Source organism: Streptomyces sp. NPDC058051 (assembly GCF_042885475.1).
Lineage (GTDB): Bacteria > Actinomycetota > Actinomycetes > Streptomycetales > Streptomycetaceae > Streptomyces.
The window spans coordinates 400201-457871 of record NZ_JBHVRW010000004.1 but is presented as its reverse complement, the minus strand read 5'-3'; the positions used below and the strand labels follow the sequence as shown (position 1 = coordinate 457871).

At 70.6% G+C, this 57671-nt stretch carries 49 protein-coding genes and 1 riboswitch (2 of these 50 only partly in view); of the genes, 28 read left to right on the top strand and 21 right to left on the bottom strand.

Translation table 11 applies throughout. The features are described 5' to 3' along the window. A protein-coding gene (lpdA, locus tag ACFVUT_RS09995; protein ID WP_389660079.1) for a dihydrolipoyl dehydrogenase crosses the window boundary here: on the bottom strand, nucleotides 1-1189 show its 5' portion. It extends 200 nt beyond the left edge of the window; 1189 of the gene's 1389 nt are visible here — the first part of the coding sequence; it begins with the start codon at nucleotides 1187-1189; its stop codon lies off the left edge, out of view. Nucleotides 1190-1521: 332 nt separating this feature from the next. Next, nucleotides 1522-3078 (bottom strand): leucyl aminopeptidase, encoded by a 1557-nt coding sequence (locus tag ACFVUT_RS09990; protein WP_389660076.1) that lies wholly within the window; start codon nucleotides 3076-3078, stop codon nucleotides 1522-1524. A 277-nt stretch (nucleotides 3079-3355) separates the two neighbouring features. Between ACFVUT_RS09990 and ACFVUT_RS09985 the strand changes: the two genes are divergently transcribed. Continuing rightward, entirely contained in the window at nucleotides 3356-4180 is an 825-nt protein-coding gene (locus tag ACFVUT_RS09985) for an endo alpha-1,4 polygalactosaminidase (RefSeq protein ID WP_389660072.1), read from the top strand. A 37-nt stretch (nucleotides 4181-4217) separates the two neighbouring features. Here ACFVUT_RS09985 and ACFVUT_RS09980 read toward each other — a convergent pair whose 3' ends face one another. Beyond that, nucleotides 4218-5012, bottom strand: coding sequence for an adenosylcobinamide-GDP ribazoletransferase (locus ACFVUT_RS09980; RefSeq protein WP_389660069.1), 795 nt, complete (start codon nucleotides 5010-5012; stop codon nucleotides 4218-4220). Between the two features lie 88 nt (nucleotides 5013-5100). On the opposite strand from ACFVUT_RS09980, the gene ACFVUT_RS09975 reads away from it, so the two are divergent. Next, nucleotides 5101-5862 carry a hypothetical protein gene (locus tag ACFVUT_RS09975; protein ID WP_389660126.1) on the top strand — a complete coding sequence of 254 codons (762 nt, stop codon included), beginning with the start codon at nucleotides 5101-5103 and terminating at the stop codon, nucleotides 5860-5862. Here ACFVUT_RS09975 and ACFVUT_RS09970 read toward each other — a convergent pair. From ACFVUT_RS09970 to ACFVUT_RS09950, 5 genes are all read right to left on the bottom strand, one after another. After that, on the bottom strand, nucleotides 5805-6536 hold the full coding sequence (locus ACFVUT_RS09970) for a hypothetical protein (RefSeq protein WP_389660066.1): 732 nt from the start codon (nucleotides 6534-6536) through the stop codon (nucleotides 5805-5807). The two genes, ACFVUT_RS09975 and ACFVUT_RS09970, sit on opposite strands and share 58 nt — an antisense overlap. Next, complete coding sequence (locus ACFVUT_RS09965; RefSeq protein WP_389660064.1) at nucleotides 6533-8338, bottom strand: phosphatidylglycerol lysyltransferase domain-containing protein; 1806 nt, start codon at nucleotides 8336-8338, stop codon at nucleotides 6533-6535. Before ACFVUT_RS09965 ends, ACFVUT_RS09970 begins: the two co-directional genes overlap by 4 nt. 81 nt (nucleotides 8339-8419) lie before the next feature. Then, nucleotides 8420-9664 (bottom strand): nicotinate-nucleotide--dimethylbenzimidazole phosphoribosyltransferase, encoded by a 1245-nt coding sequence (gene cobT, locus ACFVUT_RS09960; RefSeq protein WP_389660061.1) that lies wholly within the window; start codon nucleotides 9662-9664, stop codon nucleotides 8420-8422. Between the two features lie 95 nt (nucleotides 9665-9759). Beyond that, nucleotides 9760-10599 (bottom strand): class I SAM-dependent methyltransferase, encoded by an 840-nt coding sequence (locus tag ACFVUT_RS09955; protein WP_389660058.1) that lies wholly within the window; start codon nucleotides 10597-10599, stop codon nucleotides 9760-9762. Between the two features lie 32 nt (nucleotides 10600-10631). Then, nucleotides 10632-11834, bottom strand: coding sequence for a bifunctional adenosylcobinamide kinase/adenosylcobinamide-phosphate guanylyltransferase (locus tag ACFVUT_RS09950; protein ID WP_389660055.1), 1203 nt, complete (start codon nucleotides 11832-11834; stop codon nucleotides 10632-10634). Nucleotides 11835-11962: 128 nt separating this feature from the next. Between ACFVUT_RS09950 and ACFVUT_RS09945 the strand changes: the two genes are divergently transcribed. Continuing rightward, on the top strand, nucleotides 11963-12172 hold the full coding sequence (locus tag ACFVUT_RS09945) for a hypothetical protein (protein WP_389660052.1): 210 nt from the start codon (nucleotides 11963-11965) through the stop codon (nucleotides 12170-12172). Nucleotides 12173-12252: 80 nt separating this feature from the next. Here the strand turns inward: ACFVUT_RS09945 and ACFVUT_RS09940 are convergent, their stop codons facing one another. The 3 genes from ACFVUT_RS09940 to ACFVUT_RS09930 all read right to left on the bottom strand — a co-directional run bounded on the left by ACFVUT_RS09940 (nucleotide 12253) and on the right by ACFVUT_RS09930 (nucleotide 14953). Next, the gene (locus ACFVUT_RS09940) at nucleotides 12253-13335 is read right to left on the bottom strand and encodes a S1C family serine protease (protein WP_389660050.1); all 1083 of its coding nucleotides are present in this window, start codon (nucleotides 13333-13335) and stop codon (nucleotides 12253-12255) included. Nucleotides 13336-13505: 170 nt separating this feature from the next. After that, the gene (locus ACFVUT_RS09935; protein WP_389660123.1) at nucleotides 13506-14249 is read right to left on the bottom strand and encodes a class I SAM-dependent methyltransferase; all 744 of its coding nucleotides are present in this window, start codon (nucleotides 14247-14249) and stop codon (nucleotides 13506-13508) included. A gap of 104 nt (nucleotides 14250-14353) precedes the next feature. Further along, the gene (locus ACFVUT_RS09930) at nucleotides 14354-14953 is read right to left on the bottom strand and encodes a DUF3043 domain-containing protein (protein ID WP_389660120.1); all 600 of its coding nucleotides are present in this window, start codon (nucleotides 14951-14953) and stop codon (nucleotides 14354-14356) included. Nucleotides 14954-15248: 295 nt separating this feature from the next. Here ACFVUT_RS09930 and ACFVUT_RS09925 point away from each other — a divergent pair, with 295 nt between their 5' ends. From ACFVUT_RS09925 to ACFVUT_RS09905, 5 genes are all read left to right on the top strand, one after another. Then, nucleotides 15249-16031, top strand: a complete 783-nt coding sequence (locus ACFVUT_RS09925) for a PspA/IM30 family protein (RefSeq protein ID WP_389660047.1) — start codon at nucleotides 15249-15251, stop codon at nucleotides 16029-16031. Between the two features lie 9 nt (nucleotides 16032-16040). Continuing rightward, nucleotides 16041-16319, top strand: a complete 279-nt coding sequence (locus tag ACFVUT_RS09920) for a hypothetical protein (protein WP_389660044.1) — start codon at nucleotides 16041-16043, stop codon at nucleotides 16317-16319. A 170-nt stretch (nucleotides 16320-16489) separates the two neighbouring features. Continuing rightward, complete coding sequence (locus ACFVUT_RS09915; protein WP_389660041.1) at nucleotides 16490-17749, top strand: sensor histidine kinase; 1260 nt, start codon at nucleotides 16490-16492, stop codon at nucleotides 17747-17749. Beyond that, a complete protein-coding gene (locus ACFVUT_RS09910; RefSeq protein WP_389660037.1) occupies nucleotides 17746-18441 on the top strand; it encodes a response regulator in 696 nt (231 codons plus the stop codon). The genes ACFVUT_RS09915 and ACFVUT_RS09910 overlap by 4 nt, the downstream gene beginning before the upstream one ends. 167 nt (nucleotides 18442-18608) lie before the next feature. After that, a complete protein-coding gene (locus ACFVUT_RS09905; protein WP_389660034.1) occupies nucleotides 18609-21767 on the top strand; it encodes an efflux RND transporter permease subunit in 3159 nt (1052 codons plus the stop codon). Nucleotides 21768-22097: 330 nt separating this feature from the next. Here ACFVUT_RS09905 and ACFVUT_RS09900 read toward each other — a convergent pair whose 3' ends face one another. Beyond that, a complete protein-coding gene (locus tag ACFVUT_RS09900; RefSeq protein WP_389660031.1) occupies nucleotides 22098-23039 on the bottom strand; it encodes a winged helix-turn-helix transcriptional regulator in 942 nt (313 codons plus the stop codon). Nucleotides 23040-23199: 160 nt separating this feature from the next. Here ACFVUT_RS09900 and ACFVUT_RS09895 point away from each other — a divergent pair, with 160 nt between their 5' ends. Further along, nucleotides 23200-26961, top strand: a complete 3762-nt coding sequence (locus ACFVUT_RS09895; RefSeq protein WP_389660028.1) for a S8 family serine peptidase — start codon at nucleotides 23200-23202, stop codon at nucleotides 26959-26961. Nucleotides 26962-27087: 126 nt separating this feature from the next. Here ACFVUT_RS09895 and nadA read toward each other — a convergent pair whose 3' ends face one another. Next, nucleotides 27088-28296, bottom strand: a complete 1209-nt coding sequence (gene nadA, locus ACFVUT_RS09890; RefSeq protein WP_389645810.1) for a quinolinate synthase NadA — start codon at nucleotides 28294-28296, stop codon at nucleotides 27088-27090. A 214-nt stretch (nucleotides 28297-28510) separates the two neighbouring features. On the opposite strand from nadA, the gene erpA reads away from it, so the two are divergent. Then, nucleotides 28511-28867, top strand: coding sequence for an iron-sulfur cluster insertion protein ErpA (gene erpA, locus ACFVUT_RS09885; RefSeq protein WP_389645812.1), 357 nt, complete (start codon nucleotides 28511-28513; stop codon nucleotides 28865-28867). Between the two features lie 96 nt (nucleotides 28868-28963). Here erpA and ACFVUT_RS09880 read toward each other — a convergent pair whose 3' ends face one another. Then, a complete protein-coding gene (locus ACFVUT_RS09880; protein ID WP_389645815.1) occupies nucleotides 28964-30427 on the bottom strand; it encodes a hypothetical protein in 1464 nt (487 codons plus the stop codon). Between the two features lie 173 nt (nucleotides 30428-30600). Further along, the gene (locus tag ACFVUT_RS09875; RefSeq protein WP_389645817.1) at nucleotides 30601-30798 is read right to left on the bottom strand and encodes a hypothetical protein; all 198 of its coding nucleotides are present in this window, start codon (nucleotides 30796-30798) and stop codon (nucleotides 30601-30603) included. Nucleotides 30799-30957: 159 nt separating this feature from the next. Here ACFVUT_RS09875 and ACFVUT_RS09870 point away from each other — a divergent pair, with 159 nt between their 5' ends. Then, nucleotides 30958-31932, top strand: a complete 975-nt coding sequence (locus tag ACFVUT_RS09870) for a carbohydrate kinase family protein (protein ID WP_389645820.1) — start codon at nucleotides 30958-30960, stop codon at nucleotides 31930-31932. A gap of 15 nt (nucleotides 31933-31947) precedes the next feature. Here the strand turns inward: ACFVUT_RS09870 and ACFVUT_RS09865 are convergent, their stop codons facing one another. Then, nucleotides 31948-33330 carry a cysteine desulfurase/sulfurtransferase TusA family protein gene (locus ACFVUT_RS09865; RefSeq protein WP_389645824.1) on the bottom strand — a complete coding sequence of 461 codons (1383 nt, stop codon included), beginning with the start codon at nucleotides 33328-33330 and terminating at the stop codon, nucleotides 31948-31950. A 270-nt stretch (nucleotides 33331-33600) separates the two neighbouring features. On the opposite strand from ACFVUT_RS09865, the gene coxB reads away from it, so the two are divergent. The 4 genes from coxB to ACFVUT_RS09845 all read left to right on the top strand — a co-directional run bounded on the left by coxB (nucleotide 33601) and on the right by ACFVUT_RS09845 (nucleotide 38069). Then, a complete protein-coding gene (gene coxB / locus ACFVUT_RS09860) occupies nucleotides 33601-34563 on the top strand; it encodes a cytochrome c oxidase subunit II (RefSeq protein WP_389645828.1) in 963 nt (320 codons plus the stop codon). Continuing rightward, nucleotides 34560-36296: a cytochrome c oxidase subunit I gene (gene ctaD / locus ACFVUT_RS09855; protein ID WP_389645831.1), complete on the top strand. Its 1737-nt coding sequence runs from the start codon at nucleotides 34560-34562 to the stop codon at nucleotides 36294-36296. The genes coxB and ctaD overlap by 4 nt, the downstream gene beginning before the upstream one ends. Then, complete coding sequence (locus ACFVUT_RS09850) at nucleotides 36293-36691, top strand: cytochrome c oxidase subunit 4 (protein ID WP_389645834.1); 399 nt, start codon at nucleotides 36293-36295, stop codon at nucleotides 36689-36691. The genes ctaD and ACFVUT_RS09850 overlap by 4 nt, the downstream gene beginning before the upstream one ends. Before the next feature lie 118 nt (nucleotides 36692-36809). After that, entirely contained in the window at nucleotides 36810-38069 is a 1260-nt protein-coding gene (locus tag ACFVUT_RS09845) for an Ig-like domain-containing protein (RefSeq protein WP_389645838.1), read from the top strand. Nucleotides 38070-38119: 50 nt separating this feature from the next. On the opposite strand, the gene ACFVUT_RS09840 is transcribed toward ACFVUT_RS09845, so the two are convergent. After that, a complete protein-coding gene (locus tag ACFVUT_RS09840) occupies nucleotides 38120-38521 on the bottom strand; it encodes a hypothetical protein (protein WP_389645840.1) in 402 nt (133 codons plus the stop codon). Nucleotides 38522-38708: 187 nt separating this feature from the next. On the opposite strand from ACFVUT_RS09840, the gene ACFVUT_RS09835 reads away from it, so the two are divergent. From ACFVUT_RS09835 to ACFVUT_RS09810, 6 genes are all read left to right on the top strand, one after another. Then, the gene (locus ACFVUT_RS09835; RefSeq protein WP_389645842.1) at nucleotides 38709-39329 is read left to right on the top strand and encodes a heme-copper oxidase subunit III; all 621 of its coding nucleotides are present in this window, start codon (nucleotides 38709-38711) and stop codon (nucleotides 39327-39329) included. Between the two features lie 62 nt (nucleotides 39330-39391). Beyond that, on the top strand, nucleotides 39392-40201 hold the full coding sequence (locus ACFVUT_RS09830) for a c-type cytochrome (RefSeq protein ID WP_389645845.1): 810 nt from the start codon (nucleotides 39392-39394) through the stop codon (nucleotides 40199-40201). Further along, nucleotides 40198-41250 carry a Rieske 2Fe-2S domain-containing protein gene (locus ACFVUT_RS09825; RefSeq protein ID WP_389645848.1) on the top strand — a complete coding sequence of 351 codons (1053 nt, stop codon included), beginning with the start codon at nucleotides 40198-40200 and terminating at the stop codon, nucleotides 41248-41250. Before ACFVUT_RS09830 ends, ACFVUT_RS09825 begins: the two co-directional genes overlap by 4 nt. Beyond that, nucleotides 41247-42896 (top strand): cytochrome bc complex cytochrome b subunit, encoded by a 1650-nt coding sequence (locus tag ACFVUT_RS09820; protein WP_389645851.1) that lies wholly within the window; start codon nucleotides 41247-41249, stop codon nucleotides 42894-42896. Before ACFVUT_RS09825 ends, ACFVUT_RS09820 begins: the two co-directional genes overlap by 4 nt. Before the next feature lie 140 nt (nucleotides 42897-43036). Further along, nucleotides 43037-44101 (top strand): anthranilate phosphoribosyltransferase, encoded by a 1065-nt coding sequence (gene trpD, locus ACFVUT_RS09815; RefSeq protein ID WP_389645854.1) that lies wholly within the window; start codon nucleotides 43037-43039, stop codon nucleotides 44099-44101. Nucleotides 44102-44206: 105 nt separating this feature from the next. Further along, a riboswitch (SAM riboswitch) is annotated at nucleotides 44207-44324 on the top strand. Between the two features lie 176 nt (nucleotides 44325-44500). After that, nucleotides 44501-45877: an aminotransferase class V-fold PLP-dependent enzyme gene (locus ACFVUT_RS09810; protein ID WP_389645857.1), complete on the top strand. Its 1377-nt coding sequence runs from the start codon at nucleotides 44501-44503 to the stop codon at nucleotides 45875-45877. Nucleotides 45878-45957: 80 nt separating this feature from the next. Here the strand turns inward: ACFVUT_RS09810 and ACFVUT_RS09805 are convergent, their stop codons facing one another. Together ACFVUT_RS09805 and ACFVUT_RS09800 are read right to left on the bottom strand one after the other, a co-directional pair. Then, a complete protein-coding gene (locus tag ACFVUT_RS09805; RefSeq protein WP_072483264.1) occupies nucleotides 45958-46239 on the bottom strand; it encodes an Lrp/AsnC family transcriptional regulator in 282 nt (93 codons plus the stop codon). Continuing rightward, nucleotides 46236-46988, bottom strand: coding sequence for a rhomboid family intramembrane serine protease (locus ACFVUT_RS09800; protein WP_389645861.1), 753 nt, complete (start codon nucleotides 46986-46988; stop codon nucleotides 46236-46238). Before ACFVUT_RS09800 ends, ACFVUT_RS09805 begins: the two co-directional genes overlap by 4 nt. A 161-nt stretch (nucleotides 46989-47149) precedes the next feature. Here ACFVUT_RS09800 and ACFVUT_RS09795 point away from each other — a divergent pair, with 161 nt between their 5' ends. The 5 genes from ACFVUT_RS09795 to ACFVUT_RS09775 all read left to right on the top strand — a co-directional run bounded on the left by ACFVUT_RS09795 (nucleotide 47150) and on the right by ACFVUT_RS09775 (nucleotide 52668). Next, complete coding sequence (locus tag ACFVUT_RS09795) at nucleotides 47150-47392, top strand: hypothetical protein (protein WP_389645864.1); 243 nt, start codon at nucleotides 47150-47152, stop codon at nucleotides 47390-47392. A gap of 37 nt (nucleotides 47393-47429) precedes the next feature. Beyond that, nucleotides 47430-48791, top strand: a complete 1362-nt coding sequence (locus tag ACFVUT_RS09790) for an NYN domain-containing protein (RefSeq protein ID WP_389645866.1) — start codon at nucleotides 47430-47432, stop codon at nucleotides 48789-48791. A 286-nt stretch (nucleotides 48792-49077) separates the two neighbouring features. After that, nucleotides 49078-50103, top strand: a complete 1026-nt coding sequence (locus ACFVUT_RS09785; RefSeq protein WP_389645869.1) for an NlpC/P60 family protein — start codon at nucleotides 49078-49080, stop codon at nucleotides 50101-50103. A gap of 238 nt (nucleotides 50104-50341) precedes the next feature. Then, the gene (locus ACFVUT_RS09780; protein ID WP_389645872.1) at nucleotides 50342-51373 is read left to right on the top strand and encodes an NlpC/P60 family protein; all 1032 of its coding nucleotides are present in this window, start codon (nucleotides 50342-50344) and stop codon (nucleotides 51371-51373) included. A 26-nt stretch (nucleotides 51374-51399) separates the two neighbouring features. Then, a complete protein-coding gene (locus ACFVUT_RS09775) occupies nucleotides 51400-52668 on the top strand; it encodes a hypothetical protein (RefSeq protein WP_389646806.1) in 1269 nt (422 codons plus the stop codon). A 41-nt stretch (nucleotides 52669-52709) separates the two neighbouring features. On the opposite strand, the gene ACFVUT_RS09770 is transcribed toward ACFVUT_RS09775, so the two are convergent. After that, the gene (locus tag ACFVUT_RS09770; protein WP_389645876.1) at nucleotides 52710-53960 is read right to left on the bottom strand and encodes a glycosyltransferase 87 family protein; all 1251 of its coding nucleotides are present in this window, start codon (nucleotides 53958-53960) and stop codon (nucleotides 52710-52712) included. Nucleotides 53961-54078: 118 nt separating this feature from the next. Here ACFVUT_RS09770 and ACFVUT_RS09765 point away from each other — a divergent pair, with 118 nt between their 5' ends. Continuing rightward, complete coding sequence (locus ACFVUT_RS09765; RefSeq protein ID WP_389645879.1) at nucleotides 54079-55221, top strand: glycosyltransferase family 4 protein; 1143 nt, start codon at nucleotides 54079-54081, stop codon at nucleotides 55219-55221. A 60-nt stretch (nucleotides 55222-55281) separates the two neighbouring features. Here ACFVUT_RS09765 and ACFVUT_RS09760 read toward each other — a convergent pair whose 3' ends face one another. Further along, the gene (locus tag ACFVUT_RS09760; RefSeq protein WP_389645882.1) at nucleotides 55282-57078 is read right to left on the bottom strand and encodes an AMP-dependent synthetase/ligase; all 1797 of its coding nucleotides are present in this window, start codon (nucleotides 57076-57078) and stop codon (nucleotides 55282-55284) included. Nucleotides 57079-57358: 280 nt separating this feature from the next. Here ACFVUT_RS09760 and ACFVUT_RS09755 point away from each other — a divergent pair, with 280 nt between their 5' ends. After that, nucleotides 57359-57671 carry the 5' portion of a metallophosphoesterase gene (locus ACFVUT_RS09755; RefSeq protein ID WP_389645885.1) on the top strand. Its footprint extends 494 nt past the window's final position, so only the first 313 of its 807 coding nucleotides appear in the window; the start codon lies at nucleotides 57359-57361; the stop codon falls past the right edge of the window.

The following is a 57671-nucleotide window of genomic DNA, read 5'->3' as shown; positions in this document are numbered from 1 at the left end:
CCTGGACGAGCTTGATCTCGCCCGCGGTCTTGAGGATCTTGCTCTTGCCGTTGCCCGCGAGGTTGTACTTCAGGGCGACGACCTTGTCCGCGCCGTAGAGCTCCTTGGCCTTGGCCTCGCTGATGCCCACGGAGGCGACCTCGGGGTGGCAGTACGTCACCCGCGGGACACCGTCGTAGTCGATCGGGACGGTCTTCAGACCGGCCAGCCGCTCCGCCACCAGGATGCCCTCGGCGAAGCCGACGTGCGCGAGCTGGAGCGTGGGGACCAGGTCGCCCACGGCCGAGATGGTGGGCACGTTGGTCTGCATGTACTCGTCGACGAGGACGTAGCCGCGGTCCATCGCGACGCCGGCCTCCTCGTAGCCCAGCCCCTGCGAGACCGGACCGCGGCCGATGGCGACCAGCAGCACCTCGGCGTCGAAGGTCTTGCCGTCGGCGAGGGTCACGCGGACGCCGTCCTGCGTGTACTCGGCGCTCTGGAAGAACGTGCCGAGGTTGAACTTGATGCCGCGCTTGCGGAAGGCGCGCTCAAGGAGCTTCGAGCTGTTCTCGTCCTCGACCGGGACGAGGTGCTTCAGACCCTCGACGATCGTGACGTCGGTGCCGAAGGACGTCCACGCCGAGGCGAACTCGACGCCGATGACGCCGCCGCCCAGCACGATCGCGGACTTCGGGACGCGGTCCAGCTTCAGCGCGTGGTCCGAGGAGATGATGCGGTTGCCGTCGATCTCCAGGCCCGGCAGCGACTTCGGCACGGAGCCGGTCGCGAGCAGCACGTGGCGGCCCTGGATGCGCTGACCGTTCACATCCACCGAGGTGGGGGAGGACAGCCGGCCCTCACCCTCGATGTAGGTGACCTTGCGCGAGGCGATGAGACCCTGCAGGCCCTTGTACAGGCCCGAGATCACGTCGTCCTTGTACTTGTGGACGGCGGCGATGTCGATGCCCTCGAAGGTGGCCTTGACACCGAACTGGTCGGCCTCGCGCGCCTGGTCGGCGATCTCGCCGGCGTGCAGCAGGGCCTTCGTGGGGATGCAGCCGTTGTGCAGGCAGGTGCCGCCGACCTTGCCCTTCTCGATCAGAGCGACGTCCAGGCCCAGCTGCGCTCCGCGCAGGGCCGCGGCGTAACCGCCGCTACCACCGCCGAGGATCACTAGGTCGAAAACGGTGCTGGCGTCGTTCGCCACGTCACGTCCTCCATGCATGTGCGCCGTACGCCGGGCCCCGTCGCTGGGGGATGACCGGCCGGTCGGCTGGTGTTCGGCCGCTTGTGTTATTCGGCCCTGTGGTGGGGGCCCTGTCCTGCCGAGAACCCATCTTCGCACTTGTCGACGGTGGGCGGGACGCGGGGCCCGGGTCTGAGACGGATGATCGGCCGTCCCAGGTGGTTACCGTCACGTAGAGACGCGCTGATTTCGTCGAGAGCGAAACCGGCCGTCACCACATGGAACGACAGCATCGGAGAGAACACCTGCGGCCCCGGGCGTATGCCCGGGGCCGGTATGCGCGAAGCGGATTCTCAGCCGAGGTCCCCGGCAGCGGTGCGCTCCGCCAGCTTCACCAGCGTGCGGACCGCGGAACCGGTGCCGCCCTTCGGCGTGTAGCCGTACGGCGCACCCTCGTGGAACGCGGGGCCGGCGATGTCCAGGTGCGCCCAGGGGATGCCCTCGCCCACGAACTCCTTCAGGAACAGGCCGGCCACCAGGCCGCCGCCCATCCGCTCGCCCATGTTGGCGATGTCGGCGGTCGCGGAGTCCATGCCCTTGAGCAGGTCGGCGGGGAGCGGCATCGGCCAGGAGGCCTCACCGGCCTCCTCGGCGATCTCGTGGAGGGAGGTGCGGAAGGCGTCGTCGTTCGCCATGATGCCGAAGGTGCGGTTGCCCAGCGCCAGCACCATCGCGCCGGTCAGGGTCGCCACGTCGACGATGGCGTCCGGGTTCTCCTCGGAGGCGCGGGTCAGCGCGTCGGCGAGGACGAGGCGGCCCTCGGCGTCCGTGTTGAGGACCTCGACGGTCTTGCCGCTGTACATGCGCAGCACGTCGCCGGGGCGGGTGGCGTTGCCCGACGGCATGTTCTCGGCGAGCGCCAGCCAGCCGGTGACATTGACCTGGAGGCCCAGACGGGCGGCCGCGACGACCGTCGCGAACACGGCGGCGGCGCCGCTCATGTCGCACTTCATCGTCTCGTTGTGACCGGCCGGCTTCAGCGAGATGCCGCCCGAGTCGTAGGTGATGCCCTTGCCGACCAGGGCCAGGGTCTTCTCCGCCTTCGGGTGCGTGTAGGCGAGCTTCACCAGACGCGGGCCGTGGGCCGAACCCTGACCGACGCCCAGCAGACCGCCGTAGCCGCCCTTGACGAGTGCCTTCTCGTCGAGCACCTGCACCTTGATGCCGTGCTCCTTGCCCGCGGCGGTGGCCACGGCGGCGAAGGACTCGGGGTACAGGTCGTTCGCCGGGGTGTTGATCAGGTCGCGGGCGCGGTTGATCTCCTCGGCGACCGCGGCGGCACGCTCGGTGGCTGCCTTGAACGCCTTGTCACGCGGCTTGGTGCCGAGCAGGGCGACCTCGGCGAGCGGCTGCTTCGGGCCGTTGCCGTTCTTCTTGCCCTTGGGCGCCAGCTTGTTCTCGCCGCCCTGGTACGCGGTGAAGGCGTACGCACCGAGGAGCGCGCCCTCGGCGATCGCCCCGGCGTCCTCGGCGGACGCCATGGGCAGCGCGAAGCCGGCCTTCTTCGCACCGCTCAGGGCGCGCGCGGCCGAGCCCGCGGCCCGGCGCAGCGCCTCGGCGTCGTACGCCTCGTCCTTCTCCGGGACGGAGCCGAGTCCGACCGCGATGACGACCGGGACCTTGAGACCGGCGGGCGCGGGAAGCTTGGTCACTTCGCCCTCGGCACCTGCGGCGCCCAGGGCCTCCAGGACGGTGGCGAGCTTTCCGTCGAACGCCTTGTCCGCGGCCTCGGCGCCCGGCGCGAGGACCAGCTTCCCCGACTTGGATCCAGTGCCCTTGGCGACGCCGACGACGAGTGCGTCGGCGCGCAGCGTCGCCGCAGCGGCAGTGCTGAGAGTGAGAGCAGTCACGGTGGTGAAATCTCGCTTCCGTTGAGTTCGTGGTCGGTCGAGGGGTGGGCCGACCGTGCCCGGCGCATCGTAGACGCCGCCGCAATGTGCCGGGAATGAGCCTACGCGCGCCTTTGCTGCGGGATCACGGCGGCGGGCCGTCGGAAGCCGGTCGTGGTGGCCGCCGCGCCGGCGCCGGGCGACGGGGAGCGGGCCCGTGCGGCCGGAACGGGCCCTGCACGTAGGGTCGTCGGTGGTACCCGGAACAGCAGGGTGCCGGAACAACAGGGGGAGAACCATGCGCGCCCGTGGAGCCGCACGTGTGACCGGGCGTGGACCGGCGCTGCCGGCCACCGTACTGATCCTGCTGGTCCTGCTGGCCGGCTGTACCTCGGCGCCGCGGTCGGAGGACGAGGACAAGGACCGCTGGCGGCCGGAGCCGGGCATCGGCTGGCAGTGGCAGCTCTCCGGCCGGCTGGATCCCACCGTGGACGTCCCGGTGTACGACATCGACGGCTTCGACCACGAGGCCGCGGCCGTGGCCGATCTGCACCGCCGGGGGCGCAAGGTGATCTGCTACCTGTCCACCGGCGCCTGGGAGGAATTCCGTCCGGACGCCGGGAAGTTCCCCGCCTCGGTACGGGGGAAGGGCAACGGCTGGGAGGGCGAGTGGTGGCTCGACATCCGCCGCACGGACGTCCTGGAGCCGCTGATGGAGGCGCGGATCGCGATGTGTGCGAAGAAGGGCTTCGACGCGGTGGAGCCCGACAACATGGACGGCTACCGCAACAGCACGGGCTTCCCGCTGACCGCCGCCGACCAGCTGCGCTACAACCGGCTCATCGCCCGTATCGCCCACCGCCACGGACTCTCCGTCGGTCTGAAGAACGACCTCGGCCAGATCCCGGAGCTGGAGCCGGACTTCGACTTCGCGGTCAATGAGCAGTGCGCGCAGTACGAGGAGTGCGAGAGCCTCACCCCGTTCGTGAAGGCGGGCAAGGCCGTCTTCCACGTGGAGTACGAGCTGCCGGTCGCCCGGTTCTGCGCCGACTCGAAGCGGCTGGGGCTCAGCTCGCTGCGGAAGAAGTACGAGCTGGACGTGTGGCGGCAGGAGTGCCCGTAGGCGCGTCCCTGGAACCGGGCGCCCCGACCGGGACCGGTCAGGACGAGAGGCCCTGACCGAGCGCCAGCACCACCAGGGCCGCCGTCGCCGCCGTCTCCGCCAGCGCGCCGAAGACATCGCCGGTCACTCCGCCGAAGCGGCGCACACAGTGCCGCAGCAGGAGTTGGGCGACCCCGAGGCCGGCCAGCGCGGCGAGGGCGTGGTGCACCGCCCCGTACCCGCCGAGGAGCGCGCCGGCACCCGCGCACGCCGCGACCACGACGGCTCCGACCGCCGCCGCGGCCCGGACGGTGACCGTCCCCGCCACCGCCGCGCCCAGCCCTTCCGGACGGGCCGCCGGCACGCCCTGGCGGGAGGCCAGGGTGAGCGCCAGCCGGGCCGTGACCGCGGCGACGGCCGCCGCGACCGCTCCGTGCGCCCAGCCCCGCCCGTACAGCTGCTGGAGGACCGCGACCTGGCCCAGCAGCACGAACAGCAGGGTGATCACACCGAACGGCCCGATGTCCGACCGCTTCATGATCCGCAGGGCGTCGTCGGCGGGCCTGCCGCTGCCCAGACCGTCCGCGGTGTCCGCGAGGCCGTCCAGATGCAGACCCCGGGTGAGCACCGCGGGCACGGCGGCGGAGGCGACCGCGGCGAGCAGCGGACCGGAGCCGAGAAGCAGCGACAGGCAGCCGGGCACCGCCGCGAGCAGCCCCACGACGAGACCGGCGAGCGGGGCGCACAGCATGCCGGCACGGGCGGCCTCACGGTCCCAGCGGGTGACGCGGACGGGGAGCACGGTCAGGGTGCCGAAGGCGAAACGCAGGCCATGGCTGTTCAGGGAGGTCACGGCGCGCAGGCTAATCGGTGTGACGAGCCGATAGATTGGACGGAACGCAACAAGTCATGGCAAAAGGTGCTTAACGGGAGTGAGTGGCATGGGTCACTGGTTCGATCAGAACATCGTCGAGCCGGGGAAGCTGCCGCTGCTCCTCGCCCTGGCGGCCTTCGTGCTCACCTTCGCCGTCACCCGGGTCATCACGCGGATGATCCGGGCGGGGAAGGGCCCGTTCCGCAACATCACGCCCGGTGGGGTGCACGTCCACCATGTGGTGCCCGGTGTGGTGCTGAGCGTCGTCGGCGGCTTCGGCGCGGTCGCCAGCGGACGCGAGGGGGTCACCGCGGCGGTCTGTGCGGTGGTCTTCGGTATGGGGGCGGGGCTGGTGCTGGACGAGTTCGCGCTGATCCTCCACCTCGACGACGTGTACTGGACGGAGGAGGGCCGCCAGAGCGTGGAGGTCGTGGTCCTCACCGCCGCGCTGGTGCTGCTGGTCCTGGCCGGATTCTCACCGTTGGGCGTGAACGAACTGAGCAGCGAACAGCAGGAGGGCAGGCTCGGCGTCATTTTGACCCTGGTCGTCAACTTCTGCTTCGTGCTGATCGCCCTGTTCAAGGGGAAGGCCCGGCTCGCGGTCGTCGGCACCCTCGTCCCGTTCGTCGCGCTGATCGGGGCGATGCGGCTGGCCCGGCCGACCTCGATGTGGGCGAGGCGCTTCTACCGCCACCGCCACCGCGCCCGCGCCCGCGCGGTGTTGCGGGCCTACCACCACGACCTGCGCTGGTCGGGGCCGCGCCGCAGATTTCAGGATCTGATCGGTGGCGCGCCGGACCGGGTTCCGGCCCCCGTGCGCAAGCCCTGATCACGGCGCGGGCGCCGGCGCCGGACCCGCCCGACCGTGCAGGCGCACAGCACGAGAACCGCGGCGATCGCGGCGAGATGCTCCCGGCCGGCCAGGTTGTTCTCCAGGACCAGCTCGACGACCATCGCCACGATCACCAGCGCTCCGGTGAACCAGGCCCGGTGGACGCAGCACACGTAGACCGCGAGGCCGACCACCGCCGCCGAAGGACCGGTGTCGACGATCCGGGCGTCGACGGCGGTCAGCCCGATCGGCGCGTCCGGACCGAGCGCGACACCGATCCGCGCGTACAGCGTCCCGGCCAGCGTCGCGACGTACGCGATCGCGAGCGCGCGCCACCGGCCCAGACAGATCTCGGCGGTTGCGAACACCACCAGGATCTGCGCCAGCGCCCCCCACACCGGCAGATCCAGCGCCGGGACGAACAGCGACAGCGGGGTACGCAGCAGGGCCGTCCACAGCGGATCCTCGGCCCGCACCACCCCGAGCGTCCGCACCGCCCCGAAGCCCCAGGACCGGGTCTGCGCCGCATGGAGCAGCGCCGTCAGGAAGACCGCGGCGAGCGTCATCGGGATCGCCCGCAGACGGGATGCCGCGAACTCCGCGCGTACGGTTCCCACGAGCGGCCCCCACTCGCGGCGAGCCGCTTCCCCCAGCGGGCGTAAGCGTCTCATCCACCGGCCCCGAGTTGCGAGCGGTGCATCCACTTGGGCAGACCGGGCGCCTCCAGGAATCCCTCGGCGCGGCCCGCGGCGAGTCCGATGCGCAGCAGGTCGGAACTCTTCTCGAAGAGCAGGAAGCGCGGTTCCCAGATCGGCCGGTACTTGGCGTTGGCACGGTAGAGCGACTCGATCTGCCACCAGCGGGAGAAGAAGCTGAGCATGGAGCGCCACAGTCGCAGCACCGGTCCGGCGCCGAGCCGCGAACCCCGTTCGAAGACGGACCGGAACATCGCGAAGTTCAGCGAGACCTGGGTGATCCCGATCTCCTCCGCGCGTCGCAGGAGTTCGATGACCATGAACTCCATCAGGCCGTTCTCCGCGTCCCGGTCACGGCGCATCAGGTCCAGCGAGAGGCCGTTCGGCCCCCACGGCACGAAGCTCAGCACGGCGCGCAACGCGCCCGGCCCGCCGCCCTCTCCGGTGGGGGAGTCGCGGCATTCGAGCATCACGCACTGCCCGTCGGCCGGATCGCCCAGGCGGCCCAGCGCCATCGAGAAGCCGCGTTCGGTCGCCCCGTCGCGCCAGTCGTCGGCGCGCCGCACCAGTTCGTCCATCTCGTCGGCGGGGATGTCGGCGTGCCGGCGCACGGTCACGTCGTACCCGGCGCGCCTGACCCGGTTGTACGCCTGGCGGACGGTGCGCATCGCCCGTCCTTCGAGGGTGAACTCGGCGGTCTCCACGATCGCCTCGTCGCCCAGCTCCAGGGCGTCGAGGCCGTGGCGGGCGTAGACGGTGCCGCCCTCCTCGCTCACGCCCATCACCGCCGGGATCCAGCCGTGCTCGCGGGCCTCGGCCAGCCACGGTTCGATCGCGCCGGGCCAGGCCTCCGGGTCGCCGAGCGGATCTCCGGAGGCGAGCGAGACCCCGCCGACCACCCGATAGGCGACGGCGGCCTTCCCGGTCGGCGACCAGACGACGCTCTTGTCCCGGCGCAGCGCGAAGTAGCCGAGCGAGTCGCGGTCGCCGTGCCTGTCGAGCAGCGCCCGCAGCCGGTCCTCGTCCCCGGGGGTGATCGGATCGACGGCCCGACGGGACCGGAACGCCGCGTACACGACGGCGATCAGCAGCAGGGTGGAGAGGATGTTGATGGCGGCGTTGACCCAGCCGGGCGTGGCGATTCCGGGATGGGCGGCGTCGTCGGCGACGACCGAGACCAGGCGCAGGGCACCGAACCGCCAGCGGTCCAGGAAGGACGAGCGGTGCGCGTCGTGCGCCGTGTTGGTGAGGGTGACCAGGCCGGCGGCGATCAACGAGGTGACCAGCAGCCCGCCGACGGCGACGGCGGCGGCCAGCTTCGGGTTGGACCGGTCGCCCTTCGCGTAGAACTCGCGGCGGCCGACGGCGAGTGCGAGGACGAACATGGCGGTCAGCGCCAGCGAGATCCAGTTCTGCGGGTACTGCCGGACCTCCGGGAACGGGATCACCAGGGCGAAGAGCAGTAGCAGAAGGCTGCTCACCACCATGTTCACGATCCACGCGGCCCGTTTGCGGCGGCGCATGGTGATCGCGAGGAAGAGCGCGACCACTCCGGAGGAGAAGCCCGCGGTGAGCAGGTAGGGGGTGAAGTAGTTGGCGGTGTTGTGACGGCGCAGATCGTTGCCGAGAGTGACCCAGACGGCGCTCAGGAAATTGATGGACGACACGACGCGCAGGTACCAGATGGCGAACGCGGCGCCGCGACGTGACCGGACGGTGCTCGTCTGCCGGGCTGTGTCCCGCCCGGATACCTCGATGGCCAATCGGACCTCTCCCATGAAAAGCGATCATATGGGGCATCGCGCCGCAGGGGAGGATCGCGCTGCGGCCGGTGCTCGACGGCCGCAGCGCCAGGTCCGTCAGCCGCCGTCCACGCCGCTCGTGCCGTCCTTCTCGCCGACACTGCCCTTCACGTCGGCACCGTCTTTCACGTCGGCACCGTCTTTCACGTCGGTACCGTCCTTCGCGTCGGTACCGTCCTTCGCGTTGGCACCGTCCACCTCGCCGGTACCGTCCACCTCGTCGGTGTCGTCCTTCTCATCGGCACCGTCCTTCTCGTCGGCGACGGGTGCGCGCTCGGGCAGTTCGGCCGCCAGCGCGGCCGCGGCCTGAACGAGCGGAAGCGCGAGCAGGGCCCCACTTCCTTCACCCACGATGACGCCGTGGTCCAGCAACGGGTTGAGTGCCATCCGGTCCAGCGCCTTGGCCTGAGCCGGCTCGCCGCTCGCCTGACCCGCCAGCCACCAGTCCGGCGCCCGGAAGGCCGCTCGCTGGCCCACCAGCGCACAGGCCGCGGAGACCACGCCGTCCAGGATCACCGGCAGCCTGCGCACCGCGCACTGGAGCAGGAAGCCGGTCATCGCCGCCATGTCCGCGCCGCCCACCGCGGCCAGCAGCTCCAGCTGATCGCCGAGGACCGGCCTGGCCCGCCGCAGCGCGTCCCGGATCGCCGCACACTTGCGCATCCACGCCAGATCGTCGATGCCCGCACCGCCGCGCCCGGTGACCACCGAGGCGTCCGTGCCGCACAGCGCGGCGATCAGCGTGCCCGCCGCCGTCGTACCGCCGACGCTCAGATCGCCGAGCACCACCAGGTCGGTGCCCGAGTCGGCCTCCTCGTCGGCGATCGCGATGCCGAGACGTACCGCCTGCCCGGCCTCCTCGACCGTCAGCGCGTTCTCGATGTCGATCCGGCCGCTCCCGCGTCGCACCCGGTGGCGCACCACCGACTCGGGCAGCAGCCCGGGGTCGCAGTCCAGGGCCGCGTCGACGATCCGTACCGGTACGGAGAACCGGCGGGCCAGCACGGCGAGCGGGGTCGCGCCCTCCAATGTGGCCCGTACCAGCTCGTGCGCACTTCCGGCCGCGCGCCCGGAGACACCCAGCTCGGCGACCCCGTGGTCACCGGCGAAGAGCACCACGCGCGGGTGCTCGACGGCCCGGACCGGCACGGACTGCTGGGCGGCCGAGAGCCATTCGCCCAGTTCGTCCAGGCGGCCGAGGGCGCCGGGGGGAACGACCAGGCGCTCCCGGCGTTCCTCGGCGTCGCGCCGTACGCCGCCGTCGGGGCGTTCGATCAGGTCGGAGAAGTCGTCCAGGTTCACGGGGGTCTGCCTCGCGGGTCGATACGTGGAGTGGGCCGGTGAGCCCGGCGGCGGGCTCACTGCGGAACAGTACCCGCCGCCTTTCTGACGCCCGATCAGTTCCGGTTCCCGTAGCCGAACCGCAGCAGGGTCATCGCGGGGGTCAGGGTCCGCAGACCGGGCAGCAGCGACTGGATCCGGATCAGCTCACCCATCGCACCCCGCCCGCGCGGCAGCCGCAGCGCCCGCACCTCGGTGATCCCCGGGTGCGCGGCGCGCAGCTTGTGCCGCTCGCCCGGGTTCATCGCCCAGCGCATCGGCGGAACGGTCATCGCCCCGACCTTCGACGTGCCCGCCACCGTGCCCCTGGCCAGCCAGCGCGCCATCGTGTCCAGGACGAGGATGCCGCCGGGGAGCCGTTCGGCGCAGCCCGCCAGCACCCTCCGCACCTCCGCCGGGCGCAGATACATCAGCAGACCCTGCGTCGTGACGACCGCACCGCGGCCCTCCGGGTCCTCGATCTCGTCCAGCCAGGACAGATTCGTCGCCGAACGGGACAGGGTGCGCAGCCGGTCCGAGGCGGGCAGCAGCGCCCGGCGCAACTCGGCGACCTCGGGCAGTTCCACGCTCAGCCAGTTCAGCCGGCCGTTGTCGACCCGCCAGAAGCCGGTCTCCAGACCGTCGCCGAGCGCGACGACGGTGGCCTGCGGCCGGTCGGCGAGGTACTCCTGCACGGCCAGGTCGAAGCAGCGCGAGCGCAGCCCCTGGGCCTGCGAGTGGAACGCGTTCGGCCGCCCGAACCGTTCCTCGAAGGGGTAGTCCAGATCCTCCAGCAGCCGGAGCGCCATCGGATCGTCCAGCACCGGGTACCGCTGCCCCGCCTCGTACGCCCTGTTGTAGAGCGTCCACAGCAAGGTCTCCGGAACTCCCGTCAGCATCGGTCGTACACCTGCCATGTCCGCTCCTCCTGTTCCCTCGGTGCCCGCGGTCAGCCGCGCAGCGTCAGCACCTGCCCGGCCACCACCAGCAGGACCTGTTCGCACTCGTCGGCGAACGCGGCGTTCAGCCGGCCCAGCTCGTCGCGGAACCGCCGCCCGGCAGCCGTCGCGGGCACCACACCCGAACCGGTCTCGTTCGTGACGGCGACGACCGTGCGACGCGTTCTGCGCACCGCGGAGACCAACTCGGCGGTCCGCTCCCGCAGCGCGCCCTCGCCGCCACCCGCCCATGCCGCGTCGTCCCAGGCGTCCACCCGGTCCATCGCGTCCGTCAGCCACAGCGACAGACAGTCGATCAGCAGCGGGGGCCCGTCCGACTCCAGCAGCTCCACCAGCTCACAGGTCTCCTCGGTGCGCCAGGCCGCCGGTCTGCGTTCCCGGTGCAGCCCGACCCGCGCCGCCCACTCCGCGTCCCCTTCCCTGGCGCCACCGGTCGCCACGTAGACCACCTCCGGGAACGTCTCCAGGCGCCGCTCGGCCTCCACCGACTTCCCCGACCGGGCGCCGCCCGTCACCAGCGTGCGCCGCGGTGTCCCCGGCACCGCGTGATACTCGCCCACCACCAGCGTCGTCCCGTCCGGCACCACCCGCGCGCCGGCCGCCGCGAGCCGCCGTTCCAGCTCGGGACCGGGCGGCGCGTCGTGGTCCAGGTGGACGGCGACGATCTCGGTGGCCGGCCCGATCGCCTCGACGGCCCGCAACCGCGCCACCGCGTCCGGCCGTCCGATCACGTCGCCGACGACCATGTCGTACGGCTGCGCCGCTCGGTCCGCGAGACCGGAGGGCGCGGCGCCCGGTGGCAGGTAGAGCAGCCGTGTGCCCTCCGGTGCCGTCACCTCGTAGCCCGTGCCCGGCGCGTCCATCGGCACCGCCCGCACCCGGTGACCGCTGATCAGGGTCAGCTCCCGCCCGTCCGGCACCCGCCCCGCCGGAGGCAGTCCGGCGGGCAGCTCCATGGCGGGCCCGTCGTGCGGATGGGTGAGCAGCACCTGCCGTACGCCGCTCAGCGAGTGCCCCGCACGTGCGGCGGCGAACACGGCCCCAGGGGTGAGATCGAGCAGCAGCGCGTCGTCGACCAGCAGCGCTGTCGCGGCCCGGGAGCGCGTACCGCGGGCGCCGGCGCAGATGGCGCAGGGACATTCGGGCCGAGGCAGCCCGTCGGGGGCTCCGGTGCCGAGCAGAGTCAGTTCCACGTCTCCGATCCTCCCGCGTCCGCGCAACGGCTGCGCGACTTGGGGGTGTCCGATGCGGGCCCGCGCCCCGTTCCCGCACCGGCCGGAGGCACTAGGCTGCGGGCAGCAGAGCGACCGAGGAGGCGCACATGGCGTGGACGTGGCGGTTCGAGAAGTCCGACGGCACGGAGACGGAGCCGGCCCTGCAGCCGGAGGAGTTCTCCACGCAGGGGGACGCGGAGTCCTGGATCGGTGAGTACTGGAAGGAACTCCTCGACGGCGGGGCGGACCAGGTGACGCTCTTCGAGGACACGACAAAGATCTACGGCCCCATGAGTCTCCAGGCCGACCAGGGCTGATCCACAGGCCGGTTCCTCTCACCGGTGCTGTGAGGGGAACCAGTGCTGTGAGGGGAACCAGTGCTGTGCTGTGAGGGGAATCAGATCTCGCCCAGGGTGACCCGGGCTGTCTTCTCCGAGCCGTTGCGCACGTACGTCACCGTGACCTTGTCGCCGGGCTTGTCCGAGGCCAGCGCCACCGACAGGGACGTGATCGTCGTGATCGGCACGTTGTCGAGCTGGATGATGATGTCGCCGACCCGCAGCCCGGCCTTGTCCGCCGCGCCGCCCTTCTTCACGTCGGCCAGCGCGACCCCGGCCGGCTGGTAGCTCTCGTCGACGACCGTGCGTCCGGTGATGTCCAGCGCCGCCCGGCCCGAATCGGTGACCCGGCCACTCTTGATGATCTGATCGGCGACCGTCCGCACCATCGACGCGGGGATCGCGAACCCGATCCCGGGTGCCGCGCTGTTGCTCATCTCCGGGTCGACCGCACCGAGCGTCGGGATGCCGATCACCTCGCTGTTCAGGTTGACCAGCGCACCGCCGCTGTTGCCCGGGTTGATCGCCGCCGAGGTCTGCACCATGTTCGCGATCGTCGCGCCCGTGCCGCCGCTCGTGCCGCTCTCGCTGACGGTCCGGCCGACCGCCGAGACGATGCCCTGGGTGACGCTGGAGGACAGGCCGAGCGGTGAGCCCATCGCCAGCACGATCTGCCCCACCTCGACCTTCTGCGAGTCGCCGAACGTCGCGGCCTTCAGCCCGATCGGAATGCTGTCCAGCTTGATGACGGCCAGATCCTGTTCCGGGTAGGCGGCGACCAGCGAGGCTTTCAGTACCTTCTCGCCGGTGGCCACGGTGACCTTGAAGGTCTTCTCGCCGCCGACCACGTGGGCGTTGGTGACGATGTGGCCCTTGGCGTCGTAGACGATGCCGGAGCCGAGACTGTTGGACGCCTCGATCTGTACGACCGAGGGCAGCACGTTCTTGATCACCTCCTCGTATTCGCTCTGCAGATCGCCGGCGGCGCCGGAGGAGGAGGCCGACGCGGTGGGCTGGGCCGCAGCCGCGGCCGCGTCGGTGTTCGGGCCCGAGCAGCCGCTCACCAGAGCGAGGGCACAGGCGCCTGTGGTCAGGGGCAGCAGCAGCCGACGTATACGGCCGTGTGAAGGGGAAGCGCACATGTCCGAATTGTGACTTCCGGCCCCTCGGGGGGCCTGCCGGGCTCGGCCGACCGGGTGCGGCGCCCGACACTCCGGCGCCCGATCCGGCGGCTCCTCAGCCCTCCCGTTCCGTGCCTCGCACGGATCCCGGGCCATCCGGCCCCCACCCGCCAGGGATTACGCGACAGCCCTCAGCCCCGCACGCCGCACAGATGGAGCAGCGCGGCCACCCGGCGGTACGGGTCCGTCCGCCCGGCCCGGTCCTCCGCGTCCAGCACCCGCGCCAGTTCGTCGGCGGCCGGCAGCTCCACGTCGTTGCTGACGTGGTCAGTGAAGACGCGCACTCCGTACCAGGCGTGCAGGGGCGCGGCGATCCCGGCGAGCGTGGCCTTCAGCGAGTCCAGCCGGTCGGCCCGCACTTTGAGGCCCAGCCGGTTGGTGTACGTGTCCGTGTCGAAGGCGGCCAGCGCCATGTCCCACTCCCCGGCCGTGCCGGGGCGCATCGCCAGCGCGTCGGCGTTCCGCACGAGCAGGGAGAGCAGCCCGCCGGGGGCCAGCATCCGGGCCAGACCGGCCAGCATCGCGTCCGGATCCCGGACGTACATCAGCACGCCGTGGCAGAGCACCACGTCGAAGCTGCCGGGCAGGAAGTGCACCCCGGTGTCCAGTCCGTCGCCCTCGATCAGCCGGACCCGTTCGCGGATGCCCGCGGGCTCGCTGCCGAGTGCGTCACGGGCGACCCGCAGCATCTCGGGGTCGGACTCCAGGCCCGTCACACTGTGGCCGGCCCTGGCCAGACGCAGCGCCTGGGTGCCCTGGCCCATGCCGACGTCGAGGACGCGCAGCCGCTGCCCGACCGGGAAACGGGCCGCGATCTGCTCGTCGAGCTGCCGGGCGACGAGCTCCTGGCGGACGGTGTTGCGCAGTCCCCCCAGCCCTTTGAGCCAGCCCGAGGAGCCGCCGGAGAACCCGGTGACGGGGACGGTACGGCCCGGCGGGCCGGCGGACGGACCGCCGACCGGGCCGGAGAAGTCCGTACTCAGGGTCGTTCTCCGCGCTTGACCTGCGGCTTCGGCAGGCGGAGCCGGCGCATCTGAAGCGTACGCATCAGACCGTAGGCGACCGCGCCGCGCTTCGGCGTATCGGGGAAGCGCTCGTTCAGCTGCTTCCTCAGACGGAACGCGAGCCCGATCGAGTCGACGACGATCAGCACGATCACGATGAGCCAGAGCAGCAGCGAGATGTTCTGGATGTTCTGCACCTGGATCACGCTGAGAATCAGAATGATCACAGCGAGCGGCAGGAAGAACTCCGCGATGCAGAAGCGCGAGTCGACGTAGTCGCGGGCGAAGCGCCGCACCGGACCCTTGTCGCGGGCCGGCAGGTATCGCTCGTCGCCACTGGCGAGCGCCTCACGCTGCCTGGCCAGGTCCGAACGGCGCGCTTCCCGCTGCCGCTTCACCGCCTCCTTGCGGTCGAGCGGCGCGCCACTGGAGGCGCGACGCCGCTGCGACTGGGCGTCGCTGCGTTTGGGGGTGGGGCGACCTTTGGGGGCCTGCGGGTCGCGGGGCTGCGTGGAGAGGTCCGCCGTCACCTTGCCGGTGGGCGCCTTCTCTTCCTTCGAACGGCTACGGAACACAAGGCCCAAGGGTACGGGTTCGATCGCCATGACCCCAGGCCGGTCGGGAACGATCCGGCAACGGCCTGCGTCCTGTCAGGTGTTCCGAGGTGTCCGCGCGGGCACCGGCACCGGTACCCCAGGGCGCCGCCTACTCCCTGGGCCGGAGCGGTGACCGCGCGCAGTCGTCCTTGGGGAGGAGCACATCTGTGCTCGAACAGTGCGGTAATAGAGGCAGGGCCCGTACTGTGGGTTCTGTTGGAGTGCTGGAGCTCAGTCCGTCAGAAGGGGGCGCGCGAAGCCCATGAGCGGTGTCATGAAGCGTATGGGGATGATCTTCCGCGCGAAAGCGAACAAGGCCCTTGACCGGGCCGAGGACCCGCGCGAGACCCTCGATTACTCGTACCAGAAGCAGCTGGAGCTGCTTCAGAAGGTGCGCCGCGGTGTCGCCGACGTGGCGACCTCGCGCAAGCGGCTGGAACTGCAGCTGAACCAGTTGCAGGGGCAGTCGTCCAAGCTGGAGGACCAGGGCCGCAAGGCGCTCGCGCTCGGCCGCGAGGACCTGGCCCGCGAGGCGCTGTCCCGGCGCGCCGCGCTCCAGCAGCAGGTCACCGACCTGGAGACGCAGCACACCACGCTGCAGGGCGAGGAGGAGAAGCTCACTCTCGCGGCCCAGCGGCTGCAGGCCAAGGTCGACGCCTTCCGTACCAAGAAGGAGACCATCAAGGCCACCTACACCGCGGCCCAGGCGCAGACCCGGATCGGCGAGGCATTCTCCGGGATCTCCGAGGAGATGGGCGACGTCGGCCTGGCGATCCAGCGGGCCGAGGACAAGACGCAGCAGCTCCAGGCCCGCGCCGGTGCCATCGACGAGCTGCTCGCCTCCGGTGCCCTGGACGACCCGACCGGGACGGCGAAGGACGACATCGCCGCCGAGCTGGACCGGATCTCCGGTGGTTCGGACGTGGAGCTGGAACTCCAGCGCATGAAGGCCGAGCTGGCCGGCGGCTCCTCCCAGCAGCAGGCGATCGAGGGCGGCCCGCAGGACGCGGCGCAGCCGCAGTCGTCGCAGTCCCCGCACAGGTTCGACAAGAGTTGAGGCAACGTCATGATCGTACGGATCATGGGGGAGGGCCAGGTCGCACTGGCCGACAGTCATCTCGCCGAGCTCGACAGACTCGACGACGAACTGCTCGCCGAGATCGAGGGCGGTGACGGTCCCGGCTTCCGCTCCACCCTCGACGCGCTCCTCGCCAAGGTGCGCGAGCTCGGCTCACCCCTGCCGGACGACTCCCTGGAGCCGTCCGAGCTGATCCTGCCGTCGTCCGACGCGACCCTCGAAGAGGTGCGCGCCCTCCTCCGGGACGGCGGCCTCATCCCCGGCTGACGCCGGTCGCTCTCCAGCACCCGCGCACGTCGGTGCCCCGGGTCCGGTCCGCCGGACCCGGGGCACGGCTGTGTCCGGACCCGGTGCGCGTGCGGTTCGGCCCGCTCCGTGCCGGTTCCTCCGTGAGACCCGGTCCGATTCCTGCGCGACACGCCGTAACGTAGCTTGACGTGACCACCCTCGGAACGGGGGTTCTGCGCGTCCGCCACTGGCTGCGCGACCACCCCCTGGCGCTGGACGCCGCGCTCGCCCTGGCCGTACTCGTGGCCATGATCATCGCGTCGTTCATCGACAGGAACGGATCCGACGGACCCAGCTTCGACTCCCGGGCGCCCGAGGCGGGCAGCGTGCTCCTGATGGTGCTCGGGGCCGTGGCGCTCATCTGGCGACGACGCCGCCCCAAGGCCGTGCTCGCGGCGATCGCCGTGCTGACGGTCGTCGAGCTGCTCACGGCCGACCCGCCCGGACCCGTCGTGATGAGCACCGTCATCGCCCTGTACACCGTCGCCGCACGCACCGACCGGCCCACCACCTGGCGGGTCGGGCTGCTGACCATGGCCGCGCTGACAGCCGCCGCGATGTACTTCGGCGCGGCGCCCTGGTACAGCCAGGAGCACCTCGGCATCTTCGCCTGGACCGGCATGGCCTGCGCCGCGGGGGACGCCGTCCGCTCCAGGCGCGCCTTCGTCGACGCGATCCGGGAACGTGCCGAACGGGCCGAGCGCACCCGGGACGAGGAGGCCCGGCGCCGGGTCGCCGAGGAGCGGCTGCGGATCGCCCGCGAACTGCACGATGTCGTCGCCCACCACATCGCCCTGGTCAACGTCCAGGCCGGGGTGGCCGCCCACGTCATGGACAAGCGCCCCGACCAGGCCAAGGAGGCACTGGCCCACGTCAGGGAGGCCAGCCGCTCCGCGCTCAACGAACTGCGGGCCACCGTCGGGCTGCTGCGCCAGTCCGGCGACCCGAAGGCGCCGACCGAACCGGCCCCGGGGCTCGCGGTCCTCGACGAGCTGGTGGAGACCGTCCGGCGGGCCGGGCTCCCCGTCGAGGTGGCCTGCACCGACCGGCTGACCCCGCTGCCCGCGGCCGTCGACCTGGCCGCGTACCGGGTCATCCAGGAGGCGCTGACCAATGTGCGCAAACACGCGGGCCCCGGGGCGAAGGCCGAGGTGAGCGTCGTACGGGTCGGCGCCACGGCCGAGGTCACCGTGATCGACAACGGCTCGGGCGGGGGTGTCGGCAACGGGGACGGCGGGGGGCACGGCCTCCTCGGCATGCGCGAACGCGTCACCGCGCTCGGCGGCTCCCTGACCGCGGGGCCCCGCTACGGCGGCGGATTCCGGGTCCATGCGATCCTGCCCGTCAAGGCCCGCACGGCAGAGTCCCGGGAACCGGGCGCCGCGGGCCGTACGGGGGAGGACGCATGACACCGCCGATCAAGGTGCTGCTCGTGGACGACCAGGCGCTGCTGCGCAGCGCGTTCCGGGTGCTGGTCGACTCGGAGGCCGACATGGAGGTGGTCGGCGAGGCGGCGGACGGCGCACAGGCCGTGGAGCTGGCCCGCTCGACCCGTGCCGACGTGGTGCTGATGGACATCCGGATGCCCGGTACGGACGGACTCGCCGCGACCCGTCTGATCAGCGCCGATCCGCAACTGGCCGACGTACGGGTCGTCATGCTCACCACCTTCGAGGTCGACGAGTACGTGGTGCAGTCGCTGCGGGCCGGGGCGTCCGGCTTCCTCGGCAAGGGGGCGGAACCGGACGAACTCCTCAACGCCATCCGGATCGCCGCGGCCGGCGAGGCGCTGCTCTCGCCGGTCGCGACCAAGGGCCTGATCGCCACCTTCCTCGCACAGGGCGGCAGTTCGGGCGGCGACGGGCCGAGCCCCACGGAGTACTCCGAGCGGCTCACCGCGCTCACCGGCCGCGAACGCGAGGTGCTGGTGCTGGTCGCGGGCGGGTACTCCAACGACGAGATCGCCGAACGGCTCGTCGTCAGCCCGCTCACCGTCAAGACCCATGTGAACAGGGCGATGGCGAAGCTGAGTGCCCGGGACCGGGCCCAACTGGTGGTAATCGCCTACGAATCGGGCCTGGTGCGTCCCAGGGTGGACTGACGGGTGGAGAGAGGGCGTACTCCACCTGCGGTATGCGCGGCGCCGGAATGCGACCCTGGGGCCGACGCCCCGGGCCCTCGGGATGGGCGATCGTGTAGCTGGGCCGGGGCTGTCCCCGAGTCACCCGGGCCCGTCTGCCGCGCAAGCCACAGAAGAGAGACCCACCCATGTCCTGGCTGTCCAGATTCAGCCTCGCGCAACGGGCCCTGATCGGGCTGATCTCGATTGTCGCGCTCGTCTTCGGAGCGATCGCGATTCCGCAGCTCAAGCAGCAGTTGCTGCCCACCATCGAACTCCCGCTGGTCTCGGTGCTCGCCCCCTACCAGGGTGCGTCGCCCGATGTGGTCGAGAAGCAAGTCGTCGAACCGCTTGAGAACTCCATCAAGGCAGTCGACGGTGTCACCGGCATCACCTCGACCGCCAGCGAGGGCAACGCCCTCATCACGGCCACCTTCGACTTCGGCGACGAGGGCACCAAGCAGCTCGTCGCCGACATCCAGCAGGCCGTGAACCGGGCTCGCGCCCAACTGCCCGACGATGTGGACCCGCAGGTCATCGCCGGCTCGACGGACGACATCCCCACCGTCGTCCTCGCCGTCACCTCCGACAAGGACCAGCAGGCGCTCGCGGACCAGCTGGACCGCACGGTCGTCCCCGCGCTGGAGGACATCGACGGCGTCGGCCAGGTCTCCGTCGACGGCGTACGGGACCTCCAGATCTCCATCACTCCCGACGACAAGAAGCTCAGCGCCGCCGGGCTGTCCACCGCGACGCTCTCCCAGGCGCTCCAGGCGGGCGGCGCGACCGTCCCCGCCGGTTCCTTCTCCGAGTCGGGCAAGAGCCGCACCGTCCAGGTCGGCGGCGCCTTCACCTCCCTGAAGCAGATCGAGGACCTGCGGGTCACCGGCCAGAACCCGGCCACGGGCAAGCCCGGCAAACCGGTCCGCGTCGGCGACGTCGCCACGGTGAAGCAGGAGCCGTCCACCGCGGTCTCCCTCACGCGTACCAACGGCAAGCCCAGCCTCTCGGTGGCTGCCACGATGGACAAGGACGGCAGCGCCGTCGCCATCTCGGACGCCGTAAAGGACAAGCTCCCCGACCTCCGCAAGGACCTCGGCGCCGGCGCCGAACTGACCGTCGTCTCGGACCAGGGCCCCGCCGTCTCCAAGGCGATCTCCGGTCTGACCACCGAGGGCGCGCTCGGTCTGCTCTTCGCGGTCATCGTGATCCTGGTCTTCCTCGCGTCGCTGCGCTCGACCCTGGTCACCGCGATCTCCATCCCGCTCTCCGTGGTCCTCGCGCTGATCGTGCTCTGGACGCGTGACCTGTCGCTCAACGTGCTCACGCTCGGCGCGCTGACCATCGCCATCGGCCGCGTCGTCGACGACTCGATCGTGGTCCTGGAGAACATCAAGCGTCACCTCGGCTACGGCGAGGAGCGCCACTCGGCGATCATCACCGCGGTCAAGGAAGTGGCCGGAGCGGTCACCTCCTCGACGCTCACCACGGTCGCCGTCTTCCTGCCGATCGGCCTCGTCGGCGGTGTGGTCGGCGAGCTCTTCGGCTCGTTCTCGCTGACCGTCACCGCGGCGCTGCTGGCCTCTCTGGTGGTCTCGCTGACCGTCGTCCCCGTCCTGTCGTACTGGTTCCTGCGCGCCCCCGAGGGCGCCACGGAGAATCCGGAGGAGGCCCGTCGTCAGGCGGAGGAGAAGGAAGCCGCCAGCCGTCTCCAGCGGCTGTACCTGCCGGTGCTGCGGTTCGCGACCCGGCGTCGCGTCACCAGCATCGTCATCGCCGTCGTGGTGATGCTCGGCACCTTCGGCATGGCCCCGCTGCTGAAGACCAACTTCTTCGACCAGGGCGAGCAGGAAGTCCTCTCCGTCAAGCAGGAGCTGGCCCCCGGCACCAGCCTGGCCGCCTCCGACGCGGCGGCCAAGAAGGTCGAGAAGGTCCTCGCCGCCGACCAGGGCGTCAAGGACTACCAGGTCACCGTCGGCTCCTCCGGCTTCCTCGCGGCCTTCGGCGGCGGCACGGGCTCCAACCAGGCGTCGTACCAGATCACCCTGAAGGACGCGGGCGACTCCGACGCCGTGCAGGACCGCCTCGAAGCGGAGTTCGGCAAGCTCGACGGCATCGGTGACACCACCATCTCCTCGGGCGGCAGCTTCGGCAGCCAGGACCTCAGCGTCGTGGTCAAGGCCGCCGACGCCGACGTCCTGGAGAAGGCGTCCGAAGAGGTACGGGCCGAGGTGGCCGACCTCAAGGACGTCACCGACGTCCAGAGCGACCTGGCGCAGAGCGTCCCGCGGATCTCGGTCAAGGCCAACGCCAAGGCCGCGGACGCCGGGTACGACCAGGCCACGCTGGGCGCGGCCGTCGCCGGAGCGGTGCGCGGCACCCCGTCCGGCAAGGCGATCATGGACAACACCGAGCGCGATGTCGTCATCACGTCCGCCCACCCGGCCACCACGATGGCGGAGCTGAAGGACCTCTCGCTCGGCCCGGTCAAGCTCGGCCGGATCGCCGATGTCGAACTGGTCCCGGGACCGGTCTCGATGACCCGGATCGACGGCCAGCGCGCCGCGACCATCACCGCCAGGCCCACCGGTGACAACACCGGCGCGGTGAGCACCGAGCTCCAGAAGAAGATCAACGCCCTGGACCTGCCGGACGGCGCCACCGCCACCATCGGCGGTGTCTCCGAGGACCAGAGCGACGCGTTCGTGAAACTCGGCCTGGCCATGCTGGCCGCGATCGCGATCGTCTTCATGCTGCTGGTGGCGACCTTCCGGTCCCTGATCCAGCCGTTGATCCTGCTGGTCTCCGTCCCGTTCGCGGCAACCGGCGCGATCGGCCTGCTCGTGGTCACCGGTACCCCGATGGGCGTGGCGTCGATGATCGGCATGCTGATGCTCATCGGCATCGTGGTCACCAACGCGATCGTGCTGATCGACCTCATCAACCAGTACCGGGCGCAGGGCATGGGTGTCGTCGAAGCGGTCGTCGAGGGCGGTCGTCACCGACTGCGCCCGATCCTGATGACCGCCCTGGCGACGGTCTTCGCCCTGCTCCCGATGGCACTCGGCGTCACCGGCGAGGGCGGCTTCATCTCGCAGCCGCTCGCCGTGGTGGTGATCGGCGGTCTGATCACCTCGACCCTGCTGACGCTGCTCCTGGTGCCGACGCTCTACGCCGTGGTCGAACTCCGCAAGGAGCGCCGCGCGAAGAAGAAGGCGGTCAAGCGGGCGAAGAAGGCGGGCCTTTTGGCGCCGGCCGCGTCCGCGGAGCCGGACGAGACCCGCGAGGCGGAGCCGTCCGGCGTCTAGCGTCGCAACTGGCCACGGCAACTGCTGCCGCGACAGGCCGCGGCCCTGGTGCCCCTCCCGGCACCGGGGCCTGACGGCCGGATCGTCCCGGATCAGGAGCCCCGGCGCCTGATCCGGTCCGGTCCGTACGAGAGACGACCCCGGCCGGGCCGGGATCGCGCAGGTCGAACGCCCCTGGCCAGAACCGCGCTCGGGCGGACGGGCCCGTTCGCCGCACACGCGGCGGTCGGGCCCGTTCGCCGTACACGCGGCGGTCGGGCCCGTTCGCCGTACACACGGCGGTCGGGCCCGTCCGCGTGCGGGGGTGTGCCCGGTCCGGCGGACCGGTGGCTACGCCCAGCCGTGATGGCGTGCGTGCCAGCCGAGTTGGATACGGGTGGTGACCTCGGCCCGGTCCATCAGGGCGCGGATCCGGCGGTGCACCGTGCGCGGCGACAGACCGACCTGACCGGCCACCGCCTCGTCGGTCAGGCCCGCGAGCAGGAGCCGGAGGATGCGGGTGTCCACCGGATCGGTTTCGTGATGGGTGCGTCCGTACGGACGGGCACGCTGCCAGACCGCCTCGAAGAGGGCCTGGGCCACACTCACCAGACCGCCCCTCAGTACCAGGCTCGGATCGACGTTCCCGGTGCCCGCCTGGAGCGGGAGCATCGCCACGATGCCGTCCGAAATGATCAGCTTGAGCGGTATCTCCTCGACCGTGCGCACCTCGGCGCCGCCCGCCAGCGAGTGGTCGAGGTACGCGGTGCCGTTCGGCCCGCGCAGGAACAGACCGTCCACGATGCCGCGCAGCCGCACTCCGCGCTCCAGCGCCGTGGGTTCCTCGGTGTTGTCCGGTCCGACCACCTGGACCTCACCCGTGACGAAGGCGTCGATGCTGTGCTGCGCGGAGAGTTGGAGCTGGATGAAGCGCCGCTGCACCGCCCGGCGGCCCTCGACGACCTCCAGCAGGTCGCGTTCGGCGCGCCCCATGCTGCTGGTGCGGTAGTTCTCGATCAGCTCGGCGACGGCCACCTCCGCCCGCCGCAACCTGTCCCGCCGGTCCAGCAGTTCGGCCGCCAGGACCACGGACGGCGGCGCCGCGACGAAGCTGCCGTCGGCGGGATGCGGGTCGACCAGACCCCGCTCGACCAGTTGCTCCAGACAGCGCGTCACTTCGGCGGGGGCCAGGCCCGTCGTCTCCGCCAGTGATTCGGGCGTCGCGTCCGCGGCTGCCACCAGCACCCGGTACACGCCTTCCTGGGCGGCCGTCAGGCCGAGCTCCTCAAGCATTGAAGTTCCGTCCTCGTCACCTTGGCGATTTTCTGCCATGGCGAATACTCGCAGGCCGGGGGCGCCTTCGGGGAAACGTTCCGGCGGGAAAGTAGGGGATCGCCCGGTCCCTGCCGGGCATCCGCAGCCGTTCCCGGCTGCCCGAGAAGGAGTTGAGGGAATGAGACGGTTCCGTCAAGGGACCTTGAGACGCACCGCCGCCCTGGTGTCCGCGCTCGTCACCGTCGGTGCGGGCGCCACGCTGCCGGCGGCGGCGGCCCCGACCGCATCGGACTCCGCGGCCGGGCAGGCCGCACCGGCCGCCGCACAGTCGACCACGGTCACCCTCATCACCGGTGACGTCGCCGTCGTCCGTACGGATGCCTCCGGGCACCGTGAGGTCAGTCTGCGGAGCCCGGAGGGCGAGGCCGGGATCACCACCGTCCGCGAGATGGGCGACCAGCTCTTCGCGATACCCGAGAAGGCACTGCCGCTGATCGCCGACGGCACGCTCGACGAACGGCTCTTCGACGTCGACCGTCTCATCAAGGACGGCTACGACGACGCCCACAGCGACGCGCTTCCGGTGATCGTGACCTACGGCGGCGCGGGAACCCTCGCGCGCCGAGCCGCGGAGCCGGTGCCGGAGGGCGCCACGCGCACCCGGTCCCTTCCCGTGGTCGGCGGATCGGCGCTCGACGTCGGCAAGAAGAACGCCGCGGAGGTGTGGAAGGAGCTGACGGAGCCGAAGGCGCGCGCCGCCACGGCCGTCGAGAGGATCTGGCTGGACGGCAAGGTCTCCACCACCGCCGCACTGCCGTCACCGACCGTCCCCCTGACCGGCGCCACGCAGGCGTGGAAGAAGGGGTACGACGGCAAGGGCGTCAAGGTCGCGGTCCTGGACACCGGTTACGACGCCGACCACCCCGACCTCGCGGGCAGGGTATCCGTCGCACAGAACTTCACCACCTCGGCCTCGTCGGACGACAAGCAGGGGCACGGCACGCACACGCTGGCCACCGTCGGCGGCTCGGGCGCCGCGTCCGACGGCACCTACGCGGGCGAGGCCCCGGCCGCCGATCTGATGGTCGGCAAGGTGCTGGACGACTCCGGCTCGGGCCTCGACTCCTGGATCATCGCGGGCATGCAGTGGGCCGTGGACAACGGCGCCCAGGTCGTCAGCATGTCGCTCGGTCACGACGGCGGGACCTGCGAGGGCCCGAGCGTGGACGCCGTGCAGGAACTCTCCGACCGCGCCCTGTTCGTGATCGCGGCCGGCAACTCGGGCCGGACCGAGACGGTCAGCGCCCCCGGCTGCGCGCCTGCCGCGCTCACGGTCGGTGCCATCGACCGCGAGGACGCCACCGCCTCGTTCTCCAGCCGCGGACCCGCGGTGGGCACCCACCGGGCGAAGCCGGACATCGCGGCGCCCGGCGTCGACGTCGTCTCGGCACGGGCCGGCGGCAGCGGTACGTTCGCGTACACCACCATGTCGGGTACGTCCATGGCCACCCCGCACGTGGCGGGCGCGGCGGCGATCCTTGCCCAGCGCCACCCGGACTGGACGCCCGCACAACTGAAGACCGGTCTGGTCTCGTCGGTGAAGCCGAGCGACGCCCCGGTCCTGGACCAGGGCGCCGGGCCGATGGACGTGAACCGTGCGGTGGACGCGACCGTCACCGGCCCGGGCACGACGGAACTCGGTGACTTCGCCTGGCCGCACACGGACCAGGAACCCCGGACCACGCAGGTCGCCCTCACCAACACCGCGGACCGTGCCGTCTCGCTGAAGCTGTCCCTCGACATGACCGGGTCGGGCGGCGGCCGGCTGCCGCACGGCACGGCACAGCTCGGCGCGCGCTCGGTCACCGTACCGGCGGGCGGCACCGCGCAGGTGCCCGTCACCGTGGACCCGTCCGCCGGCGGGCTCGGCCTCGACGACTACGGAATGATCACCGGTCGGCTCGTCGGCACGTCGGGCGGCGGAGTCCGGGTCACCGTCCCCGTCGCCGCCTACCTGGAGCCGAAGACCGTCACGCTGACCGTGCGCGGGATCGACCGCTTCGGCAATCCCGCCGTCTCGCCCGGCGGGGTCGACATCACCAACCTGGACCGCACCACCAACCGGTCCGTGGGCTTCTCCGGCGGGGATCTGACCGTTCAGGTCCTCGCGGGCACCTACTCGCTGGCCGCCTTCATCCCCACCCGGGACAACGCGGACAACGACGGGCTGGTGAAGTCCCTGTCCTTCTCCGCCCGCCCCGAGACGGTCATCGACAAGGACACGACCATCGTCTTCGACGCCCGCAAGGCAGAGAAGATCTCGGTGTCCGGCGACCGCCCGATGGAGGCCGAGGGGCTCACCGCCTCCTATGCCCGCGCCTGGGGCACCAGCCGGCCCGTCAAGCTGACCACCTCGCTCAACGCCCCCGGCTTCGTCGACGAGCTGTACGCCGAGCCGAGTTCCAACGCCAAGACCGGCACCTTCGCCTTCAGCCACCTGTGGCGGATGTACGCACCGCGAGCCACCCTCGCGGTGGACGGCTCGGCGCTGACGTACGAAACCGCCAGCACCCAGGTCGAGTTCGACGGCACCGGCTCGGCCGGGCTGGTCGACGCCGGCGACGCGGTCAGCGGTCTCACCGGCGACCTGACCGGGAAGATCGCCGTCGTCACCTCCCGGCCCCAGCAGCCGAACGACTACGTGGCCAGGGACGCCCAGAAGCTGGGCGCCATCGGTGTGGTCATCGGCTACCCCGACCACCCGGGCCGCTGGGACTACCCGAGCGGCGCATCGGCCATCCCGCTCGTCCAGCTGGAGACGCAGGACTTCGCCGTGCTGAAGAAGCGGCTGGCCGCCGGACCGGCGACGCTCACCTGGAAGGGAACGGCCCGCTACCGCAGCCCGTACGTCTACAACCTGGTCCACACCGAGGACAAGCGGGTCAAGGCGAAGAGCGTGCGGGTACGCGACCGTGAGCTGGGCAAGGTCAGCGCCACCTGGTACGGCCAGCGCGGCGACTACGTGCACACCGACTGGGTGAGCGCCCAGCTCGCCGGCTCGGGAACCGTCGTACCGGCGGGCACGGACAACGTACGCATCCGGACCCCGATGACCCGCGAGGAGTTCTACACGGCGGACGACGCCGTGCTGTGGACCCACCGCGGCTCCTCGACCGGCGTCTACGGCGAGTACCTCTACGACGGTCCGCGCTCCTACCGGGCCGGCCGGACGACGGAGACCGACTGGTACAAGGGCGTGCTGCGCCCGGTGGTGCCCTCCGTGGAATCCGGCGTCTCCCAGGTCGCCAACCGCGTGTACGACGACCTGTATCTGGCCATTCCCACCTGGGGGGACTCGGCCGGCCACGACGGCGCGGCCGGGGGACGCGACTCCTCCTACCTCAACGTGACGGCGGACGGCGTCCCGGTGTACGCGGACAGCGAGACCGGCGCGTTCGCCGTGCCGTCGGCCGACAGCGCCATCGTCGCCACCCGGACCGTGCAGCGCTACCTCAGCTTCTACCCCGGCTGGTCGTCGCCGGGAGCGGCCACCACCACCTGGTCGTTCCGCAGCTCCCTGGCGCGGGGGCAGGGCGTGCAGCCGCTGCTCTTCCCGAGCTACGACGTCAAGGTCGACGGGCACAATCTCGCCCCCGCCGACGCTGCGTTCCGCATCGGCCTCGGGGCCGACACCCAGCCGGGCTCGCCGGCCGGGCAGCCGGCCGAGGTGTCCGTCCGGTACGCCGTCGGCAGCCAGAGTTCGGTCGCGGAGATCGCTGACTGGAAGACGGCCCGGGTCACCCGCGCCGGGAAGGGCTGGTCCGCCGAGGTCGACAACACGGCCGCCGCGGGCTCCTACGTCTCGCTGGAGGTGACGATGACGGACAGCGCGGGCAACCGGGTGAAGCAGACCGTCGTCCGGGCCTACGGGGTGAACTGATCCGCGGCCTCCGGGACCGGTGACGGCGCGCGGCCGCCGGGCAGGCATCCGAGCCTGCCCGACGGCCGCGCGCCCACGACTGTCCGTGCCGTACGGGCCGCTGCGAGCCCGTACGCGGTGAAACGGCTACGGCAGCGCCAGCATCCGCTCCAGCGCCAGCTTCGCGTACTTCTCCGTCTCCGGGTCGACCACGATCCGGTTGACGGGCTTCCCCTCGGCCAGCGACTCCAGCGCCCACACCAGATGCGGCAGGTCGATGCGGTTCATCGTCGAGCAGAAGCAGACCGTCTTGTCGAGGAAGACGATCTCCTTGTCCTCGGCCGCGAACCGGTTCGCCAGGCGGCGCACCAGGTTCAGTTCGGTGCCGATCGCCCACTTCGACCCGGCCGGAGCGGCCTCCAGGGCCTTGATGATGTACTCCGTCGAGCCGACGTAGTCCGCCGCCGCCACGACCTCGTGCTTGCACTCGGGGTGCACCAGCACATTGACGCCCGGGATGCGCTCGCGCACATCGTCGACGGACTCGACGGAGAAGCGTCCGTGCACCGAGCAGTGGCCGCGCCACAGGATCATCTTCGCGTCGCGCAGCTCCTCGGCGGTCAGGCCGCCGTTCGGCTTGTGCGGGTTGTAGAGGACGCAGTCCTCCAGGGACATTCCCAGGTCGCGGACCGCGGTGTTCCGCCCCAGGTGCTGGTCGGGCAGGAAGAGCACCTTGCCTGCTGAGGGCTCCCTCTGCTCGAAGGCCCACTCCAGCGCCCGCTCCGCGTTGGACGAGGTGCAGATCGTTCCGCCGTGCCGGCCGGTGAAGGCCTTGATGTCGGCGGAGGAGTTCATGTAGGAGACGGGTACGACCTGATCGGCGACCCCGGCCTCGGTCAGCACGTCCCAGCACTCGGCCACCTGCTCGGCGGTGGCCATGTCGGCCATGGAACAGCCCGCCGCCAGGTCCGGGAGCACGACCTGCTGGTCATCCGTGGTCAGGATGTCCGCCGACTCGGCCATGAAGTGCACACCGCAGAAGACGATGTACTCGGCCTCCGGGCGCGCGGCCGCGTCCCGGGCGAGTTTGAACGAGTCCCCGGTGACGTCGGCGAACTGGATGACCTCGTCCCGCTGGTAGTGGTGGCCGAGGACGAACACCTTCTCCCCGAGCTTCTCCTTGGCCGCGCGGGCACGCTCCACCAGATCCGGGTCGGAGGGGGAGGGCAGGTCGCCGGGACACTCGACGCCACGCTCGCTCCTCGGGTCGGCCTCGCGGCCGAGCAGGAGCAGCGCGAGGGGCGTCGGCTGGACGTCGAGATCCTGGACGGGGTGGGCCGTGGTCACGTCACGCACCCTTTCTTTGAGCCTTTTCGTCTAAATGACGTTATCTATCATATCTGCTGCATGTCACTTTGACGACGGCCATAGCGTCGATGTGACACATCCCCCGGGGCGGTCCGTGTGCGAGCATGAACGGAACAGGCAAGCGCTCGGCCCGGAATGAATCCGCGGTCCCGACGGTTGCAACGTCGGCAAGCAGTCTCCGTACAACCCGGGAGAGAAGCAGATGTCCGTATCGGACGAGACCACCACCGTGAGCGACGGCATCCTCCTGTCCGACGCCGCCGCAGCCAAGGTCAAGAGCCTGCTGGAGCAGGAAGGCCGTGACGACCTGGCGCTGCGCGTCGCCGTCCAGCCCGGCGGTTGCTCGGGCCTGCGCTACCAGCTCTTCTTCGACGAGCGTTCGCTCGACGGCGATGTCGTGAAGGACTTCGACGGTGTCAAGGTCGTCACCGACCGGATGAGCGCCCCGTACCTGGGCGGCGCCTCCGTCGACTTCGTCGACACCATCGAGAAGCAGGGCTTCACGATCGACAACCCGAACGCCACGGGTTCCTGCGCCTGCGGCGACTCCTTCAGCTGAGCCCTGAGGGCGGCGGAACAGTACGACGGCGGCGGCCCCGGATTCCGGGGCCGCCGCCGTCGTGCGTCGTCGTCGTCATCAGAGGCGCAGCGGGAATCAAGCGCGGGGCACGTCGCCGCCCGACGCCGCGTCGACCACCGTCCGGTCACCGAGCGGGGCGTCCAGCGTCACCGTCCGGGTCAGCTCCTTGGCGATCATGATGCAGACCTTCTTCTCGGCCGGCTTCGACTCCGTCACCGTCACCCGCACCGTCTGCCCGTCCTCGGTCGCGCTCGCCGCGTACGTGCTGCACGCCCCGCCCCAGAACGTCACCGACAGGGTCCGCCCGTCGGCGCTGTACGACAGGAGCTGCCGCCGGGACTTCCCCGTGTCCCCGGAGGGCGGAGCCGAGGCCGAGGGCGCGTCCTTCACCAGATAGGCGGGATCCACGGCGACCTGCGAGACGGTGGTGCCCGTGCCGCCCGCGGCCGGCCGCACCGAGAAGAGCCAGGACGGTACGAGCGTCTGCTTGCCCGCCACGTACTGCTCCGCCAGTCCGAACACCGCCTTGTCGACCGTCACGGTCGTCGTCGACGGCTCGGCCCCGGTCAGCGCCCCGCAGTGGACGTCCGGCGACTCCAGGCCGTCCTCCAGCGGTACGGGATCCGCGCACCCGCCGGTGCCGGCGCCCCCGTCGGTCCGGGACGTTGCCCCGTTCAGCTGCTTCAGCGCCTCGCCCGCGCTGATCACCGGATAGCTGTCGCCCTTCTCCAGCCCCTTCAACCGGCCGCTGCCGCCGACCACGTCACCGTTCGGACCCACCTGGATCCCGGTCGACCAGCCGTGGGTGGGAAGGCCGTCCACCACCGGCTCGGCGTTCACCACCCGCACCGAACCCATGAGCTGGCCGGTGTCGAGGGCGGCGCCGTCCTGCCCCGCGGCCTTCAGGACCGGTGCCGCGGCGGCCCTGGCCGCGCTCTCGCTCACCGGCGAGCCGTCGCCCGGGCCCGCCTTCCCGCTCGAACAGGCCGTGGCACGCCCGCAGTCGTCCGTACCGCCGGAGCCGTACCGGGCGAAGCTCCAGGTGCCCGGAGCCTGCTTGTTCACCCGCAGGACCGGACCCGAGCCGTCGCCGTCGGGCCCCACCTTCCAGGACGTGCCCTCCGCCCGCGGTGTGCCCGGCACTCCCAGCGCCGTCGCCAGCCGGACCACCTCCGCCGCGGTGACGGTTCCCTCCGCACGCCGCACCGCGGCCGTACGCGGGCCCTCGGGCAGCGTGCCGGAGGCGCGGTAGACCACTCGGCCGCCGTGCGGATCGGGCTCGCCCGGTGCGATGCCCTGCGAGGGCCCGGTGGGCACCGACGCGTCGCCCGCGTTCTCGTCCAGGGCCAGCGGGGGAGGGGTGCGTGCTCCGCCGTCCGCCGCACTGCCGCCGCTCTTCCCCCCGCCGTCCGCGGCGGTGGCGGCCCAGTACGCGCCGCCACCCCCGGCCAGCAGTACGGCTGCCGCCACCGAGGCCACGGCCAGCGGCGAACGCCGCCGGGGGCCGGTCACGTCGTTGTCGGGTCGCTCGGTGCTCACCGGATCGCTCCTTCGCCTGCGTCGCCGTCGCAGGCCGTGCTCCGGCCTGCCGGTCCGTCCCACGGTGGGGACAACGGTGGGACGGGGCTCGGGCGCGCGCGGTTCCCTCGAAGGCGCTCGAAGGTGCTTGAAGGTGCCGGACGTGCCGGTGCCGGACGCGACCGGCGGCGGTCTCAGTCGCCGTACTCGGACATGGCGTCGAGCAGCCGCGCGGAGGACGCGGGCACGGTGACTCCGTGAATCAAGGACGGCGCCACCCGAACGGGGGCAGACTTCGCGGGGGCCACCCAGTGCGGAGCCATGCGCGCGCAGTCACCGCGCAGTTCGGCCAGGCTGATCTCGGACTCGCGTGGAGCGATGTGGTTCGGCATATCCGCACCGTAGGCATCACACACCTCGGGAAGAAAGACCTACTATCGGGTAGTTTTCCCCCATAAGCGTCCTTGCGGGGAACCGGTAGCGTGAACTGTCACGCCGCCCCGGGAACACCGTCACCCGTTCCCCCCGATCTCCACAGGAGCAGTCTCCCCGTGCGAATCGCAGTCACCGGCTCCATCGCCACCGATCACCTCATGACCTTCCCCGGCCGTTTCGCCGACCAGCTGGTCGCGGATCAGCTGCACACGGTCTCGCTCTCCTTCCTGGTCGACAACCTCGACGTGCGCAGGGGCGGTGTCGCCGCCAACATCTGCTTCGGCATGGGCCTGCTGGGCACCAGCCCGATCCTGGTCGGGGCCGCGGGTTCCGACTTCGACGAGTACCGCGCCTGGCTCGACCGCCACGGCGTCGACACCGGTTCGGTCCGGATCTCCGAGGTCCTGCACACCGCCCGCTTCGTGTGCACGACGGACGCCGACCACAACCAGATCGGCTCCTTCTACACGGGTGCGATGAGCGAGGCCCGGCTCATCGAGCTGAAGGCCGTCGCCGACCGGGTCGGCGGCCTCGACCTCGTCTCGATCGGCGCCGACGACCCCGAGGGGATGCTCCGCCACACCGAGGAGTGCCGCTCCCGCGGTATCCCCTTCGCCGCGGACTTCTCGCAGCAGATCGCCCGGATGGGCGGGGAGGAGATCCGGATCCTCCTCGACGGCGCCACGTACCTCTTCTCCAACGAGTACGAGAAGGGGCTCATCGAGTCCAAGACCGGCATGAGCGACGAGGAGATCCTGTCCAAGGTCGGCCACCGGGTCACCACGCTCGGCGCCCGCGGCGTCCGGATCGAGCGGGTCGGCCAGGAGACGATCGAGGTCGGCTGCCCGGAGGAGGAGATCAAGGCCGACCCGACCGGTGTCGGCGACGCCTTCCGGGCCGGCTTCCTCTCCGGCCTCGCCTGGGGCGTCAGCCTGGAGCGCGCCGCCCAGGTCGGCTGCATGCTCGCCACCCTGGTCATCGAGACGGTCGGCACCCAGGAGTACACCCTGCACCGCGCCCACTTCATGGACCGCTTCACCAAGGCCTACGGCCACGACGCCGCCGGCGAGGTCCGCGCGCACCTGGGCTGAACCCGGAACGGAACCTCAGATCAGCCGGCGGACCACATAGGCCGAGCCGCGGTCCGCCGGCTCCTCGCCCACGTACTCCTGCTGCCGCATCGCGCACCAGGCCGGGATGTCCAGGCGCGCCGCCTCGTCGTCGGAGAGCACGGTTACCGTCCCGCCCGGCGGTACCTCCCCGATCACCTTGGCCAGCTCGATCACCGGGATCGGACAGCGCTTCCCCAGGGCGTCGACCACCAGGGACGCGGACGCGGCGGGGGAGGAGAGCGCCGAAGCGGGCGCCCCCAGCCTCTCCCGCACCTCCGCCACCACCCGGGGCAGCACGTCCAGGAAGCGCTCGACCTCCTCGTCCGTGGTGCCGGCCGGCAACGACACCCGGACGTTCCCCTCCGAGAGCACGCCCATCGCCTTGAGCACATGGCTCGGCGTCAGCGTGCTGCTGGTGCAGGACGAACCGGACGACACGGAGAATTCGGCCCGGTCCAGCTCGTGGAGCAGTGTCTCCCCGTCGACATAGAGACAGGAGAAGGTCACCAGATGCGGCAGCCGCCGCACCGGATCCCCGACCACTTCCACGTCGGGCACCAACTGCGGCACCCGGCTCCTGATGCGGTCGACCAGGGCCCGCAGCCGTACGGACCGGTCCGCGGCCTCCTCCCGCACCGCCCGCAGCGACGCCGCCGCGGCCACGATCGCCGGAAGGTTCTCGAACCCCGCGGCCCGCCCGGACTCGCGCTCGTCGGCCGGCCCCTGGACCGCGAACCGCACCCCCTTGCGCACCGCCAGCAGTCCGACCCCCGGGGGGCCACCCCACTTGTGCGCGCTGGCCGCCAGCAGCGACCAGCCGTCCGGCACCGGCCCCCAGCCCAGTGACTGCGCGGCGTCCACCAGCAGCGGCACCCCCGCGGCCCGGCAGACCTCCGCGACCTCCGCGACCGGCTGCACGGTGCCCACCTCGTGATTGGCGGACTGCAGGCAGGCCAGCGCGGTGTCCTCGCGCAGCGCGTCCGCGTACGCCGCCGCGCTCACCGCCCCCGACCGGTCCACGGCGACCTCGACGACCGATCCCCCCTGTGCCTCGTGGGCGGCGGCAGCGTGCAGCACCGACGAGTGCTCCACCGCGGAGACCACCAGACGGCGGGCGACACGCCGACGTCCCGCGAGGGCCCCGGAAACTCCGGAGTGCACCGCGCGAGTCCCCGAAGGAGTGAATGTGAGCTCGTCCGGACGGCACCCGACGGCCTCCGCCGCGGCCTCCCGGGCGGCGTCCAGCAACAGTCGGGCCCGCCGGCCCTCGCGGTACAGCCTGGCCGGGTCGGCCCACCCCTCGTCCAGTGCGGCAAGCAGCGCCTGGCGGGCGACGGGGTGCAGGGGGGCGGAGGACGCGGCGTCGAAGTAGGGCACACGGCCACGCTAGCCCGGGCCGGGCCCCTACCCGGGGACGGGGCGCCCGTCGAACCGGGAGAGAGAGCGTCAGATGACGGCCAGAGGCGGGTATTCCACCCCTTCGGGGAGTCGGGCGGCGCGTTGGGCACCCTCCCCGCGCGACCCCAAATAGCGTCCAGTAGGGTTTGGTCCGCATAAACATCCAAACCCCTGCCCGCGTCAGGGCGGCGACCGACCAGAAAGACGGCCGCGCCGAACGCGCGGGCGAGACTCTCGGGAAGGCGCTACGTGAGTCCCAACGGCTCCGACCGCTCGTCGCGGCGCCCGATGCGGCGGAAGCTGCCGCAGGTGCTGACTGCGGGCCTGATCCTGGCGACCGCAACCGGTTGCACATACAAGGACTTCCCCCGCCTTGGTATGCCTACGCCGGTAACGGAAGAGGCACCACGGATCCTTTCTCTCTGGCAGGGCTCGTGGGCGGCAGCGCTCGCCACGGGCGTGCTGGTCTGGGGCCTGATCCTGTGGAGCGTCATCTTCCACCGGCGCAGCCGCACCAAGGTCGAGGTTCCTCCGCAGACCAGGTACAACATGCCCATCGAGGCGCTGTACACCGTGGTCCCTCTGATCATCGTCTCGGTGTTGTTCTACTTCACCGCGCGCGATGAATCGAAGCTCCTCACGCTCTCCCCCAAGCCCGCCCACACCATCAACGTGGTCGGCTACCAGTGGAGCTGGGGCTTCAACTACATCGAGAACGTGGACGGCTCGACCGCCACGGGCAGCAAGATCCCCAAGGAACTCGATGCCATTCCGGACAGGTTCCGGAAGGACTTCCCCAAGGGTGCGGAGGGCGTCTACGACTACGGCATCCCGGGCACCCGGAATCCGCAGAACGGCAACCCGGGGCCGACCCTGTGGCTGCCGAAGGGCGAGAAGGTCCGCTTCGTTCTGACTTCGCGTGACGTCATCCACTCCTTCTGGGTGGTGCCGTTCCTCATGAAGCAGGACGTCATTCCGGGCCACACCAACGCCTTCGAGGTGACTCCCAACCAGGAGGGCACCTTCATGGGCAAGTGCGCCGAACTCTGCGGCGTCGACCACTCCCGGATGCTCTTCAACGTCAAGGTCGTCTCCCCGGAGCGCTACCAGGCTCACCTCAAGGAGCTGGCGAAGAAGGGGCAGACGGGCTACGTGCCGGCCGGCATCGAGCAGACTGATCCGGCCAGGAATGCGGAGACGAACAAACTGTGAGCATCCTCAACGAACCTCAGGGTGCCGCGGCAGCAGACGACTCGTACGAGGACGAGCTGCCGGTCCGGCGCAAGCAGCCGGGAAACGTCGTCATCAAGTGGTTGACCACCACTGACCACAAGACGATCGGCACGATGTACCTGGTCACATCGTTCGCGTTCTTCATCATCGGCGGTCTGATGGCGCTCTTCATGCGCGCCGAGCTGGCCCGTCCCGGCACGCAGATCATGTCGAACGAGCAGTTCAACCAGGCGTTCACGATGCACGGCACGATCATGCTGCTGATGTTCGCGACGCCGCTGTTCGCCGGATTCGCGAACTGGATCATGCCGCTGCAGATCGGCGCGCCCGATGTGGCGTTCCCGCGGCTGAACATGTTCGCGTACTGGCTGTACCTCTTCGGCTCGCTCATCGCGGTGGCCGGCTTCCTCACCCCGCAGGGTGCGGCCGACTTCGGCTGGTTCGCCTACTCCCCGCTCTCGGACGCCGTCCGTTCGCCGGGTGTCGGCGCCGACATGTGGATCATGGGTCTGGCCTTCTCCGGCTTCGGCACGATCCTCGGCTCGGTCAACTTCATCACCACGATCATCTGCATGCGTGCCCCCGGCATGACGATGTTCCGCATGCCGATCTTCGTCTGGAACGTCCTGCTGACCGGTGTGCTGGTCCTGCTGGCCTTCCCGGTTCTCGCCGCCGCGCTCTTCGCGCTGGAGGCGGACCGAAAATTCGGCGCGCATGTGTTCGACGCGGCCAATGGCGGCGCATTGCTCTGGCAACACCTCTTCTGGTTCTTCGGCCATCCAGAGGTGTACATCATCGCCCTACCATTCTTCGGAATCATTTCCGAAGTGATCCCAGTGTTCAGTCGAAAGCCGATGTTCGGCTATATCGGTCTGATCAGCGCGACGATCGCCATCGCGGGCCTCTCCGTGACCGTGTGGGCGCACCACATGTACGTCACCGGCGGTGTGCTGTTGCCGTTCTTCTCGTTCATGACGTTCCTCATCGCGGTACCGACCGGTGTGAAGTTCTTCAACTGGATCGGCACGATGTGGAAGGGGTCGCTGTCCTTCGAGACACCGATGCTCTGGGCCGTCGGCTTCCTGATCACCTTCACCTTCGGTGGTCTGACCGGTGTGATCCTGGCGTCGCCCCCGATGGACTTCCACGTCTCGGACTCGTACTTCGTCGTCGCGCACTTCCACTACGTCATCTTCGGCACCGTGGTCTTCGCGATGTTCTCCGGATTCCACTTCTGGTGGCCGAAGTTCACCGGCAAGATGCTGGACGAGCGGCTCGGCAAGATCACGTTCTGGACGCTGTTCGTGGGCTTCCACGGCACGTTCCTGGTGCAGCACTGGCTGGGTGCCGAGGGCATGCCGCGTCGTTACGCGGACTACCTCAACGCGGACGGCTTCACCGCGCTGAACACGATCTCGACGATCTCCTCGTTCCTCCTCGGTCTGTCGATGCTGCCGTTCTTCTACAACGTGTGGAAGACCGCCAAGTACGGCAAGAAGGTCGAGGTCGACGACCCGTGGGGCTACGGCCGTTCGCTGGAGTGGGCGACCTCCTGCCCGCCGCCGCGGCACAACTTCCTCACCCTGCCGCGGATCCGTTCCGAATCCCCGGCGTTCGACCTGCATCACCCGGAGATCTCGGCGCTCGAACAGCTGGAGCACCACTCCGCGGATGACAAGGCCCTCGCGGGTGGCAAGGAGGCCGGCAAGTGAAGATCCAGGGCAAGATGTTCCTCTGGCTCAGCGTCTTCATCCTCGCCATGGCCATCACGTACGGCGTGTGGTCGAAGGAGCCGGCCGGAACCACCGCGCTCGTCCTGGCCTTCGGCCTGAGCGTCATGATCGGCTTCTACCTGGCCTTCACGGCGCAGCGGGTCGACGCCATGGCCCAGGACAACAAGGAAGCCGACGTCGCGGACGAGGCCGGCGAGGTGGGGTTCTTCTCCCCGCACAGCTGGCAGCCGCTCGCGCTGGCCGTCGGTGGCGCCCTCGCCTTCCTGGGCATCGTCTTCGGCTGGTGGCTGCTCTACTTCTCGACCCCGGTGATCCTCATCGGCCTGTTCGGCTGGGTCTTCGAGTACTACCGCGGCGAGAACCGCACCCAGTGACATCACGTCACCGCTCCACCTGACGGGGGGCCCGTACTTCTCCACCAAAAGAGGTACGGGCCCCCCGTTTGCAGTCACATTGCGCGCTGATAGGGATGAACTTTCATAGCGTGTGTTCATGAACCACACGCCGTGCTTCCGCCCCGTAGTGAGCTGCACTCTGCTGGTCATGACCCTGGTCGCGGGCCTGACAGCCTGCGGGGGGTCAGATGGCCACCCGCTCGCGGCGAAACCGTACGACGCGGCGGACGAGATCTCCTCCAACCTCCCCGGAGGCGACGAGAAGGCCGACTCCGACAAGCCGCTCGAAGTCACCGTCGACGACGACGGCCGGATCACGGACGTATCGGCCGTGGACGCGATCGGACGCCATCTGGCAGGTGAGCTGGACGCCGACGGGAGCCGCTGGCACTCCACCACACCGCTCGCCGCCGGCACCCGCTACACCGTCCGAGTCAGCATGGAGGACGACGACGGCGCCCCGGGCAACCGCACGCTCTCCTTCGAGACCGCCGCCGTCAAGGCCAAGAAGCTTCTGAAGGTCACCTTCGGGCCCCAGGCGGGCACCTACGGCGTCGGACAGCCCATCACGGCGGAACTCAGCGTCCCGGTCAAGGACAAGGCGTCCAGGGCCATCGTGGAGCGCGCCCTGAGGGTCCGTTCCACACCCGCCGTGACCGGCTCCTGGTACTGGGTCGACGACAAGATCCTGCACTACCGGCCCAAGGACTACTGGCCCGCCAAGGCCAGGATCGACGTCACCAGCGGCCTGGAGGGCATCAAGGTCACCGACACCCTCTACGGGGGCCCCGCGAAGGCGCTGAAGCTCACCACGGGCGATCGCGTCGAGGCGCTCACCGACGCCGCCGCGCACACCATGACCGTCAAGCGCGACGGGAAAGTGATCAACACCATTCCGGTGACCACCGGCAAGCCCGGTTTCTCCACCCGAAATGGCGTCAAGGTCGTGCTGAGCAAGGAATACGCCGTACGTATGCGCGGGGAGACCATCGGCATCTCGGACGACTCCAGCGACGGGTACGACCTGATGGTCTACTACGCGACCCGCGTCACCTGGAGCGGCGAGTACGTGCACGCGGCCCCGTGGTCCACCGGTTCGCAGGGGTACGAGAACGTCAGCCACGGCTGTACGGGCATGAGCACCAGCCTCGCCGAGTGGTTCTACAACACCGTGCGCCCGGGCGACATCGTCCAGGTCGTCGGCAGTCAGGGCGACACCATGACGCCGTTCGACAACGGCTTCGGAGACTGGAACCTGTCCTGGGACAAGTGGCAGCAGGGGAGCGCCCTGCGGAAGAACGCCACCCCGGACCGCACGGACACGATCCAGGCGGCGCGGCTGCGCCCCGAGGTCTGACCGGCCCGGGGCGCAGCCCCTCGGCGGGACCGCGGACGCGGCGGGGCGTCTCAGGCGTTCACGCAGTCCCTGTTGCGCAGCAGAGCGGCCAGAGCGTCCGCGAACTCGACCGGTTCGACGGGCAGGGTCACCGCGGCGTCCGCGCGGCTCCAGGTGGCCAGCCAGGCGTCCTGAGGGCGCCCGATCAGCAGCAGCACGGGCGGGCAGCGGAAGATCTCGTCCTTGATCTGCCGGCAGACGCCCATGCCGCCCGCGGGCGCCGCCTCGCCGTCCAGCACGCAGACGTCGATGCCGCCGTTGTCCAGCGCCTCCAGAACCGCCGGCAGGGTGGCGCACTCCAGGAACTGCACCGGTGGCACGTCGGCCGCGGGCCTGCGCCCGGCTGCCAGCCTCACCTGCTCACGGGTGCGGGCGTCGTCGCTGTAGACCAGGACCGTGGCGGTCGGCTGCATTGTTCCTCCGTGACATCTGTGTCTTCGGGGCTTTCCGGGCATGAACCGATGCGCGGATCGTACTCCGCCCGATGGCCTGTCAGCACCGCCCCGGACGGCGGATTCATGGGCCGTTCGGGGAGGGCACACCCGGTTGACACACCGAACGGCACCCCCCGGAGTGAGGGCGGGATAAGGGACCGACATAATGTCGGTCGTGGCGACAGCAACGACAGTAGAAACCGGGCACGCGCACCCGTCGGTCAATCGACCGAACCTCACCAGCGTCGGAACCATCATCTGGTTGAGTTCCGAGCTGATGTTCTTCGCGGCCCTCTTCGCGATGTACTTCACCCTGCGATCGGTGACGGGACCGGCTCACTGGAAGGAAATGGCTTCGGCCCTGAACTTCCCGTTCTCGGCGACGAACACCACGATCCTGGTGCTCTCCTCACTCACCTGCCAGCTCGGCGTCTTCGCCGCGGAGCGGGGCGACGTGAAGAAGCTCCGTACCTGGTTCGTGATCACTTTCGTGATGGGTGCGATCTTCATCGGAGGCCAGGTCTTCGAGTACACCGAGCTGGTGAAGAAGGACGGCCTCTCGCTGTCCTCCGACCCGTACGGCTCGGTGTTCTACCTGACGACCGGCTTCCACGGGCTGCACGTGACAGGCGGTCTCATCGCCTTCCTGTTCGTTCTGGGCAGGACATACGCAGCCAAGAGGTTCACCCACGAACAGGCGACCGCCGCCATCGTCGTGTCCTACTACTGGCACTTCGTCGATGTCGTGTGGATCGGCCTCTTCGCCACGATCTACATGATCAAGTAACCGGGCTCGAACCCGAACCACATCCAGCATCGACGCAGAAGATCCTGACACCGGGGTAATCCGTGAAAAAGCTCTCCGCACGACGACGCCATCCGTTGGCGGCGGTCGTCGTACTACTCCTCGCGCTGGCGGCTACTGGGGGGCTGTACGCCGCGTTTGCGCCCGCGAGTAAGGCGCAGGCCGACGAAACCGCCCAGTCCCTCGCCATCGACGAGGGCAAGAAGCTGTACTCCGTCGGTTGCGCCAGCTGCCACGGAACCGGCGGTCAGGGCACCACCGACGGGCCGAGCCTGGTCGGCGTGGGCTCCGCCGCCGTGGACTTCCAGGTCGGTACGGGCCGTATGCCGGCACAGCAGCCGGGCGCCCAGGTACCGAAGAAGAAGGTCATCTACAGCCAGGCCGAGATCGACCAGCTCGCGGCGTACGTCGCGTCGCTCGGCGCCGGTCCGATCATCCCGACCGAGAAGCAGGTCAGCCCTGAGGGTGCGGACATCGCCAAGGGTGGCGACCTGTTCCGCACCAACTGCGCGCAGTGCCACAACTTCACCGGTGAGGGCGGCGCGCTGACGAACGGCAAGTACGCGCCCAGCCTCGAAGGCGTGGACCCGAAGCACGTCTACGAGGCCATGCAGACCGGCCCGCAGAGCATGCCGTCCTTCCCGGACACGACGATGCCCGAGCAGCAGAAGCGGGACATCATCGCGTACATCCAGACCGTGAACAGCGCCCAGTCGGAGAACCCGGGCGGTCTCAAGCTGGGTGGCCTCGGGCCGGTCAGCGAGGGCTTGTTCGCCTGGATCTTCGGGCTCGGCGCACTGATCGCAGTTGCCATTTGGGTCGCGGCCCACACCGCTAAGGCCAAGAAGTCATGAGTAGCCAAGAGATTCCAGACGAGAACCTGCCCGCTGAGCAGGGCTCCGCGCACGGCGCGGTAGAGGTCGCCGAGGACCCGTTCGCCGACCCGGGGCTGCCGGCCCACAAGCCGCGCATCCAGGACATCGACGAACGGGCCGCGAAGCGCTCCGAGCGCGCCGTCGCGTTCATGTTCACGCTGTCCATGCTGGCGACGATCGGCTTCATCGCCTCGTACGTCATCTTCCCGGTCGACAAGATCGTGTACATCTGGCCCTTCGGCCATGTGAGTGCGCTCAACTTCTCCCTGGGTCTGACCCTGGGCGTGGCCCTCTTCGCGATCGGCGCCGGTGCCGTCCACTGGGCCCGCACCCTGATGTCCGACGTGGAGGTCGCCGACGACCGGCACGCCATCGAGGCCGAGCCCGAGGTCAAGGCGAAGGTCCTCGCGGACTTCGCGGCGGGTGCCGAGGAGTCCGCGTTCGGCCGGCGCAAGCTGATCCGCAACACCCTGTTCGGCGCGCTGGCCCTGGTGCCGCTCTCCGGCGTCGTGCTGCTGCGCGACCTCGGTCCGCTGCCGGAGAAGAAGCTCCGCAACACCCTGTGGGCCAAGGGCAAGCAGCTCGTCAACATGAACACGATGCAGCCGCTGCGTCCCGAGGACGTCGCTGTCGGTTCGCTGACCTTCGCCATGCCCGAGGGCCTGGACGAGGGTGCGGAGGACTTCCAGAACCAGATCGCCAAGGCCGCGCTGATGATCATCCGTATCCAGCCGGAGAACATCAAGGACAAGCGCGAGCGCGAGTGGGCCCACGAGGGAATCGTGGCCTTCTCCAAGATCTGCACCCACGTCGGCTGCCCCATCAGCCTGTACGAGCAGCAGACGCACCACGTGCTCTGCCCGTGCCACCAGTCCACCTTCGACCTCTCCGACGGCGCCCGCGTCATCTTCGGTCCGGCCGGTCACGCCCTTCCGCAGCTGCGGATCGGTGTGAACAGCGAGGGCAACCTCGAGGCGCTCGGTGACTTCGAAGAGCCCGTCGGTCCTGCATTCTGGGAGCGCGGATGAGTACTGCGACCACGAACCCGTCCGGTGCTTCCGCGCCGGGCAATCGCAAGGCGCCCGCCGGTGAGCGGGTGGCCGACTGGGCGGACGGCCGGCTCGGGATCTACTCCCTGGCCAAGGCCAACATGCGCAAGATCTTCCCGGACCACTGGTCCTTCATGCTCGGTGAGATCGCCCTCTACAGCTTCATCATCATCATCCTCACGGGTGTGTATCTGACGCTGTTCTTCCACCCGAGCATGAACGAGGTCGTGTACCACGGCTCGTACGAGCCGATGCAGGGCATCCGGATGTCCGAGGCCTACGCCTCGACCCTGGACATCAGCTTCGACGTCCGCGGTGGTCTCCTGGTCCGCCAGATCCACCACTGGGCCGCGCTGATCTTCCTGGCCGGCATGTTCGTGCACATGATGCGCGTCTTCTTCACGGGTGCGTTCCGCAAGCCGCGTGAGATCAACTGGCTGTTCGGCTTCCTGCTGTTCGTGCTGGGTATGTTCACCGGCTTCACCGGTTACTCGCTCCCGGACGACCTGCTGTCCGGTACGGGTGTCCGCTTCACCCAGGGCGCGATCCTGTCGATGCCGATCGTCGGCACCTACATCTCGATGTTCCTGTTCGGCGGAGAGTTCCCCGGTCACGACTTCGTCGCCCGGTTCTACTCGATCCACATCCTGCTGCTGCCGGGCATCATGCTCGGCCTGCTGGTGGCGCACCTGATCCTGGTCTTCTACCACAAGCACACGCAGTTCGCCGGGCCCGGCCGCACCAACAAGAACGTGGTCGGCATGCCGCTGCTGCCGGTGTACATGGCGAAGGCCGGTGGCTTCTTCTTCCTGGTCTTCGGCATCATCGCCGTCATCGCGGCGATCGCCTCGATCAACCCGATCTGGGCCATCGGCCCGTACCGCCCGGACCAGGTGTCCACCGGCGCCCAGCCCGACTGGTACATGGGCTTCGCCGAGGGTCTGATCCGAGTGATGCCTGGCTGGGAGATCAACCTCTGGGGCCACACGCTCGTCCTGGGTGTGTTCATCCCGCTGATGGCCTTCGGGCTGGTACTCGCGATCATCGCGGTCTACCCGTTCATCGAGTCCTGGGTCACCGGGGACAAGCGCGAGCACCACATCCTGGACCGCCCGCGCAACGCCCCGACCCGGACGGCCTTCGGCGTCGCCTGGATCACCGAGTACGTCATCGTCTTCATCGGCGGTGGCAACGACCTGTGGGCCACGCACTTCCACCTGTCGCTGAACGCCATCTCCTGGTTCGTCCGGATCTTCATCTTCGTCGGCCCGGTCATCGCGTTCATCGCCACCAAGCGGATCTGCCTCGGCCTCCAGCGCCGCGACAAGGAGAAGGTGCTGCACGGACGTGAGTCCGGCATCATCAAGCGCCTGCCGCACGGTGAGTTCGTCGAGATCCACGAGCCGCTCGGCCCTGAGCAGCTGCACACGCTCACCGCGCACGAGCAGTACACGCCGGCCGAGATCGGCCCGACGGTCGACGAGAACGGTGTCGAGCGCAAGGTGTCGCCCCTGCAGAAGCTGCGCGCCAGGCTCAGCAAGGGCTACTTCGGCGAGGACAACCAGATCGCCAAGCCCACCGCCGAGGAGTACAAGGAGATCACCAGCGGCCACGGTCACCACTGATCGCCTGAACTGATCGCCACAGCAGGAGCCCCGTCCATCCGATGGACGGGGCTCTTTGCTGTCCGCGGCCCTCGATAAGGTGGAGGTGACCCCTTTTGGGGTGACCTCTTTTATCGGCTGTGGACCCTCAGGAGCGGACCATGAACGTTGTGACCCCGGGCGGCGGCGACAGCGTGGCGGACCGTTCCTGGCCCGGCGTGCTGAACCCCCTGCTGCGCGGCGAGGACCTGAGCGCGGACGACACCGCGTGGGCCATGGACCGCATCATGAGCGGTGAGGCGACCGATGTGCAGATCGCCGGTTTCGCGGTGGCGCTGCGCGCCAAGGGCGAGACGGTCGACGAGGTGTCCGGCCTGGTGCGCGCGATGTACGAGCACGCCCGCACCATCCACGTGCCCGGCCGCACGGTCGACATCGTCGGCACCGGAGGCGACCTCGCGAAGACGGTCAACATCTCCACGATGTCGGCGATCGTCATCGCGGGTACCGGCGCCAAGGTCGTCAAGCACGGAAACCGCGCCGCGTCCTCGGCGAGCGGTTCCTCCGACGTCCTGGAGAAGCTCGGCGTCAATCTGGAGCTCAGCGCGCAGCGGGTCGCCGAGGTCGCCGAGGAGGCGGGCATCACCTTCTGTTTCGCGGTGAAGTTCCATCCCGCCCTGCGCTACGCGGCCAAGGCCCGCAAGGAACTCGGCGCCCAGACCACCTTCAACATCCTCGGGCCGCTCACCAATCCCGCCCACGTGCGCGCCCAGGCCATCGGCGTCGCCGACCTGCGGATGGCGCCCATCGTCGCCGGAGTGCTCGCCGAGCGCGGCAATTCGTCGCTGGTCTTCCGCGGTGACGACGGTCTGGACGAGCTGACGACGACCGCGACCTCACGCGTCTGGGTGGTCCGGGACGGATCGGTGCGCGAGGAGGCGTTCGACCCGCGCGACATCGGCCTGGAGCTGGTGCCGACGCAGGCGTTGCGCGGCGCCGACGCCTCGTACAACGCGGATGTGGCCCGCCGGGTGCTGGCCGGCGAGCGAGGGCCCGTACGGGAGGCCGTGCTGCTCAACTCGGCGGCTGCGCTGGTGGCTCTGGACCCGACGGACGGCACGCTGAACGAGCAGCTCGCCGCCGGGATCGCCAAGGCCGCCGCATCCATCGACTCGGGCGCGGCCCGGGAGGCGCTGGACCGCTGGGTTGCGGTCAGCAACGCCTGAGAGCCTGTCGGGTGGCCTCTGATCGGGCGGAAGGTGACGCGGGGCGCGGTCCGGATCCTGGACCGCGCCTTGCGCGTCCACGCACGTATGGCAGGATGCTGGTCAGGTCATGAGTGACAGCGACTACGGCCCCGGCCCGCTGTCCGGCAACCCTCCGTCCGTGGCGGGGTGCCCCGGGTGAAGACCAGGCCGTAGGCAGCGAGGTCTGCGGCAAGCGCGGGCCCCTCGGCATCTGTGAATGCCAACCCCCGGGGTCCTGGTCCCTAGGGAGTCTCTTGTGAGCACGCGAATGCGATAGGGCTTCCCGGCCCTCCTCCGCACACCCCCTTTTCACTCTCCGCTGTGCTGCCGCGTATCCGTCGGCGCCTGCGATTCGCCTGCCTCTTACGGGAGTTCGCCATGTCTGTCTTCACTGCTGCCGCCGACCAGTCGCTTTGTGCCCCGCTGCCCGTTCTGGGACAGGATGTAACGGTTCCGCTGGTCACGGGTGGTGAAGTCACCTATGCCGCTCTCGACTACGCCGCCAGCGCCCCGGCCCTCCAGCGCGTCTGGGACGACGTCGCCGCCTACGCCCCGTACTACGGCAGCGTCCACCGTGGCGCCGGGTACCTCTCGCAGCTCTCCACGGACCTGTTCGAGAACAGCCGGGCGACCGTCGCCGAGTTCCTCGGCTGCCGGGCCGACGACCAGGTGATCTTCACCCGGTCGACCACCGACTCCCTCAACCTGCTGGCCGCCGTCCTCCCCGCCGACTGCCAGGTCTTCGTGTACGAGACCGAGCACCACGCCTCGCTGCTGCCGTGGCGCGACGCCCGGGTGACCTACCTGAACGCCCCGCGCACCCCGGCGCAGGCCGTCGAGACGCTGGAGCGCGCGCTCGCCGCCCGTGACCCCCACGGCCCCGCGCTGGTCTGCGTCACCGGCGCCTCCAACGTCACCGGTGAGCTGTGGCCGGTCAAGGAGCTGGCGGCCGCCGCGCACGCGCACGGTGCCCGGATCGTGCTGGACGCCGCCCAGCTCGCCCCGCACCACCCCGTCCACATCGCCGACCTGGACGTCGACTGGGTCGCCTTCTCCGGACACAAGCTGTACGCGCCGTTCGGCTCGGGTGTGCTCGCGGGCCGCGCCGACTGGCTCCAGGACGCCGAGCCGTACCTGGCCGGCGGCGGCGCCTCGCGCAAGGTCGCCCGCCGCACCGACGGCGGCGTGGACATCGAGTGGCACTCCACCGCCGCCCGCCACGAGGCCGGTTCCCCCAACGTCATCGGTGTGTACTCCATCGCCTCCGCCTGCAAGGCGCTGACCGAGGCGGGCTTCGGGAACCTGGTCGCCCGGGAGCAGCGCCTCGTCACCGCGGTCCGTGCCGGTCTCGCGGAGGTCCCCGAGGTGAAGGTGCTCTCGCTGTTCGGCGACGACGCCCCTCGGGTCGGCGTCATCTCCTTCGTGGTGGAGGGCTGGAACAGTTCGCACTTCGCGGCGGCGCTCTCCGCCGAGTACGGCATCGGGGTCCGCGACGGGCTGTTCTGCGCCCACCCGCTGCTCCGCACCCTGCTGGGCAGCGACCCGCAGGCGGTGGGCGAGTGCGGTGCGCCGGAGGCCGAGCCGGGCGAGCGCTCGTTGAACGCGATCCGGGTGAGCTTCGGGGCCGGTACGCCGGACGAGCACGTCGAGCGGTTCGTCGGCGCGGTCAAGGAGCTGGTGGGCAAGGGTGCCCGGTGGAAGTACCGGACCGAGGGCGGTCGCTGCGTCCCCGACCGGGGTGCGGCGCAGCTCTGACGGATGCGTGGCCCTTCGGCGGGGGACGGGCGGGCGGGCCCGTCCCCCGCCGAAGGGCCACGCCGTGACGCGGGGCGTTCCTACGCGTCGAGGCCGATGGCGAAGGCGGCCTCCAGGTCGTGCTGGGAGTACGTACGGAAGGCCACATGCGTGTCGGTGGCCTCGACGCCGGGGATCTTGCTGATCCGGCCGGGGATGACGTCCGCCAGATCGTCGTGCCTGGCCACCCGGACCATGGCGATCAGGTCGTACGTACCGGTGACCGAGAAGACCTCGCTGACACTGTCCAGCGCGGCGATGGCCTCGGCGATCTCGGGAATCCGGTCCACGCTGGTTTTGATGAGCACGATCGCGGTGATCACGGCTGGCTTTCTCCCTCGGTGGCCCTGGCTGGTCTCTTCACTCTATCCGCACGCCGGTGACGCCCCCAGGCGTAGAGGAACCCGAGGCCGAAGCCGACGACGTGCGCCAGATAGGCCACGCCGGGGCCGCCGCTGCCCGCTCCCTGGACCGCCAGCCACTGCAGAACGAACCAGAAGATCAGCACGATCCAGGCGGGGAAGCGCAGCGGCAGGAAGAAGAGGAACGGGAACAGGCTCGTGACCCGCGCCCTGGGGAACAGGTACAGGAACGCCCCGAGCACCGCGGAGATCGCCCCCGACGCGCCGACGAGCGTCTGGTCGGACGCGGCGTGCGCGGCCGCGTAGGCGACCAGGGCGAGATAGCCGCAGCCGAGATAGAAGAGGGCGAACTCGGCATGGCCCATGCGTTCCTCGGCCATGGCCCCGAACACGTACAGGAAGAGCACGTTGCCGAGCAGATGCAGCCAGCTGCCGTGCACGAAGAGGGCGGTGAACGGGGTGAGCAGGGCGTGCGCCGAGCCGTCCCACAGCTCGCTGGGGATCACGCCCCATCGTTCGAAGTATCCGGCCTGGGCGGCCAGCAGGGCGTCGGGGGCGCCAGGGGACCGGCGGAAGCCGGACAGTGGACTGACCAGGAAGACCAGACCGCACAGGGCGATCAGCGCATGGGTCACCAACGGTGCGCCCGGGGCGACCGCCCGTAGAAGTCCGCCGGTGAATCTGCCGGCCGCAGCCCGCCGATCGATCATGAACAGAGCATGACGCAAAGGGAGGGAACGGGACAGAGCGCCTCGCCGTGCCGGAGGGGCCCGGTGAGGCCGTAGGGTTACGGGAGGGCATCCGCAGTTCGACGGCGCACCGCGAGATCCTTGAAGCAGGCAGCACGAGGCTCCATGAAAGAGGACGCACGATGACGACGGTTCCCCAGCCGACCGACGAGACTCGCTGGCGCTGCACGCTCTGCGGAAATCTCACGCGGTTCGACGTGACGCGCTCCTCGAAGGTCGTCGAGTACGTCCATCTCGACCTGGCCGGGGAGTCCACCGTCGAGGAACGCGAGGTGGTCAGTGAGACCATCGAGTCGGTGCGCTGCCGGTGGTGCAACGCGGTGGATCAGATCGAACTCGTGGCCAGGCCGGGTGCCGACTCCTGACGGAGCCGCGCGGACAGACAATTTGGGGTGACGGATGGTGGAGCAGCCCGCTAGCGGCGCCGAGTCGGCCGAGGGGGCCGACGAAGCCGTCGAGGCGCTCGACCGCCCGCTGCCCGAAGGTGTACGGCGACGGGTCGTCGCCCTGGTGTCGGACGCGTTCGGCGGTCTGACCGTCACCGAACTCCCGGCCCAGCTGAGACAGTACGCCCGCTTCACCCCGACCCGGCGCGCCAAGTTCGCGGGGAACGCGATGGCCGCCGCGCTGGAGAGCGACGCGCTCTTCCGGCAGCGCATCGGGGAACGGCTCCGGGAGGCGCAGTCGGAGCTGACGGCCGCGCTGGAGGCCGGTTCGCCGCCCGCCGCCGCCGACCCCGTCGATGTGGCCGCCGCGGCCTATGTGCTGCGCCCGGCGGGCTGGGTGAAGCTGGTCGCCGCCGCAGGCGAGGAGGCCCAGCGGGCCGACGCCGAGCGCGCCGACGAGGAGAGCCGCCGCGAGGTGCAGCGGCTGCGCGAGGAGCTTGCCCAGGCCCGCTCCCAGACGAAGAACGAGACCGAACGGCTCCGCGGTGAGCTGGACGTGGCGCGCAAGGAAGTCGAATCCCTTCAGCGCAGGCTGCGCAGCGCCCTGAACGACGTCAAGCGCGGCGAGGCCGCGCTGCGCCGCGGCCGGGCCGAGATCGACGCCGTACGGTCCGAGGCGGCTGCCCAGGTCTCCGCGGCCGAGAGCGAGAGCCGTCGGCTCAAGGGGCGGCTCGGTGAGGCCGAGGCGTCCGTCGAGGCGGGCCGGAGGGCCGCCAGGGAGGGCCGCTCGGTCGAGGACATGCGACTGCGGCTGCTGCTGGACACGGTGCTCGACGCCGCCCGCGGGCTCCGCCGCGAACTGGCCCTGCCGCCCTCCTCGATGCGTCCCGCGGACAGCGCCGACGCGGTGGAGCCCGGCAGGATGTCGCCCAAGGACATTGCCGCCAGGGCCCTTTCGGAGACCGATCCGGCCCTGCTCGACCAGTTGCTCGCGCTGCCGCAGGCGCATCTGATCGTGGACGGCTACAACGTCACCAAGACCGGCTATCCACAGCTGCCGCTGGAGAAGCAGCGGTTGAGGCTGCTGGGCGGTCTGTCCGTCCTCGCGGCGCAGACCGGAGCCGAGATGACCTGTGTCTTCGACGGGGCCGAACTGGCCGCCCCGGTGCTGCTCGCGCCGCCGCGCGGGGTGCGGGTGCTGTTCAGCAAACCCGGGGTGACCGCCGACGAACTCATCCGTCAGCTGGCGCGCGCCGAACCGACGGGCCGGCCCGTCGTGGTGGTCTCCACCGACCGTGAAGTCGCCGACGGAGTGGCGAAGGCGGGCGCCAGGCCCGTTGCGTCCGTCCTGCTCCTGAAGCGTCTTTCGCGCGTCTAGTGCCGCATGCCCGGAATCAGCGGAAATCAGGGAACGGACCGTCAGCTCACCACTACACGCCGTGGGGCGTGGGTAAAGAAGTACCCGGTGTGACGAGATTTTTCTTGTGAGGATTTGAACTGATCACAAGTTGGTCACTAGGGTCGGTCCTCGAACCTTCGCACGGTTGATCACCCATCCGGGGTGACGGCGAAGACACCGCCGAGTCCGTGAATGTGCGCGGAGCCGGGGATTCCAGTCCCCCCACAGCCCGGTAGGCGGCTCGAGGAAGAAGGAGCTCGCCTTCGTGGCGTCCCACCGTCGTCCCAAGCATCCGAGCCGCGCCCGTGTGACCGTGCTCACCGCCACCGCCGCAGCGGCCGTGGCCCTCACCTCCCAGGCGGCCCACGCCGACCCCAAGCCGACCAAGAGCGAGGTCAAGGCGAAGGTCGACAAGCTCTACCACGAGGCGGAGACGGCCACCGAGCAGTACAACGGGGCCAAGGAGCAGCAGCAGAAGCTGGAGAAGGAGATCAGCGCGCTGCAGGACAAGGTGGCCCGCGGCCAGCAGGACATCAACACGCTCCGCAGCGGCCTCGGTTCGCTCGCCGCGGCGCAGTACCGCTCCGGTGGCATAGACCCGTCGGTCCAGCTCTTCCTCGCCTCGAACCCGGACACCTTCCTCGACGAGGCCTCGGCCCTCGACCAGTTGACGGCGAAGCAGGCCGATTCGCTGGAGAAGATCCAGGAGAAGCAGCGGTCCCTCGCGCAGGAGCGCAAGGAGGCCCAGGACAAGCTCGGTGACCTCGCGGACGTCCGCAAGACGCTCGGCGAGAAGAAGAAGAAGTTCCAGGGCAAGCTCGCCGACGCGCAGCGCCTGCTCAACACGCTCACCGCCGCCGAGCGCGAGAAGATGCGCCAGGACGACCTGCGCGCCAGCCGTGCCGCGGGCGACCGGGTCGACCTGGGCAACGAGGTCCCCGCCTCCGCGCGCGGCGCCGCCGCTCTCAACGCCGCCTCCACCCAGCAGGGCAAGCCGTACGTCTCCGGCGGCACCGGCCCCAACTCCTACGACTGCTCGGGCCTGACCCAGTGGGCCTACGCCCAGGCCGGCGTCCACATAACCCGCACCACGTACACCCAGATCAACGACGGCACCCGGATCGGGCGCAGCGCGCTGAAGCCGGGCGACCTGGTCTTCTTCAACAACACCTCGCACGTGGCTCTCTACGCGGGCAACAACACCGTCCTGCACGCCCCGAAGCCCGGCGCCTCGGTCCGCTACGAATCGATGAACACCATCGGCACCTTCCAGGTCGGCGTGCGCATCTGACGACGCCCGAACGGGCGAATTCCCGCGCCCGCGCAGACAGTCCGCCCCGCCGGAGACCACAGGTCACCGGCGGGGCGTTCCCGTTCCGCCACCCCGTCCCCACGGCGTGGCCGTTGGTCGTCGGCGTAACCGTCCGACTACTGTCTGCCTGCCGTGCAGCTCCCGGTCGTCGGTCCGCCCGCCCCGGGCGGCAGGGGCTGCGCGCGTCTGCGTACAGCGGAAGGGAGTGCGGCGTCCTGTGGTGTCCCATCGCCGTTCCACACAGTCCGGCCTCAACCGGGGGGCCCGGGCCACTGTCCTGTCGGCCGCGGCGGCGACCGCGGCCGCCACGCTCGGGGCGGCCACCGCGAACGCCGACCCGCAGGACACCTCCCGGACCGCGAAGGCGCGGCTGGACCGGCTGTACGGCGAGGCCGAGCAGGCCACCGAGCAGTACAACAAGGCCGGTGAGGACGCCGACCGGCTGCGCGACGAGGTGAGTCGGATGCAGGACCGGGCGGCCCGCGACCAGGAACGCCTCAACCGGATGCGTACGGCGCTCGGTTCGGTGGCGAGCGCGCAGTACCGCTCCGGCGGCCTCGACCCCTCGCTCGCGCTGCTGCTCTCCTCGGACCCGGACAGCTACCTCGACCGGGCGGCCACCCTGGACCGCCTGACCGAACGTCAGGCCGCCGGGATCCGGGAACTCCAGCAGGCCGGGCGCTCCTTCGAACAGACCCGCGCCGAGGCGGCCCGGGCCCTGGCCGGGCTGAAGCGCAGCAGGGCCGCCGCCACCCGCCACAAACAGACCGTCGAGCGCAAACTCGCCCAGGCCAAGCGGATGCTGGACGCGATGCCCGGAGCCGACCGGGCGGACTTCGAGCGGGCCTCGCGCTCCGGCCGCGACGACGGCTTCTTGGACATGACCGGTCTGCCGGCCGGTTCCGCCCGTGCGGCCGCCGCCGTCATGGCCGTCCGGCAGGCGCTGGGCCGCCCGTACGTCTGGGGGGCCAGCGGACCCGCCGGATTCGACTGCTCCGGGCTGATGCAGTGGGCCTACGCGCAGGCCGGGGTCAGCCTGCCCCGCACCTCGCAGGCCCAGCGGTACGCGGGGCGCATGGTGCCGCTCTCCGAGGCCCGCCCCGGCGACCTGGTCGCCTACCGCGCGGACGCCTCCCACATCGCGATGTACGTCGGCGACGGCCAGGTGGTCCACGCCCCGTACCCGGGCGCCCCGGTGCGCTACGACCCCGTCGGCATGATGCCCGTCTCGTCGGTCACCCGCGTCTGACCCGTACCCTCGACCGGGTGACCCGGATCGACGGACGGCGTACCGCACGGGCGGGACGTGACGCACGGCGGCGCACGGCGGGAGCGCTGCTCGCCGTGCTGCTGTCCGCGTCCGCCTGCGCGGCCCCCGACGACGACGCCGTCCCGGACTCCGCCGTCCGCTCCATCCGCGCCACCCTGGACCGGCGCGCCGCCGCCGTGCTGGACCACGACACGGACGCCTATCTGGCCGCCGTGGACCGGCGGGCCACCGGGTTGCGCACCGCCCAGCGCAGGGAACTGGACAACCTCGCGGACGTACCGCTGAGCGCGTGGTCGTACCGGCTGACGGACGTGACCGGACAGGGCACCGACCGGGTCACCGCGGACGTCGAGCTCCGCTACCGCGTCAAGGGCTACGACGCCGCCCCGGTCGCCGCGGACCGGGTGCTCGATCTGGCACGGGACAGCGCGGACGGCCGCTGGTACATCGTCGGCGACCGGGCGGGCGCGGACAGTGGCCGGCAGCTCTGGCAGCAGGGCGACGTCCAGGTGGTACGCGGGGAGCACAGCCTCGTCCTGGGGGTCGGCCGTACGGAGCAGGAGCTGCGCCGGATCGCCCGGGAGGCGGACGGGGCGGTGCCCGCCGTCTCCGGCGCCTGGCCGGAGCGCTGGGCGGGCCGTGTGGTGGTGCTCGTACCGCACACCGTGCAGGACATGGCCGAGCTGCTGGGGTCACCGGCGGCGAACTACCGGGGCATCGCGGCCGTCACGACCGCCCGGACCGGAGATCCGGACCGGGCGCCCGCGGACCGGGTGGTCGTCAACCCGCAGGCGTACGGCCTGCTCAGCACGTTCGGGCAGCGGATCGTCCTCACCCACGAGATCACCCATGTCGCCACCCGCGCCCGCACCTCCGCCGCCACGCCGACCTGGCTCTCCGAGGGCTACGCCGACTGGGCGGCGTACCGCGCCGAGGACCGCACGGCCGCACAGGCCGCGCCCGAACTGGCCGACGCCGTCCGGCGCGGTGAACTGCCCGCCGAGCTCCCCACGGACGAGGACTTCGGCTTCGCGGGCGAACCGGCGCGCCTGGCGAAGGCGTACGAGGGCGCCTGGCTGGCCTGCGAACTGATCGCCGACCACTGGGGCGAGAAGAAACTGTCCGCCTTCTACCGGGCCGTCGGAAGCCACGCGGGGCGTGACGGGGCGGTGGAGCAGGCGATGCACGAGGTGCTCTCCACGACGCCGCAGGACTTCACGGCCCGCTGGCGGGAGTATCTGCGCTCACGGCTCGGCTCAGAGCCTGACGGGTGACCTCGGAGGCCGGCCGGGCCGGTCCGAACGTGTCCCACGGCTCAGGAGCCGACCGGTTCCGTCTCCCGGCCGGCACCGGACCGGGCTGCCGACGGCCCGCCGCGCTCGCCCGGCACCGCGGACACCGTCCGCCGCCACAGCCGACGGCAGGCGATCAGCGTCGCCGCGACCAGCAGGCCGTTGCGCAGGAACATCAGCGTCACACCCGTCGCGTCACTGGTCACCACATGGACGAATCCGAGCGGGAACTCCAGCTGGGTGACGCCCGTGGCGAGCAGGACCAGACCGGCCGGCAGCCCCATCCGGCTGTCGCGGAAGACCAGGCAGACCGCTGCCAGGCCGACCAGCCACACCATGTACTGGGGGCTGATCACCCGGCTCGTGGTCGTGAACAGCAGCACCGCCGTGAACGCCGCGTCGGCCGGGGTGCTCACCCGGAAGTCGCGGGCCCGAAGGCGCCACACCAGCAGCCAGCCGAAGGCCACAACGGACAGAACCAGCGCGAGCGTGCTCACCAGCGGCACGTGCGGACCCAGGAACTCCAGCGAGCCGTAGTGCAGTTCCACCCGGCCCTCCCAGCCGAACTGCCGCCACACATGGAAGACCAGCGCACCCAGGGACTCGACCTCGGTGCCCCGGTCGCGCTGGAACCCGAGAAAGGCCAGCGCACCGGGCATCGCCACAGCGCACGCCACCAGCAGCCCGGCCGCCGCCACCGCCGCGGCCGTCCACGCCCGGCGGGTGTCCGACCCGCGCGCGGTGCCGGCCAGGATCAGGGCCGGCCACACCTTCAGCAGCGCGCCGACCGCGGCCAGCACCCCCAGCACCCGCGGTTGCCGCACGCCCGCGAGCAGCGCCGCCACGGCCACCGCCGTCACCATCACGTCATAGCGGGCGTAGGCGGTCGTGCCGAGCAGTGGCACGCCCGCCACCCACACCCAGGCGCCCGCCGTCCACCGGCCGGTCGGGCGGCCCGCGTACAGCAGCAGCCCCAGGACCAGCCCGTCGCACAGGAACGCGAGGACGAAGAAGGCCGAGGCGTAGTCCAGGAACGGCAGCAGGGCGGGGGAGAGGACGGCCAGCGCGGCGAGGGGCGGATACTGCCAGGTGACGTCGGAGCGCGGGTACGTACCGCTCTTCAGGACCTCGGACCAGCCGTGGTAGATCACCGAGACGTCACTGGTCACATCCGGTCCGGGGAGCGTGATCACCTTCGTGACGCAGAGCAGCAGCGCGACCCGGGTCAGGGCCCACACCGCGAGAGCGAACCGCACGCCGGTCGATCCCGTCATGAACGCCTCATCCGTTTCGTCCGTGGGTACTCGGTGCGTACCCGGTGGGTACGACGAGCCATGATGCCCGCCCGGCCTGTGCGGGAGCCATTCCGGCCGCCGGGTACTGTCGGCCGGGATGGACAAGACCCTGATCGTGACCAACGACTTCCCGCCCCGTCCCGGCGGCATCCAGGCGTTCCTGCACAACATGGCACTGCGACTGGATCCCGGCCGGATCGTCGTGTACGCCTCCACCTGGAAGCGCGGCCCCGAAGGTGTCGCGGCCACGGCCGCCTTCGACGCCGAGCAGCCGTTCACCGTCGTCCGCGACCGTACGACGATGCTGCTGCCGACCCCGCGGGTCACCCGGCGCGCGGTGCAACTGCTGCGCGTACACGGCTGCACCTCGGTCTGGTTCGGCGCCGCGGCCCCGCTCGGGCTGATGGCGCCGGCGCTGCGCGACGCCGGTGCCCGCAACCTGGTCGCCACCACGCACGGGCACGAGGCGGGCTGGTCCCAGCTGCCCGCGGCCCGTCAACTGCTGCGCAGGATCGGCGAGGGCACGGACACGCTCACCTATCTGGGCGAGTACACCCGCTCCCGGATCGCCACGGCGCTGAGCCCCGAGGCGGCGGGCCGCATGGTCCAACTGCCCCCCGGCGTCGACGAGAAGACCTTCCACCCGGACTCCGGCGGGGACCTGATCAGGGCGCGGCTCGGACTGTCGGACCGGCCCGTCGTCGTCTGCGTGTCACGGCTCGTGCCGCGCAAGGGCCAGGACACGCTGATCCTCGCGATGCCCGCGATCCTGGCGCAGGTGCCCGACGCGGTGCTGCTGATCGTCGGTGGCGGACCGTACGACAAGGAGCTGAGGCGGCTGGCCGCCGACACGGGGGTGGGCGACTCGGTGCGCTTCACCGGGCCGGTGTCCTGGGACGAACTGCCCGCCCACTACGGCGCGGGCGACGTCTTCGCCATGCCGTGCCGGACCCGTCGCGGCGGCCTCGACGTGGAGGGCCTCGGCATCGTCTTCCTGGAGGCGTCCGCGACCGGACTGCCGGTGGTGGCCGGGGACTCGGGCGGTGCGCCGGACGCCGTGCTCGACGGCGAGACCGGCTGGGTGGTGCGCGGCGGCTCCGCGGAGGAGTCGGCCGACCGGATCGTCACGCTGCTCCGCGATCCGGAGCTGCGGCAGCGGATGGGGGAGCGGGGGCGGGCCTGGGTCGAGGAGAAGTGGCGCTGGGACCTGCTGGCCGAGAGGCTCCGGGCACTGCTCTGACCCGCACACGAAACGGAGGGGTCCGCACACGCCGTGCGGCCCCTCCCGCGTTCCGTCCGGTCAGCCCCGGTAGATCGCTTCGATGTCGTCCGCGAAGTCCTTCGCCACCACGTTCCGCTTCAGCTTCAGCGACGGTGTGATGTGGCCCGCCTCCTCGGTGAACTGGGAGGCCAGGATGCGGAACTTGCGCACCGACTCCGCCTTGGACACCGCGGCGTTGCCGTCGTCCACCGCCCGCTGCACCTCGGCCAGCAGCTCCGGGTCCTCACGCAGCGACCCGGCCGTCGCACCGGCCTGCCTGCCGTGCTCCTCGGCCCAGCGGCCCAGGAACTCCTCGTCCAGGGTGATCAGCGCGCCCACGAACGGCCGCCCGTCGCCGACCACCATGCACTCGGCGACCAGGGCGTGCCCGCGGATGCGGTCCTCGATCACCGCCGGAGCGACGTTCTTGCCGCCCGCCGTGACGATGATCTCCTTCTTGCGGCCGGTGATCGCGAGATAGCCGTCCTCGTCGAGCGTGCCGATGTCGCCCGTGTGGAACCATCCGTCGGCCAGGGCCTCGGCCGTCGCCGCCTCGTTGTTCCAGTAGCCGGTGAACAGATGCTCACCGTGCAGCAGCACCTCGCCGTCGTCGGCGATCCGGACGACCGAGCCGGGCAGCGGCTGGCCGACCGTACCGATCTTCTGCCGGTCCCACGGGTTGAAGGCCGTGGCCGCACAGGACTCGGTGAGGCCGTACCCCTCTAGGACGGTGAAGCCGATCCCGCGGTAGAAGTGGCCGAGCCGCTCGCCCAGCGGTGCGCCGCCGGAGATCGCGTACTCGCCGCGTCCGCCGAGGACGGCCCGCAGCTTGCTGTACACCAGCCGGTCGAAGATCCTGTGCCTGAACTTCAGGCCCAGGGAGGGGCCCTGAGGAGTGGCCAGCGCGCGGCTGTAGGCGATGGCCGTGTGCGCGGCCCTGTCGAAGATCCTGCCCTTGCCGTCGGCCTGCGCCTTGGCGCGCGCCGAGTTGTAGACCTTCTCGAAGACCCGCGGCACACCGAGGATCAGTGTCGGCCGGAAGGAGGCCAGCTCATCGGTGAGGTTCTTGATGTCCGGTACGCAGCCGAGCTTGATCGGAGCCATCACCGACGCCACCTCGACCAGCCGTCCGAAGACATGCGCGGTGGGCAGGAAGAGCAGCACCGAGCACTCGCCGGTACGGAAGAGGGGCTTCAGCCGTTCCACCACGTTGCCGCACTCCGCGAAGAAGCTGCGGTGCGTGAGCACACAGCCCTTGGGGCGGCCGGTGGTGCCCGAGGTGTAGACGATGGTCGCCGGGTCGTCCGCCTTGGCACTCGCCATCCGCAGGTCCAGGGTCTCGTCCGAGACGTCCTCGCCGAGCGCGGAGAGCTGACGGACCGCGTCCTCCTCGATCTGCCAGATGCCCTTCAGAGCCGGCAGATCCGCCTGGACCGAGGCCACGGACGCCTGGTGCGCCCCGGACTCGACGACGCACAGGGCGGCACCGGAATCGCCGAGGATCCACTGGATCTGCTCGGGCGAGCTGGTCTCGTACACCGGGACGGTGACGGCACCCGCGCTCCAGACCGCGAAGTCGAGCAGCACCCACTCGTAACGGGTGCGGGACAGCAGGGCCACCCGGTCGCCCGCCTCGATGCCCGAGGCGATCAGACCCTTGGCGACGGCTCGGACCTCGGCGAGGAACCGTGTGGCGTCGACATCGGTCCACACGCCTGCCACCTTGCGGCTCATCACCGCGACATCGGGATGCTGAGCGGCATTGCGGCGGATGAGATCCGTCAGGTTGCCGTCCGAGGGGACCTCGTACAGGGCCGGAAGGCTGAACTCGCGCAAGACTGCTGCTCCTCATCGGGCTCCGGTGCCACGGCTCTGTGTGACGCACCGGCTGCGGTCCAAGACAGGCACGCGCTCAGTGGGGGTGAGCACGACTGGACTGCCCGGACGTTACCCACCAGTACTGCGTTCCCGATAGGGGGATCCGGCCAGATGTCTCATGCGTCACACACAACGGTGATCCTTGAGCGCACAGTAGTCCACCGCGGCCGCCGTCAGGCGGTCGTCGCAGGTCCGGCGCCCCTACCCAGGCGGGCGGCGGAGTTCTAGGGTGATCGGCATGCCAGCCGGACCGAACAGCCGAGCACCCGCGAACGCGCGGCGCACACGCGTGCATGTGGTCAGTGACGTGCACGGCAACACCGAGGCCCTGGCCCGCGCCGGGGACGGCGCCGACGCGCTGATCTGCCTCGGTGACCTGGTGCTCTTCCTCGACTACGCCGACCACTCGCGCGGCATCTTCCCCGATCTCTTCGGAGTGGAGAACGCCGACCGGATCGTCGAGCTGCGCACCGCCCGCCGCTACGAGGAGGCCCGCGAGTTCGGCCGCGGCCTGTGGGCGGGCATGGACCGCAACGCCGCGATCGTCTCGG

Bases quoted from the DNA above. Each gene is read 5' to 3' on its own strand.
- ACFVUT_RS09875 (WP_389645817.1), bottom strand. From the start codon at position 30,798: ATGCCGAACCACATCGCTCCACGCGAGTCCGAGATCAGCCTGGCCGAA.
- ACFVUT_RS09900 (WP_389660031.1), bottom strand. From the start codon at position 23,039: ATGCTTGAGGAGCTCGGCCTGACGGCCGCCCAGGAAGGCGTGTACCGG.
- ACFVUT_RS09820 (WP_389645851.1), top strand. From the start codon at position 41,247: ATGAGTACTGCGACCACGAACCCGTCCGGTGCTTCCGCGCCGGGCAAT.
- erpA (WP_389645812.1), top strand. From the start codon at position 28,511: ATGTCCGTATCGGACGAGACCACCACCGTGAGCGACGGCATCCTCCTG.
- ACFVUT_RS09795 (WP_389645864.1), top strand. From the start codon at position 47,150: ATGACGACGGTTCCCCAGCCGACCGACGAGACTCGCTGGCGCTGCACG.
- ACFVUT_RS09975 (WP_389660126.1), top strand. From the start codon at position 5,101: ATGGGTCACTGGTTCGATCAGAACATCGTCGAGCCGGGGAAGCTGCCG.
- ACFVUT_RS09905 (WP_389660034.1), top strand. From the start codon at position 18,609: ATGTCCTGGCTGTCCAGATTCAGCCTCGCGCAACGGGCCCTGATCGGG.
- ACFVUT_RS09840 (WP_389645840.1), bottom strand. From the start codon at position 38,521: ATGCAGCCGACCGCCACGGTCCTGGTCTACAGCGACGACGCCCGCACC.
- ACFVUT_RS09910 (WP_389660037.1), top strand. From the start codon at position 17,746: ATGACACCGCCGATCAAGGTGCTGCTCGTGGACGACCAGGCGCTGCTG.
- ACFVUT_RS09965 (WP_389660064.1), bottom strand. From the start codon at position 8,338: ATGGGAGAGGTCCGATTGGCCATCGAGGTATCCGGGCGGGACACAGCC.
- ACFVUT_RS09925 (WP_389660047.1), top strand. From the start codon at position 15,249: ATGAAGCGTATGGGGATGATCTTCCGCGCGAAAGCGAACAAGGCCCTT.
- ACFVUT_RS09970 (WP_389660066.1), bottom strand. From the start codon at position 6,536: ATGAGACGCTTACGCCCGCTGGGGGAAGCGGCTCGCCGCGAGTGGGGG.
- ACFVUT_RS09765 (WP_389645879.1), top strand. From the start codon at position 54,079: ATGGACAAGACCCTGATCGTGACCAACGACTTCCCGCCCCGTCCCGGC.
- ACFVUT_RS09895 (WP_389660028.1), top strand. From the start codon at position 23,200: ATGAGACGGTTCCGTCAAGGGACCTTGAGACGCACCGCCGCCCTGGTG.
- ACFVUT_RS09985 (WP_389660072.1), top strand. From the start codon at position 3,356: ATGCGCGCCCGTGGAGCCGCACGTGTGACCGGGCGTGGACCGGCGCTG.
- ACFVUT_RS09770 (WP_389645876.1), bottom strand. From the start codon at position 53,960: ATGACGGGATCGACCGGCGTGCGGTTCGCTCTCGCGGTGTGGGCCCTG.
- ACFVUT_RS09825 (WP_389645848.1), top strand. From the start codon at position 40,198: ATGAGTAGCCAAGAGATTCCAGACGAGAACCTGCCCGCTGAGCAGGGC.
- ACFVUT_RS09835 (WP_389645842.1), top strand. From the start codon at position 38,709: ATGTCGGTCGTGGCGACAGCAACGACAGTAGAAACCGGGCACGCGCAC.
- ACFVUT_RS09940 (WP_389660050.1), bottom strand. From the start codon at position 13,335: ATGTGCGCTTCCCCTTCACACGGCCGTATACGTCGGCTGCTGCTGCCC.
- ACFVUT_RS09945 (WP_389660052.1), top strand. From the start codon at position 11,963: ATGGCGTGGACGTGGCGGTTCGAGAAGTCCGACGGCACGGAGACGGAG.
- trpD (WP_389645854.1), top strand. From the start codon at position 43,037: ATGAACGTTGTGACCCCGGGCGGCGGCGACAGCGTGGCGGACCGTTCC.
- ACFVUT_RS09845 (WP_389645838.1), top strand. From the start codon at position 36,810: ATGAACCACACGCCGTGCTTCCGCCCCGTAGTGAGCTGCACTCTGCTG.
- ACFVUT_RS09800 (WP_389645861.1), bottom strand. From the start codon at position 46,988: ATGATCGATCGGCGGGCTGCGGCCGGCAGATTCACCGGCGGACTTCTA.
- ACFVUT_RS09955 (WP_389660058.1), bottom strand. From the start codon at position 10,599: ATGGCAGGTGTACGACCGATGCTGACGGGAGTTCCGGAGACCTTGCTG.
- ACFVUT_RS09810 (WP_389645857.1), top strand. From the start codon at position 44,501: ATGTCTGTCTTCACTGCTGCCGCCGACCAGTCGCTTTGTGCCCCGCTG.
- ACFVUT_RS09920 (WP_389660044.1), top strand. From the start codon at position 16,041: ATGATCGTACGGATCATGGGGGAGGGCCAGGTCGCACTGGCCGACAGT.